This window comes from Vibrio sp. YIC-376 (assembly GCF_052353105.1).
Lineage (GTDB): Bacteria > Pseudomonadota > Gammaproteobacteria > Enterobacterales > Vibrionaceae > Vibrio.
Window position 1 is genome coordinate 1 of the sequence record NZ_JBBWFK010000003.1, and the last position, 57,671, is coordinate 57,671.

Genomic DNA, 57,671 nt, shown 5'->3' on the forward strand with positions numbered 1-57,671 from the left:
TCAGATTGATGACGAACCCCACTTTTAAGGTGGGGTTCTGTTTTTTTTGCGGCCGCAGGCCGCGATCGCGATATTTTTTGTTAGATAAACTCTAGAGCGTTAGTGTTCTTAAATTGGCGTATATAAGTGAGGATTTGCGCTATTTCACCTCGATTTAGGCCGAGTTTACGCAGAGTGCTCACCACCAACGCTATCTTCTTGATGTTTTGAGCAGCCGCCGCCAACCAGCACTGCATCTGCACCTTGGCTAACCCTCGAAAGCGAGCGTATCGATGACCGTGATGTTGTTTTGCATCGGCGAAGCTTCTTTCTACCGTTTCACTTCTCCGCCTGTAGGTTTTCTTTCCATAAGCAGAGAGCCGCATCTGGTTGGCTCTATCCATGGCCTCCGTATAGATATGCCTCGTGATGACCTTCTTCATGTTTTTACTTTGAGTACAGTCATCACGCATTGGGCAGAACGCACATTCTTTAGGGTCTGAGTGATACTCTCGGTAAGCGCCGCGTGACGTCGTCTTGTAGATAAGGTCCTGTCCGTTGGGGCAACGATAGCTGTCTTTTTCTTTGTTATAGATAAAGTGTTTCTTCTTGAAGGCATTCTTTGTGCGTGATGGTCGGCGATAGCCGAACACGCCAAGTATCCCTCGGCGCTCAAGGGATTCAGCAACAGGGGCCGTGAAGTAACCGGCATCAAGACCAACGGCGATAGGATTGAGGTTAAACTGTTCAAGCGTGTGGTCGAGACGGCAGATATAAGGCTGGGAGTCATTGACATTCCCCGCGGTCGCATGGGTATCAACGATGATGCCATGCTGACCATCAACCGTGCGATGGTCGAGATAGAAGAACCCTTGCGGCTTATTGTCTCGGGTCATGAAGCCACTTTCTGGGTCAGTCGTACTGCTCTTCGTGTTATTAGCTTTCTGCTCAGAAGTTCGTTCTTTAAGTGGCTTCTTTCCCTCTTTTGCTCGGTCTAGTGCAACGTCTTCATCCAGCATATCTAAATATGCACTCGCTCGGACTGCCGTTTGTTTATTGGTGTGCTTGTTTTTGTTCGCGTTCGCTTTGAGGTGAGTGCTGTCAGTAAAGAGCTCTTGTCCAGCGACTAAGCCTTTAGCCATCGCTTGTTGAACGATGTTAATAAAGATACGTTCGAAGACATCCGTACCATTGAAGCGACGGATACGGTTTTGACTGAGTGTCGAGGCATGGATGACCTTTTCAGTGAGGGACATGCGGAGGAACCAACGATATGCGACATTCACTTCGATTTCTTTGACAAGCTGACGCTCGCTTTTTACGCCGAAGATGTACCCCAGTAGGATAATTTTGAATAGGCGGACAGGGTCTACAGGTGGTCGGCCATTGTCTTTGCAATAGAGGTGGGCGACTTCATCACGAATGAATTCAAAATCGATAGCAGAGTCAATTTTACGCACAAGGTGGTCTTTGGGAACAAGTTGTTCCATCGTCACCATTTCAAGTTCGTATTGTTGTGGAGAAGGTTCTTGAAGCATGTCGAGGTATCCAGATTTCGATACTCCTATTAGATCAAAGGACTAGCCTGATGGCTAGTCCTTTGTCAGCAGTCTGAGCCCAACCGCAAGTTGGGCTTTCTGAACTGAAACCTTCTACTTAGACAGACCGTAAATATCAGCCATCTCACTGATCCCGTTTGATTGTGGCAGCGTCCTCGACTCACTCCATTCAGAAGTACAAAATTTCGATCGTGCTCTCGATTCTTTCACTTGACTAAGCCGCCGCAGTGTTAAGTAGCTAAGTATCTATATTTAAAAAGAATAGTTTGGAAATTACGTGCTAAGATGTAGTAAAGTTTTGTCATTCAGGGAATCATGCGATTACATGTGATGAACTTATACATTGATCTCCCTAATTGACCGTCAGCATACCCAGGTTTTCTGGCCAACCATCTTTCGAGGACGCACCGCATTATGAAGCGAATTATATTTGGCACGTTAATTATCGCCCTTCTGACGGCATGCTCAAAAGACAACACCCATCAAGCACTCGGCACCCTGGAGCGTGACCGCGTCACCTTCACTGCAACATCAAACGAGATTATTCGTGCCCTACCCGTCAAAGAAGGCAGCCAAGTCAGTGAAGGAGAAATTCTCGTTCAGCTCGACACCAAAAATCAACAAGCGATACTTGCTCATGCTGTCGCGGAACAAGCCAAAGCCGAAGCGTACTTATTAAAGTTGACTAACGGGGAAAGACCAGAAGACATCGCCGCAGCCTCAGCAGTCGTAGCAAGAGCCGAAGCTCAACTGACAGAAGCTCAGAAAAACTACCAGCGTAAAGCCGAGCTAGTCCGTAAGAAGCTTATTAGCCAATCGGAGAAAGACTCAGCGCTCGCATCGAGAGACTCCGCCAGAGCTGAGTTAGATTCCGCAAAAGAAGAGTTCAGCAAACTTACTGCGGGCTCTCGACCAGAAGATATCGAGCAAGCTAAAGCCGAACTGATGGCAGCAAAGGCAGATGTAGCACTGCAAGAGCAAAAGCTGGCCGAGCTAACCATTACGGCCACTCGTGAAGGCACCTTGGATAACTTGCCCTACAATCTGGGAGAGCGCGTACCTGTTAACGGCGTGGTTGCGGTGATACAGGCAAGCCGCGTCCCATATGCACGTGTTTACGTCCCGGCAGATTACCGTATCAATTTTGTGCCGGGAAAATCAGTCACCGTTAACGTCGATGGTTTAGATGCTCCTTTGCAGGGAACCATCCGTTGGGTAGCCAGCGAGCCATCTTTTACCCCTTATTTCGCACTTACGGAAGAAGAACGTTCTCGTCTGATGTATCTGGCCGAAGTTGATTTACCTGACTCAGCAAAATCACTGCCCTCTGGCGTCCCTGCCCAAGTAGATTTGGTGGAGTAACCCGATGACAGAGTACGCGATTCAGGCGCAGAATGTGGTCAAGAAATTTGGTGACTTTACCGCGATCAACAACATCACATTAAATGTCCCTAAAGGCTCAATTTATGGCTTTTTAGGACCCAACGGCTGCGGTAAATCCACTACGATCCGTGTGCTAACTGGCTTACTTAGCCCCACAGAAGGCAGTGTCGACGTACTTGGATTAGAAATTCCCAGACAATCAGAAATGCTTCGGCTTAAGATTGGCTACATGACACAAAAGTTTTCCTTGTATGACGATCTCTCGGTGCAAGAAAACCTCGAATTCATCGGGCAAATATTCGGCTTGGATAGCAAACGTCTCCATACGCGAATTGAAGAACAGTTAAAAACCTACGGTTTGGATCAACTGCGTAAGCAGCGTGTCAGCGGAATGAGCGGAGGTCAAAAACAACGCCTATCTCTCGCTGCCGCAACAATGCATGAGCCTGAACTTCTGTTTCTTGATGAGCCAACGTCTGCCGTCGATCCTGAAAACCGCCGTGAGTTTTGGGAGCAACTTTTCGATCTGTGCGATAAAGGTACAACTATCTTAGTCACCACGCATTACATGGATGAAGCAGAACGCTGTCATCGTCTCGCAATCATGGAATCAGGTGAAATCCGCGCCGATGGCGAGCCCGAACAGCTAATGGAAAACATGGGCGTGAACATTATCGAAGTCAAAGCAGACAAGCTGAGAGAGTTAAAAGAAAAACTCATTCAGCGAAAAGAAGTTCGCTCTGCCGCACAGTTAGGTATACGTTTAAGAATCCTCATCCACCAGCATATTGAGCACCCAATAGATTGGCTGAAGCAGACGTTTCCAGAGTTACAAAATGCCGAAATGAATCATGCTCGCCCAAGCCTGGAAGATGTGTTTGTCAGTGTGACAGGAAAAGGCCGCCAATGATCAAACCAATTGCCCGAATGAAAGCCGTGATGATTAAGGAAATTCGCCAGCTTTCCCGTGATCGAATTACATTTGGGATGGTGGTGATGATCCCGCTCATTCAGCTATTGCTGTTCGGGTTTGCGATCAATACTGACATTCGCAATATTCCTGTCGGTGTCGTTGATCAAAGTGGCAGTACCGCTGGACGTATCATTACGCAATCAGTCAAAGTTACTCAAGTCGTTGATATAAAAGAAACGTATGCAACCGCTCAGGAAGCAGAACAAGCGATTCAGGATGGACTTGTACGTGCTGTTCTGATTTTACCGAGTGATCTCACACAACGGATGATGCAAGGGCGTGAATTAGGCCAGTGGATTGTAGACGGCTCTGACACCATGATCAGCTCAGCCATATTATCTTTGCAAACCATGCCTTTGACCGATTTTGACTTCGAAATAAGACCAGAAGTGACCAAAACGTTCGAAGTCGCGCTTTACTACAACCCAAGTCGGCGCTCAGCGGTGAATATTGTTCCGGGACTATTGGGGGTCATTCTCACCATGACGATGATCTTATTTACCAGTGCAGCCATTGTTCGTGAGCGAGAGCGCGGCAATTTGGAGCTTCTTATTACAACGCCAATCCACTCCATTGAATTGATGATTGCGAAAATCGTCCCGTATATTTTCGTAGGATTGATCCAAGTGTTTATTATTTTGGGCTTAGGGCACTGGATTTTTGGCGTGCCGATTAACGGAGCCATTAGCCAAATGCTGTTTGGTACGTTGCTGTTTATTGCCGCCAGTTTAACTTTAGGATTAGTTATTTCTACCATCGCGACAACACAACTTCAGGCAATGCAGATGACCGTCTTTATTCTGCTACCATCGATTCTGTTATCTGGATTTATGTTTCCTTACGAGGGAATGCCTGTGGCTGCACAATGGATATCAGAAGCATTACCCGCAACCCACTTTATGCGAATGATTCGTGGCATTGTGCTGCGCGGCGCTGACTTAGTCGACTTGTGGCGAGATACGTTATGGCTAATCGGATTTACGATATTTGGGCTGCTGGTTGCTTCACTAAGATTTAAGAAATCTCTTGATTAGCAGGCTAGCTCTAGAGCTAACTAACCTCAAAGTGCTTGTTCCAGAACGAAAGGCATAACCTAATAATACTCACCCATAGAGCAGTCTCTTATGTCGGAAATAAGGTAGTTGTTTAATGAGTTAATTTTGAAACTAAAGACCACTTCTTTACACATCATCCCTTGTTTATCGCTGTAAGTGATAAAACCCTCACTGTAAGCTCTCTTACCGTCAGAAGATTTAATACGGGCAGCGAGTTCTAGGTAGCCATTGTGAGATTCAACTCTGTGCAGAACCTCGAAAGTGTCTATCCACTCTTCACGGTCCGCCATTTTCATCAACATTGACTCTGCTTGCGATTCCAATTTCCTCGGGTAAACATAATAGCGGTTGTATCCAAAATATGCGCACATCAATAAAAAAACGACGGCTAATGAGGTTGTTCTTGTCATGCAAGTGCCTCTTGTTGTTATAAAAACTCAGTGCTGTAACTTGAGTATAGGTACTCAGCAAAGTTTAGGTTAAAGAACTTACCTGAATAACAGAGTATCGTCAGAAACAGTCAAATCTCTGACAATCTCAGCGTGAATGAGTAAGAGAGCTATCACTGACGCAAGTTCGAGCAAAACTGCGCCTCGTGCGAGAAATCGGCGGGAGAATAACAAGAGGACGGGAATCTAAAAGAGATTCTCCGCCCTTTTTAATCAAGATTATCGAATACCAAAGCAGATCGACGGCTTTGGTTTAAACAGAATGAATACGCTCCGTTGATTTTTTTGTTTCACAAACAGTTTCAAGCACTTCAACTTTCACCGCTGCGACCTTGAACTCAGGAATTTTCGCATGAGGATCCGTTGCCGTCGTTGTCAACCGGTTCACTGGCGATTCAACAAAATGGAATGGGATAAACACCACCCCTTTTTGCATCCTTTTGGTAACAAAGGCATCGATCTCAATACAACCACGGCGCGTCGATATTTTCAGGCGTTGACCATTACTGATCCCTAATGCATCCGCATCTTCCACGCTGATCATCGCTCTTGGCCCCGCGAGATTATCCAGCCCTTTGGTTTTTCTTGTCATCGTGCCCGTGTGGAACTGCTCCAACACACGACCAGTCGTCAGTACCAAAGGGTATTCTTCATCTGGCAACTCAGCAGCGTAACGGAACGGGATGCCCACCATTTGCCCTTTACCGCGGGTAAATTGGGTCTGGTGCATAATACGCGTTCCGTTCGGGTTATTTTTATTGCTTGGCCACTGTACACCATCAGGCGTAATGATATCCCAGCGCAATCCGGCATACTGCGGGGTTACGCGAGCAATCTCATTAGTGATTTCTGATACACAGCGGTAGTTCCAGTCGCTACCCATCGCATTGGCGATTTCCTGAATGATCCACCAATCTTCTTTTGCCTCTCCTGGCGCAGAGACAACTGCATTCACACGTTGCACCCGACGTTCGGTGTTGGTGAAATGACCTGACTTCTCTGCAAACGAGCAAGAAGGAAGAACCACATCAGCGTACTGAGCCGTCTCTGTGAGGAAGATATCCTGCACCACCAAAAAGTCCAACGCTTCCAAGCCTTCAATCACATGAGCCTGATTCGGATCACTCAATACTGGGTTCTCACCCATGATATACATGCCACGAACTTCACGTTTGCACGCCGCGTCAATAATTTCAGTTAGGGTTAACCCCGGCTCGGCAGGTAAGTCTGGTGCATTCCACTCAATCGCAAATTTCTGACGAACCATCGGGTTATATACTTTTTGGTAGCCCGGATAACAGTTCGGCAACGCTCCCATGTCGCACGACCCTTGCACGTTTGATTGGCCCCGCAATGGGTTGATACCGCCCCCTTCAATGCCAATGTTACCGCACAGAAGCTGCAGGTTTGCAACCGAACGGACGTTGTCATGACCAGTCGTATGCTGCGTGATACCCATGGAGTAATACACGGCGGTACGATTCGCCGTCCCAATCATTCGAGCCATAGCGAAGATATCGTCTGCTTTTACGCCTGTTACCAGTTCTACTTTGTCCAAGTTGTACGCAGGCGACATCACCTCTTGCAGCAAGGTATCAAAGCCATCGACACGCTCTTCAATATATTCTTGATCATACCAGCCATTTTTGATGATCTGCTGCATCACGCCATTAAGAAGCATGACATCAGTGCCCGGACGGTGCGCTAAGTACAGCTCGGCATGTTCAACCATATCGACACGTTTCGGGTCAGCCACAATCAAACGCGCACCGTGATGACGAATAGCCTGTTTGATGTGAGAAGCGATAATCGGGTGTGCAGACGTGGTGTCAGAACCAATAATAAAAATCACATCTGAGTATTTAATACTCGGGATATCATTGGTCATCGCCCCGCTGCCTAATGACGCTTCTAAACCTGTGACACTGGATGCATGACACAATCGTGCGCAATGGTCGACATTATTGGTGCCTAGTTCGCGGCGAATGAATTTCTGAAACGCGTAATTGTCTTCATTAGTGGTTTTTGCCGAAGAAAAACCAGCCAGCGCATTACTACCAAAATCTTGTTTGATGGATGAAAGCTTCGCTGCCACCAGTTGAATGGCTTCATTCCAGCTTGATGGTTGTAGCCATCCATCCTTACGAATAAGCGGAGTGGTTAACCGCTCTTCACTGCTAATGAAGTCAAAACCAAAGCGTCCTTTTACACACAGCATGCCTTGGTTAACGGGAGAATCTGCCCCTTTGACATAACGAATTTTATTCTCTGCTTCATCAACAAACATGGTCAGCTTACAACCAACACCACAGTAGGTGCAGATTGTATCAACGGCTTTTAGATGTTCGGTCCGACCTTGAGAACGATCCCTACTATCCACCATCGCACCAGTTGGGCACGCTTGAACGCACGCGCCACATTGCACGCACTTCGAGTCTCCCATGAGCGTTAATCCACTCTGTTTGTCCCCTTTATCATCAGGACGAAAACGTGGACGGTCATCAGGTCTTAACGCTGGTCGGCCATTTTTATTCGATACAAAGCTCAACACGCCATGAACCGCTTGCTCACGACAAGCTTGAATACACTGACCACAGCTAATGCAGCGATTAGCATCGAATTCAATAAACTCCGAACTGCGATCGACTTGGTACTTATGACGAAGATCTTTTGCTCGTAAATCGAGCCAATCCTGATGGTCAACCACGTGTGTTGTGCGCACTTTTGAGGCGCTATCAAATTTCTGCTCGGCTTGATATTCCGTTGAGTAATCGCGCAAAGCACAATCAGTATTAGCCTGACAACCACATTCAAGGCAACGTGCGGCTTCTTTCATCGCTTCTTCATTGTTGAAGCCGAGTTCGACTTCATCAAAACTCTGCTCACGCTGTACCGGTGTCAATTCGGGCATGATCGTACGAGCGATTTTTTGAATATTTTCGAAATGGATAGGATCCACATACGCTAACTTCGGCTCTTTGCGCGAGTTAAAAGCAGGCTCCGGCATATCCACCATGTCGCCATTCAGGAATAGGTCGATCGCTTTTGCTGCCACGCGCCCGTCACCCACTGCCTCTACCGCTGTTGCAGGGCCACGACGGAAATCACCAATGCTGAAGATATTGCCCGTGCCAGTATGCATGGTTTTATCATCGGATTCTGAAGTGTCCCAACGAGTCAAAGGAATCGACAATTTATCGTTTTCTAAAAAGCTCAAATCGGGTTTCTGTGAGACCGCGGCAATCACGGTATCGAACGCTTCAGTGAAAAACTCACCCGTAGGTTTAGGACTACGACGACCTGAAGAATCAGGTGCACCGAGCGCCATTCGTTCTAAACGAATCGCACTAACACGCCCGTGTTCATCGGTAATATTTTCAGCAGGATTTGTCAGGAAGTGGAACTTAACACCTTCATGTTCAGCTTCAACGATTTCATAGTCTTCTGCTGGCATCTCGTCTCGGGTTCGACGATAAATTAACGTGGTGTCCGCACCCGCACGACGAGCAGTACGCGCGCAGTCAATCGCCGTGTTACCACCACCAATCACCGCGACTTTTTTGCCTGTTACGTAGTGCTGGTCGGTAACGTAATCCTTCAGGTAGTCAACGCCCAGATAGCAACCGTCTAAATCGCTTCCCGGATAGGCCATTTCAACCGCTTTAGACGCTCCTACTGCCAGACAAACGGCGTCATAATCTTCACTCAACTGAGAAAGGGTGAAATCATCGCCAAGCTTCTTATTGGTCTCCACTTGCATTCCGTTACGGCACATCAGTTCGATTTCTTTATCCAAAATATCCTTCGGCAAACGATATTCCGGGATCCCGTAACGAAGCCACCCACCAGCTTTAGGCATCGACTCAAAAACGGTAACATCATAACCTTCATTAGACAGGTAGTAACCCGCAGTTAAACCGCCCGGCCCGCTGCCTACTATAGCAATTTTCAGATTTTTGGAAGGTTTCTTATCTGGCACATAAGCTTCGTAAGAGGCCAAATCCGCATCAGCAGCATGGCGCTTCAATTGGCGAATGGCGATCGGCTCGTCCACTAAAGAACGACGACATTCAGTTTCACAGAAGGCCGGGCACACACGTCCAATAGATAAAGGCATTGGCAGCGTACGTTTGATCACCTCAATCGCTTTTTGATGATCATTTTGCGAAATATGATAAAGGTAAGATTGAATATCAACGCCGGCAGGACACGCCGTTTTGCAGGGGGCTTCACAGTCCGCGTAATGATCCGTCATAATTCGGTTCAACGCTTTTCTTCGGTGCTCAGTCAGTTGTTCTGATTGCGTGACCACATTTAAGCCATGGTACACTTCCAGTTCACAAGCGCGCTTTGTACCGCCGCTTTCTACCTCAACGACACACAAGTCACATGAAACTTTTTCATTACTTTTGTTCATTCCGCAAAGTGACGGGATTTCTACCCCACACACTTTTGCTGCTTCAAGAAGAGTAAGTCCTTTCTCTACGATTCGATACTTTCCATCGATGACAATTTCAATCATGAGCTCCCCGAAGTAAGCACAATAAACCATACATTTAACAAGGATAAATCTTAAGACAATATGTTCTTGTGACTGATTACTCACTAAATACATATTTATCATCAAATATTAACTATTGACTTTACCCTTAGGGTAACCTTTATTATTTAGAGGTTATTTGAATTCATACAATCATTTTTCTGGGAAGAGTATGCGTCTGAAACCATTGCATACATTGTGGCTAACATTATTTACAACGCTGATACTGCTGGTATCTAGCGTGGTAAACAGTGCACCACTAATGGACCTAAAAATGATGCAGATGCAGATGCAAAATAACAACATGTTATCTGCTGAGACAGTAGTAAACGCAAATGAACATTGTGGTACCCATAGTATGGACATGGATATGTCTGCAACTGAGCACACCACTTCTCTAGAGATGACAAATGGCTGCTCTGACGGCGAGGGCATGGTTCACAACTGCTGTACCAGCGCTTGTTCATTTGTTTTTGTTTCACTGCCCGTACCCGAAAACCAACCCTACCAACTGGCTTATCTTGCCACCATAAGTCTTGAGACTGTTGAGCCTATTTTACAAGGCAGTCACGATCTGTATCGCCCTCCCATCGTTTAATCCATTTAAAGCATTCGACCCTGCTTAACTCTAGCAGGTTGTTTAATTGCGCCTGACGGTTGGTCTACTCACCTACTCGACCCTTACGATCGTTGTTAGCTTCAATCGTAACGAACTGACGTTATAACGTTGTCCGAACCTCCGGCCACTACCACTCCCGTATCGACACGTACAGCTATATGCGTTGACGAGCGAGTTTGGTGACAATTTGGATGAAAACGATGGAACTCAACCCAAATAGCTTTGTGAAAGCAATGTGTTCAATAACACTGGTTGCCCTGCCGACTTTCAGTGTCATGGCACACATGCCCTCAAATTCAAAGACAAATGAGGCATCTTTAGCTCAGTCGACCCAAGAACTGACGACACTCATCAGTGTTGCATTAAACAACGATGGGAACCGGAAACAGTTCTTTGCTCAATCTGAAGCCATGCGCGAAAACGGCGTGGCAAGTGCAACGCTGATGGACCCGAAATTAAAAGTCGGATTTAGTGGTTTGCCTGTCGACAGTTTTAAGTTCGACGAAGACCCGATGACCAATATCTCCGTTGGTCTAGCGCAACAATTTGAACGAGGCTCCACCCTCGATCTTCAGCAAAAGAAAGCCAATCAACAAGCTGATGGTTTATCTCTGAAAGTACATGCGCGAGAGCTGGATGTAGCGAACAGCATAACGCAACTATGGCTTGAACTTGGTTACCAACAACAAGCTGAACAGATCATGTTGGAAAATCGCCGTTTGATGAAGGAGATGGAAAGCTTCATTCAAACCAATTACTCGATTGGCAAAAGCGAAGCTCAGGATCTGCTCAATGCACAGCTACAAGTCAGTAAGCTGGATGAGAAATTGCAGGCTAATGCGCAAATGCAGCGACGTTTAATCTCCCAGCTATCTGAATGGCTAGGTTCAGACTGGCTTATTAACTACTCGCAACAAGGCAACCCATCGCTGCAAGCCAGCAACCAATTGCAATGGGATTTATTGAATCAGAAGCTTCCTTCTGACTCAGATACAACTAAACACTACCAGCTACTGAGCCAGCATCCAGTGGTAAAAATGGCCGATGTCAGTATTTCAACCAATCAAACTCAAGTTGAAATTGCCGAACAAGCTTATACGCCACAGTTTGGGGTAGAAGTTGCTTATGCCTACCGTCAGTCAAACGACATGAGAGGTGATCCCGCCTCAGATTTGCTTAGCGCTTATTTAACAATGGATATTCCACTGTTCACTGGCAATCGCCAAGACAGAAACCTCGCTGCCGCTCAATATCAGGTTGGGGCAGCCCGTTCGCAAAAAGATACGTTATTGACTCAAATGAATGCCAAAGTGAACACACTTTTAGTCGACCGAGCCAATTTAACTCAGCGTTTAGAGCGTTATCAATCCACCCTACTTCCACAGGTAAAAGCCCGTATTCGCGCAGTAGAACGTGGCTATCAGAACAATACGGCACAGTTTAACGACGTGATCATAGCAAGTACTGACGAACTTGCGTTGCAGCTTGAACAGCAGCGCTTAATTACTGATTTAAATGTTGTAAACAGCAACTTAGCGGCATTGCTGGGTGGTTTTGAATATCAAGTATCAGCACCGGAATTAAGGAAGTAGAAATGAATTCGAATTCTATCAAAATCGCAACCATCGCTTTACTGGTAGGCAGTGTTTTAGGTTTTGGCATCAGCCATTTAAATTCTGGTGCCAATCATGTACTCATGGCGGCTGAGGATAACGCTTCAAATAGCTCAAACGAACCGCTTTACTGGGTCGCACCAATGGATCCGAACTACAAACGCGACAAACCGGGGAAATCGCCAATGGGGATGGATTTGATCCCTGTGTATGCTGAAGACCTCGCTGGCGAGCAAGACAAGCCCGGTACGGTCAAAATTGACCCTTCAGTAGAAAACAACCTCGGGGTTAAAACCGCCCAAGTGACGTTAGAAAAACTATCCCCGAGAATTGAAACCGTCGGTTACATTGCCTTCGATGAGAGTAAGTTATGGCAAACGAACGTTCGTGTTTCTGGTTGGGTAGAAAAACTCTACATCAACGCTGTAGGGGAAAAAGTCAATAAAGGCGACGTACTATTCACGCTCTACTCTCCTGAACTGGTTAAAGCTCAAGAAGAGCTGCTAAACGCCTACCGGACTGGTCGCAGCGGTTTAGTTAAAGGAGCGACAGAGCGTTTAGTAACGCTCGGCGTGGACCGCTCACAAATCAATGCGATAACTCAACGTGGTAAAGCCTCCCAAACTATCGCTATTAAAGCACCAGAAGACGGAATCATCGCGAGCTTAAATGTGCGAGAAGGCGGCTATTTATCGCCAGCCCAAGCAGTGATAAGTGCTGGTCCTCTGGAGAATGTGTGGGTAGATGCGGAAGTTTTTGAGCGTCAGGCTCATTGGATGAAAGCCGGCAGCAATGCAACCATGACATTAGACGCGATCCCGGGAAAAACGTGGCAAGGTAGCGTGGATTACGTGTATCCAATTCTTGATCCAAAAACCCGCACTCTGCGTGTACGTCTCAAGTTCCCAAACCCGAATGGCGAGCTTAAGCCAAACATGTTTGCCAACATCGCCTTGCAGCCTGTGAGTGACGATACAGTGCTGACCATCCCTAAATCATCCGTTATCCGTTCTGGCGGTATGACCCGCGTAGTGCTAGCAGAAGGCGACGGAAAATACCGCTCTACCCGAATCAAAGTCGGTCGTGAAGCCGACGACAGAACCGAGGTATTAGAAGGCCTGACTCAAGACGATCGTATAGTGACTTCTGCGCACTTCATGCTGGACTCAGAATCAAGTCAGACCGCCGATCTTTCTCGTATCTCCGCACCACAAGAATCAACCGCCGCAACGGCTTGGACCAAAGGCGAAATTACTGACGTGATGAAAGACCATCGCATGCTGACAATAAACCACCAGCCCGTACCAGAATGGGATTGGCCAGGAATGGTGATGAACTTCACCTTCGCGAACGGTGTTGAAATGGGTGATCTGCAAAAAGGCCAAATAATCGAATTCGAAATTCAAAAAGCGGATTCAGGCCAGTATGAAATTGTTGATTACAAAGCGGATGGCAGCGTTGTTGCAACTGACGTGTGGCTAACTGGTGACATCAGCATGCTCATGGCCGATTTTGGCATGATCACGTTAAATCACATGCCGGTTGCGGAGTGGAACTGGGATGCGGGTGAAATGAACTTCACCGTCGGTGATGAAGTTAACCTGTCTGGCTTCAAAGAGGGCCAAAAAGTCCGGTTTCTAATTGAAAAACAAGGCTCTGACTACGTGTTGAAAAAACTAGAAGCGGTTGAGGGTTAACTATGATTGGAGCAATTATACGCTGGTCAATCAATAACCGATTCATGGTATTGATCGCAACCTTAGTCATCGTCTTATCTGGGTTATATAGCGTAAAAAACACCCCTGTTGATGCGATTCCTGACCTTTCTGACGTGCAGGTCATCATTAAAACCAGCTATCCTGGTCAGGCACCACAAGTGGTTGAGGACCAAGTCACTTACCCCCTAACCACAGCGATGCTGGCTGTTCCGGGCGCAGAAACGGTACGTGGCTATTCATTCTTTGGTGACTCGTACGTTTACATCATTTTCAATGATGATACCGACATGTACTGGGCACGATCGCGAGTATTGGAATACTTAAGCCAAGTCGCGCCTAAGTTACCGCCAAATGCAAAACCGACATTGGGCCCAGATGCAACAGGTGTGGGCTGGGTATACAGCTACGTGTTGCAAGATAAAACCGGCCAACACGACCTTGCAGAACTTCGCAGTTATCAGGACTGGTTCTTAAAATATGAGCTTCAAACTGTCGATGGCGTTTCTGAGGTAGCTACGGTTGGCGGGATGGTCAAACAGTACCAGGTCCAAATCGACCCAGCGAAACTGCGCGCCTACAACCTCACGTTGCAACAAGTAAACATGGCGATCCAAAACGGCAACCAGGAAACGGGCGCGTCCGTTGTAGAAGTTGCCGAAGCGGAACACATGGTTCGAACTACTGGTTACTTAGCGAGTATCGAGGACATTGAGTCACTACCACTTAAAGTGACCGATAAAGGTACACCGTTGCTACTGGGAGACATCGCAGACATCAATATCGGCCCACAAATGCGTCGCGGCATATCTGAGCTTAACGGTGAAGGTGAAGCGGTCGGCGGTGTCATTGTGATGCGCTATGGTGAGAACGCGAGCAAGGTTATCAGCAAAGTCAAAGACAAGTTGAATGCCTTGCAACAAAGTTTGCCTGACGGCGTGGAAATTGTCCCAACCTATGACCGTTCAACTCTGATCGATGCGGCAGTAGATAACCTATGGAAGAAACTGGCAGAAGAGTTCATCGTGGTAGCGATTGTATGTGCCTTGTTTTTGTTCCACATTCGTTCGTCGTTGGTAATCGCACTGAGCTTACCGGTAGGCATTTTGGCGGCATTCATTGTTATGCACTCGCAAGGCATTAACGCCAACATCATGTCGCTTGGCGGCATAGCGATTGCAATCGGGGCTATGGTGGACGGGGCGATTGTGATGATCGAAAACGTTCATAAACACATAGAACGAACACCACTTACGGACAAAAACCGCTGGCAGGTGATTGGCAAAGCGGCAGAAGAAGTGGGCGCTCCCCTTTTCTTCTCATTGCTTATCATCACGCTAAGTTTTGTTCCGGTGTTCGCACTGGAGGGACAAGAAGGCAAAATGTTCTCACCGCTAGCCTTCACCAAAACTTACGCGATGGCATCTGCTGCGGCCTTGGCTATTACGCTTGTGCCTGTATTAATGGGTTACTTTATTCGCGGTAAGGTGCTTCCTGAACATAAAAACCCGGTTAACCGCAGCCTTGTGGCACTCTATCGTCCTCTGCTAAACCTGAGCTTAAAGTATCCGAAAGCAATGATCGTGCTAGCATTAGGTTTGTTGGCGTCAGCTTATTACCCGACCAGTAAGCTTGGTAGCGAATTTATTCCACCACTGGATGAAGGTGATTTAATGTACATGCCTACCACGTATCCAGGTATTTCTATCGGTAAAGCGCGTGAGCTGGTCCAGCAAACCAACAAGCTGATTAAAACCGTTCCGGAAGTCAAAACCGTGTGGGGCAAAATTGGTCGTGCGGATACCGCAACCGACCCTGCACCATTAACGATGATTGAAACGGTTATTCAATTCAAACCTCGTGATGAATGGCGTGAGGGCGTTACAACAGAATCTTTACGCAAAGAATTTGACGATCTGATTCAGTTCCCTGGATTGACGAACGCTTGGGTTATGCCAATTAAGACTCGTATCGACATGCTGGCAACCGGTATAAAAACCCCTATCGGGATAAAAATTGCTGGTCCTGATCTGAAGGAAATCGAAAAAATTGGCGCACAACTGGAGCCAATTCTGAACAACGTGTCTGGCACCGCTTCAGTGTATGCGGAACGTGTCGCCGGCGGACGCTACGTAACGATTGATATTAAACGCCGTGCGGCTGCGCGTTATGGACTTAATATCAAAGATGTTCAGCAGGTTATTTCCACTGCGGTAGGCGGAATGAATGTCGGAGAGACTATTGAAGGTCTGGAGCGTTACCCAATTAACGTCCGTTATCCACAAGACTACCGTGATTCGGTGGTGAAGCTACAGAACTTACCGCTAGTTACACCTAATGGCGCGCGTATTGCACTCGCTGACGTAGCAGATATCCGTTACGAAGATGGCCCACCGATGATCAAAACCGAAAATGCGCGTCCGAATGGCTGGGTATTTGTGGATATTGACGGTCGCGATCTCGGCTCATATGTTGCTGAAGCGAAACAAGAAGTGACAAATCAGCTTGTCTTGCCTCCGGGTTACTCACTGGCTTGGTCTGGTCAGTATGAGTACATGGAGCGAGCGAAAGACCGACTCAGTGTGGTGGTGCCGATTACTTTGGTGATCATAATGATGTTGCTCTACTTCAGCTTCCGTCGCGTCGGAGAGGTATTGATCATCATGCTGACTCTGCCATTAGCGATGGTGGGTGGATTGTGGTTGATGTACAGCCTCCATTACAATTTCTCCATCGCCGTGGGGGTTGGATTTATCGCTCTCGCGGGCGTAGCGGTGGAGATTGGGGTCATTATGCTGGTTTATCTCAACCAAGCCTGGCACCACAAAAAACTGGACGCCGAAGAAAAACGTCAACCACTGCAACTTAACGATCTGACAAATGCCATTCGCGAAGGGGCTGGGCTGCGCGTACGTCCGGTGATGATGACCGTACTCACTGTCATTATTGGTCTGATTCCAATTATGTACGGCGAAGGAACGGGTTCCCAAGTAATGCAACGCATTGCGGCACCAATGATTGGTGGTATGGCCTCAGCCCTATTACTGACTCTGCTGGTGCTACCAGCCATCTTCAAGCTGTGGAAGCAGCGTGAAATCAAACCAAACCAAGGCCTAGAGAAATAAACCGCAAGCGCTAATGTGGAAATAGCATTAGCGCACAACCTTATTGATAGTAAAGGAAATCAACATGAAAAAGACATTAATCACACTTGCTCTAACAATGGTCACGAGTAGCGTATTTGCGCAGATGGATAGCTCAACGATGAACCACGACACTATGGATCATAGCAATATGGATCATAGCAATATGGATCATAGCTCTATGCAGATGGACCAAACAAAAATGGATCACTCCAACATGGGCGGCATGACAGCAACATCAGCGGTAGGTATGCCAGCAAATGGCGCGAAACCAGACAAAGTCGTGCACGTTATTTTGAGTGATGACATGAAAATCACCTTCAAAAAAGAGGTAAAGATCGAGCCAAATGATGTCGTCCAGTTTGTGGTGATGAATACAGGGAAAATAAACCATGAGTTCACAATCGGCTCAGCCAAAGAACAGCTAGCACATCGTGAAATGATGAAGAATATGTCTGGTAATCATATGCATGACTCAGATAACGCCATTACAGTTGAACCAGGTAAAGCGAAGCAGATTCTGTGGCATTTCCACGGTGACAGTGACGTTGAGTTTGCTTGTAACATTCCAGGCCACGCCGAAGCAGGAATGGTGAAAAAAGTAAAGTTATTACCTTGATAACATGAAAAGGAGCGGATTTCCGCTCCTTTTACTCACAAGATTGGGATGATTACCTCATCACAAACAGCTCTTCATGATAATGATGCTCTGTATCGAATCGAAATTTATCTAACTGCCGTTTCAGTGTTTCAGAAAACGCTTCAGGCCCACAGAAATACAACTCATAGTCAGATAAATCACCACACTTGTTCGCTATGTGTTCTGCATTTAGCCTTGGGGAAACCTGAGTATCAATAACACTCAGTTCAACCTGTGCTTGATGAGCAGAACGCCAAAGTTCGTCGACTAAGTAGCTGTCTAATCCACGCGAGCAATAGAATAAATACACTGGCTGATGCGATTTTCGCTCTTTCAATGAAGCAAGTATTGCAAAGAAAACCGCAATGCCTACGCCACCGGCGATCCATATCTGAGGCTTATTGACATCAAATGCCATACGTCCATATGGACCTTCTAACGCCACTTCATCACCGACTTTTACTCTTTCACATAAACCAGTCGTAAAATCCCCCAGTTCTTTAATCAAAAAGCGTAACTCTGGCTCACCATTTGCCGACGCGATGGTAAACGGGTGCGGATCTTCATTGCCAAAACGAACATAAGCAAATTGCCCAGCAATGTGCCCTTTCCATGTGTCACTCGGTGTCAATACAAGCTCAGTAACTCGAGCTTGTGGGAAAAAACGAGTCGATTTAACTTTCATACTGTGTCGGTTCGCACTCCCGACCCGACCTAATAAACTGTAAATAGCCGCTGCAGAACCAATCAACGCAAACAGTATCGATGCATAGTAAACAGGGTCACCCCAGTATGATCGTTTTATGAGTAATATCGAGTGAACAGCAATCATCAGATAGATTGCCGACATTAATCGATGGGAAACTTTGAAAGGTTTATATTTCACAACCGACCAAAGCGAGATGACAAACAATATGAGCAATAGGTAGAAGCCCCATTCACCGATACTTAGACCAAAATCTCGTAAATCCGTTATCCAAACTTCCCACATAGATAAGTTGTGCCCAGCGGGTCCTGCCCCACTATGTTTTACTGGTTTCTCTAATACACCTGACTCTACGAGCCATTTTGGCACTTGAAACAGTAGCCAATGCACTATGCCTAAGCTAACGCCCGATATACCTAACCACTTATGTACTCGATAAGCTTTGTCCATCCCATTCACCCATTGCTCTATAACAGGTAAGCGCAGCGCTAAAACCATGGAGATAGACATTAAAGCAAGTGATATAACACCTGAATATTGAATCAGCGCTGAGCGCCAGTAAAAGAACTGGGTCGATGACAGCAATTCTGGCTCGCTCATGAACCACAAAACAGATAGAGCAGCAACAATACCCCAAATAGTATTCCGTACCGTTTTCATTTTTATTACTCCGCCACTGACAACCATTTTATTTTAGTGCGACATCCGTAAAGCAACGTCAACAACAGTAAAGTTGAGTAAACTCATTATTTGTAAGGAATCCTACAGAAAATAGACAGGGATTTAACAGTCTATCAAGCACTCCATCGTTATAGTTTCGGTTGATTTCGCCATAGTGCGATCCAGAATGAAAAAACAAAGATGATCACTCAATGAAAAAGTTATTTTTTTTGATGTCCCTAATGGTCTGCTCACCCTTAAGTCATGCATCCAAATTACATGAAGACATTTCTCTTCTGGAGCAGCAAATCGTCGGACGCATCGGAGTCTCCGTCTGGGATACTCAGACTGATAAACACTGGGCCTATCGTGGTGACGAGCGCTTTCCTCTGGTGGGTACTTTTAAGACTTTAACCTGCGCAACTATGCTAAGTGAAATGGATAACGGCGCGCTTAGTAAGAACGCCACAGTAGCTATCGAAAAAAGCAATATTGTGGTGTGGTCCCCAATCATGGACAAACTGGCTGGACAAAGTGTTCGAACAGAACATGCTTGTGAGGCTGCAATGTTGATGAATGATAATACCGCTGCGAATCTAGTATTGGAGCAAATAGGAGGACCGAGATCGGTAACTCTCTTTCTTCGCAGCATCGGGGATAAAGCGACGAGACTAGACAGAACTGATCCGAGATTTAAAGAAGCCACAACAAATGACAAGTTGGACACCACAACACCTAACGCCATGGTAAACACTCTAGAAACGTTGATAGACGGTGATGTGCTTTCCTACCAATCACGTGTTCAGTTAAAAATTTGGATGCAAGACAACAAAGTGTCGGATTCACTAATGCGCTCCGTTTTACCGTCAGGTTGGTCGATTGCGGATCGCTCTGGTCCGGGTGGTGATGGATCTCTTGGCTTAAACGCCGTGATTTGGAAAGAGAGTCATAAACCGGTTTACATCAGTATTTACATCACCGAAACCGAATTGTCTCTGCAAGCAAGAGAGCAACTCATCGCACAAATTAGCCAATTGATCCTATACGACTACAGAAATAGCTAATGATGAAACCTCATAGCCCTTCCAGTATTGCCTCTTTCTAGTTAAAGAAGGGCTTTTTATTGCGTCAGACTATCCCACATTACTTATCTTCTATCCCCATCCCACTATTTACAGAAAACCAGCACCTCTAATGAGTTCCTCTAACTTTTGAATTTCTACCGCTAGGTGAAGTGATCCAGTGCTCAGTTTTAAACCATAAAGACGCAAAACTGGCAATAATTTAATCACACTTTATTCAACTGACGTATTTTCTCTTGAAAATCTCTTTGCGTTACTTATTGTTTAAATGAAGTAAATGCCTGAGGAGATGGCTATTGATATTTGAACGAACTTTTTCCCCAAGTGACCTATCTACACAGAGCATGGATAGTCCAATCTGTTTGCCCGTAGGCTTTGTTCACTTTTTGGCTCAGTCAGAGACGTTACAACAAGTGCTCGATACTGTAGCCGAATGGATTAGTCGCATCTTCGAATCAGACCGGGCCAGTATCACTTTGTATGAAAATATCGACTATCTAAAGGTCTACTCTTTTTCTGGAAACAAAGCGATTCCTACTGATTTTCTTGTGCCAATTAATCAGTCAGTTGTTGGGCGCGTATTCAGAAATAAGCAGTTAATCATATGTGACGACGTTAGCCAATCTGACGATGTAGATTGTGTCATGCTGTCTTCGAATGGCATGGGTACTTGTATGGACGCGCCTTTGATGCATGGCAAGTCTTGTTTAGGAACATTGAATGTTGCCCATCAAAAGACTCACTTTTACACCAAAGAACAAGCGTCTCAATTGCAATGTATTGCAAACTGGATTGCACTAAACATCGCTTTGCATGTTCAGATCATGCAGATGGAGCATCTCGCGAAAACCGATGACTTAACTGGTATACCAAACCGAAGAGAGTTCATTCGTGAAATTGAGTGTCGTCTTTCTGAATATCGCACCCAAGGGATAAAGTTCCACGTTGCGATTTTAGATTTAGACCACTTTAAGCAATTAAATGACAAGTTCGGTCATGATGCGGGAGATAAGTCTCTGATTCATGCAGCAAACACCATAAAAGAGCACATACGCGATTACGACTTGCTCGCCCGAGTTGGGGGAGAAGAGTTTGCTATCGTACTCAGAAGGCATTCATCCGAAGAAGCGCTAGAGACATTAGAGACGATTCGCAATGCCTTAGAAAGCACCGTCATTAACCACTCAGGTCTTGATATAACTATTACCGCTAGTATTGACGTGACCCAAGTATGCGGAATGGATAACGCACTCGAGCCCCTAATTAAACGAGCAGACTTAGCGCTATATAAAGCAAAAGAAACGGGAAGAAATAGAGTTGAGGTAAATCAAAGCGAACATCAAAGCATATCTGAGAATAGCCGATACGCCTCAACGAATAAAAAAAGGTAGCGACCTAAAACGCTACCTTTACCCCTACATTTACTAGCACCTTAGTGTCTAGAAAAGTAAGCAGATTCATTTATGCTTTCTTAAGATCTTTAGAAGGGTATGTCAGCGTTTTTTCGCCAGCTTTTACGTGAGTGTAAAAACCGCCACCGCTCAGACCTGTTACAACCATTTTGCCCAGGTCGATACCCTTACTCGCTACTACTACATCACCGATTGAAAACATATTAAATACCTTTTTATATGCATTAGACGCTATGTCGTACAGAGTATTTAAGATGAAATTTGTGTACTTTCCTAATCGACTTTTTTATCGTTAGGATTACGTTTTACATTAAGGTTTACAATACGTTAAAGCGTATTCTTCATATTTTGACAGATTGATACCGGTAACCAATATTTAAAAAAATAAGCGTGTAATTTCCCCGAGATAAGTTAAGATTTTCTAACTTAAGTAGCGTTATAGTCGTTACTGTCAATGGAGACATATCATGAAGAAAGGCCTTAAAATGCGCGCGTTGGAACGCTCCGATTTGCGTTTTATCCACGAGCTGAACAACAACCGTAATATCATGGCCTACTGGTTTGAAGAGCCTTACGAGTCTTATGATGAACTCGAGGAGCTTTACCGCAAGCACATTCACGATGATGCGGAACGACGCTTTGTAGTCGAAGATGAAGATGGGATTGTAATAGGGTTAGTCGAACTCATCGAAATCAACTACATTCACCGTAGTGCAGAATTTCAGATCATTATTGCTCCAGAGCACCAAGGTCTCGGTTACGCGACAGATATGATTCACCGAGCGTTAGACTATTCATTCTCTATTCTAAATCTGCGTAAAATTTACTTGTTGGTGGCAGTAGAAAACCAGGTGGCAATTCACTTATACAAAAAAAGTGGATTTATCGAAGAAGGCCATTTAGTAGAAGAGTACTTTATTAACGGTGGTTATCGAGACGTTAAACGCATGTATATCTTGAAACACGAATACCAAAAGTCTATGGAAGATAAGAGCGCAATCCATTAATTTCTATGCCTTCTAACAACCATAAAAAACGCAGCTTTATTGCTGCGTTTTTTATCACTCAAATTGGTATTACTAGGATAGAAATACACGTTTGTCTGCAGCATCCAAACATGTATTGTTATTCATAATAAATGTCATTGCATTAAACCCGTGGCACTTGTTATCCAAGAAACTCAAACCAAGCCAGTTTGATATATTTACGTCATCATGTAGTGACTTACGTAATATGGAACCTGATACCGCAACGCACTAATTGCAAACATAATTGAGAGAGAAACAGGAGATGAGCCCTCACCAGTCTGTTTTGACGGTTAGCAAAATAGGAACATGGTTAGAGCATAATTTTCCTCGCCGTTCGACAAAATTTACGATGACCTTGTTCTTAGTCTTTAGCTAGTTTTAACCAGCGTGAAAGTCCTTCCAAATATCCAACGGCTAAAGAAGCGAAACTTGCAATTAATCTACTAAACACTCAATAAGATTATAAATGCAGCAACTTGTTACTTTTATTGATGTTTATTTAATCCTTTGAACGATTTCGAGATCTTATCGACACAAATTTTTCACAACCCATACTATGCTTAGTGTGAATATAATCCACTTAAGGGCGTGGTTATGAAATACAAACATATCCTTGTCGCACTAGAACTTTCTGATGAGAGCACTGTGCTGATCGACAGAGCTGTAGAAATGGCAAACTACCTCGACTCCGACATTTCATTCATTCATGTAGATGGTACACATGGTGAGATCTATCGTGAGCTCGTTGATATAAAAGAAAACCCAGATCAAAGACCACTGAATGAGCACTCTATGGAGTGTTTAAAAACATTCAGTGACTACATGGATTACCCACTAAAACATTTCTTTGTAGGCACTGGTGACTTGGCTGACAAGTTAGAAAAAACCATAAAAGAGCAAGAGGTCGATCTGCTGATCTGTGGTCACCATCAGGACTTGTGGAGTAAACTTATCTCCTACTCAAGACACTTGATCAATAAGTCCCCGGTGGACATTCTGGTTGTACCAATTCACGACTAGATTAAAAATAATCAAGCACTGATATGCTCCAGTCATAAACGAAAGCCAGTAGGTAGTCACTACTGGCTTTTTTAGTTTGGCGTCAACAATCCTATTGAGATAAACCTTAATACGACTTTCAGTTTCTGTTCAGGCTTTAACCTCACTTGGCTAAGCTCCTAAACTAGCTAGGTTTCACTTTATGAGTTAAATTTTGTACCTGTAATCAAGGTTCCTGTTTCCTATACTAAACAGGTTCTTATCCCTGTTACGGATAAGCAGCTAGCAAGGACTCCCATGATAAATAAAAAAGTATTGATTCTCTTTGCTCATCCTTCTCAACATAGGTCAGAAGTGAATGTGCCGTTATTCAAAGAAGCTCAAAAAATAAAAGGCGTGACCTGCGTTGATCTTTACGGCGAATACCCTCGCTTCGATATCAATATCGATCGAGAACAACAGCGCTTGCGTGACCACGATGTGGTGATATTTCAATTTCCACTCTACTGGTACTCAACACCCTCCATTCTGAAAGAGTGGCAAGATCTGGTTCTGGAATATGGATTTGCTTACGGCACTGATGGCACTGAATTACAAGGTAAAACCATGCTTTGCGTACTTTCGGCTGGCGGTAAAGAAGAAGCCTATAAAGCAGAAGGTTATAACCACTTTACTATTCGTGAACTTCTCGCACCCATTGAGCAAATGTCCGCTCTGACAGGCATGAACTACATTGCCCCGCTTGCAATGTTCGGAGCACGTACCGCTGAAGAACAAGGGCGCATACCTCGACATGTTGAGCGTTATAGAAAGCTGTTAACCGCACTGGTGGAGGATAGATTAGACATCGATGCTGCCGCTTCACTGATTAAATTAAACAGCTCTCTGCCAGACATCATTAAGGAAGCGTCATGACAGGAATATTTTTGCAGGCCTTTGTATATCTTTTTGCGGCAGTGATTGCCGTGCCTTTAGCCAAGCGGTTTGGCCTTGGCTCAGTACTGGGATATCTCATTGCCGGCGTAGTCATCGGTCCAATTATCGGTTTGGTTGGAGAGGAAACAACGACCATCCAGCACTTTGCTGAATTTGGCGTAGTCATGATGCTATTTCTGGTCGGCTTGGAGCTGGAGCCTAAAATGCTTTGGGCAATGCGTAACCGGTTAATGGGGTTAGGTGGTCTTCAGGTCGTCGGTACCGCTACTGCGATAATGGGCATTGCATTGTACTTCGCTCAGCCATGGACAATAGCACTGGCGATAGGTTTGATTTTTGCCCTGTCATCAACAGCAATCGTACTCCAAACCTTTAGCGAGAAAGGACTAACACGAAGTGAGGGCGGTAAAAACGCCTTTTCTGTGCTTCTTTTTCAAGATATCGCCGTTATACCAATGTTGGCTTTCATTCCGCTTCTCGCATTGCCAGAATTAGTGGAACAAGCGCAACAAGCCGCGCAAACTGCCGCGCAGCATCACGAAGATCTGAGTCTTGTTGCCAATTTACCAGGATGGGCCTACGGGCTGGTGATCACTGCTTCCATCGCTCTTGTTGTTGTGGGCGGACATTATCTGAGTCATCCTCTGTTGAGCTATGTTGCCAGCTCAGGTCTGCGCGAAATTTTTACCGCTACCGCCCTGATGTTAGTGATCGGTATCGCTGCATTGATGAGCTTAGTGGGACTTTCTCCTGCCCTTGGGACCTTTCTGGCCGGGGTTGTATTAGCCAACAGTGAATTCCGCCACGAGTTAGAATCTAACATTGAACCATTTAAAGGATTGTTATTGGGCTTATTCTTTATCACTGTTGGTGCAGGAATAAACTTTTCTGTTTTATTTGATGAGTTCTGGCTGATTCTGATTCTTACCCTTGGTGTGATGGCGTTAAAAGCACTTGTGCTATTTATCCTCGCTCTGGTCTTTCGCGTTCAAGGCAGTAACCGCTGGTTGTTCACGCTAAGCCTGGCTCAAGCAGGTGAGTTCGGTTTTGTATTACTCAGTTTCTCAGTACAAAACCACGTCATTCCGTATGAGCTATCCCAAACACTTTCTCTGGTTGTCGCTATCTCCATGTTCCTCACCCCGGGGCTATTTATAATGTTCGACAAGGTCATTTTGCCGCGTTTTGAGAACCAATCAAATATACGTGAAAGTGACACTATTGAAGAAAAAGGCACCGTAATCATCGCGGGTATCGGGCGTTTTGGACAGATCGTTAATCGTCTTTTAGTCTCCAACGGCGTAAGCACCGTTGTTTTGGACTACCAGGCTGACCAAGTCGATAACTTACGCCAGATTGGCACTCGGGCATACTTTGGTGACGCAACGCGACCAGACATGCTGCATACCGCTGGCATTGAAGAGGCTACCGCATTTGTTGTCGCTATCGACAACCGAGAGGCGAGCGTGGAGTTAGTCAAATACGTCAAACATACTTATCCCAAAGTCAAAGTTCTCGCCCGTGCCTTCGACCGAGGTCATGGTTACCTGTTACGACAAGCCGGCGCGGACGTCATCGAGTCTGAAACCTACCACTCTGCACTTGAGATGGGCGGACACACAATGAAAGTGCTTGGCATTCATCCATTCTTTGTTGAACAGCAAAAAGCGACTTACAAACGAGTTGAGGAACGTAAATCAGAAATACTTTACAAAGCATGGGAAGACGACTCAGAAGGCAAGCGTTTTGATAACAACTACCGTCTTCTTTTTATTCAGTTAGAAGAAAAAATGGCGGAAGAGATGCGTAAAGATCGCCACGATAAACTGTCCCGTTCAGAGCGAGGGTGGACCCCTCCGCCTAAAGATTATGCTGAAACCTTCGAAGGTGAAAACGTCCATGAACTCCATTTACCAAAAGAAGAAACTCATTAAGCATTAATGATTATCATAAAAAAACCTCCCCGATGCAGGGAGGTTTTAAATATTAGCATACACCACTAAACGCTTAATCGGTAAAGCAAAGTCACATAAGATCATTCATCAAAATCTCATACTCTTCACTCGCTTCCTCAACTAAATGCGAAAGCTCAATCGCATCTGACGCCGCAAGTTTGAGTTGCCAATTATCTGCACTATCTTTGCCGCAAATACTAGTCTCTCTCCCACGACATTCAAAGGACAAATCGTCAAACGCTGTCGAGTGACACTCATGAAGCTCGACGATCTCGACATTTAATTTACCGACAGGGTTTACTTCGATATGAGCGTGTAAATCCGGGTGTCTGGATAAACAATAGTCTCGATGAACTGCAATCATAGCCGCCTCCTCCTTGGTCTGCCGATTCAATAATAATTGTAGATGCTCAGGTTCGGTTGTGGGATAAATAATGGTTAAGATTGATCTGCCTCATCGTATTCTTTGAATTTTATTGTAAACACAAAAATAGGCACAAAACTCGCCAGAGTTAACCTACAAAGAACCTGAAACGTTGGCATTCCTGCATCAACACTGTCCCATTACATATCCAGTTTAGCGTCAGCAAGCTTTATCAGACAGGGCCGAGAAAGCAGAGTGATTTACTGTGTCGCGGAATATGAGTGTCTGGATTCCGTCATAGACTTTTACGTGCAGAGTGTTGTGTCAATGAGTGCCAATAGCCTTCAGGCATTTACACACTTTCCCATCCCTTCTCCTTACACTTAACTACCAATTAAAGATAACGAGTAACGCATAATAATGGGTGCTCTCATCTAACAATTACATTGATTGATGAATAGATATCACATTTATCAATACTTCTCCAAAATGCAAAATATTTCCCCGAAATGCAAAGTGTCCTGCCGCTTAAATCTTTAAAGTCGTTTATCAGAACAATCGTACATCCGAGTTCTCACTAGGTTCATTAGGTAAGAAACCTCGAATAACAACAAGGAAACCCTATGTCTGACTTTAAAACTCTACCAAAACTCGTCACCGTTGCTGTTGCTATGGCTTTAGCTGGCACCGCGACTGCAGCCAATGACAATCTACAAATCCAGGACAGTGGCGTTAAGTACGTCAAGAAAGCAGAATCGATGCTTAAAAAACTGAGCCTCAGTGAAAAACTGGATATCTTATCTGGTCCGGGTATGGACTTAACCACATATGAAGGCCAAGACGCTATCAACCTTGACCCTGAGAAAGATGTCAGTGGTGTTGCTGGCTATATTAACGGCGTAAAAAACGATAAGTTGGATATTCCAGCAGTGAAACTGGCCGATGGCCCTGCAGGTCTAAGGATCCAACCGGAACGTGATGGCGACAGCAACACCTATTACGCAACTGCGTGGCCAATCGGCTCTCTATTGGCATCAACGTGGGATACCGATCTAGTTCAAGAAGTGGGTAAAGCGGAAGGTAATGAAGTAAAAGAGTACGGCGTCGACTTCCTTTTGGCACCAGGTATGAACATTCAGCGTAACCCGCTTCTTGGTCGTAACTTCGAATATTACTCAGAAGACCCGGTTTTATCAGGTAAAATCGCAGCGGCAATGGTAAATGGTCTTCAATCCAATCAAGTTGGTGCCACAATCAAACACTTTGTGGCTAACAATGCGGAGACGAACCGCTTCTTCAATAACACTGTTGCCGATCCTAGAACATTACGTGAAATCTATCTGAGAGGTTTCCAGATTGCCGTGGAAGATGCGCAGCCATGGGCAATCATGAGCTCGTATAACCTGGTCAATGGTACGTACGCGAACCAACGTAAAGATCTGATGACTGATATCCTTCGAGGAGAATGGGGCTTTAAAGGATTGGCAATGTCAGACTGGTTTGCAGGTAACGTGTCAGGACTGAGAAGTGATTTCACTGGTCAAGTTGAGGGCGGAAGAGATGTAGAATCAGCCGCGAAGCAAGTTAAAGCCGGCAACAATCTGATTGAACCAGGCGGCGTAAAAGCGGATCTTCTAGATTCGTACAACAACGGAACACTTACACTAGAAGAGATTGATAATAGTGTCGTGGCAATTCTTGCTCAAATGCAGAAAACCCCTTCGTACAATAACTATAACTACTCTGATGCTCCGGATCTTGACGCACATGCAGCTTTGGCAAGACAAGCCGCTGCAGACGGTATGATTTTGCTTAAAAACAAAAATGGCGCACTTCCTCTGGCATCAGGAAGTAAAGTGGCATCATTTGGTACCACTCAAGTAAACACCCTTAAAGGGGGAACAGGTAGTGGTGATGTTAATGCCGCCTATATTGTCGATATTGCATCAGCACTGGCAGAAAAATTTGAGCTGAACCAAGATCTAACAAACTATTACAGCGAATACTTTGAAGCCAACAAGCAAACAACAGGATCACTACTAGGTGGTTATGAATTCTGTTTAGAGCCGACAGTCGATACGAGTCTACAAGCACGTGTTGATGCCGCTGCAGCAAGTGACGATGCCGCTGTCATCACTATTGGCCGTCAGGCTGGTGAAGGCGGTGACCGAACTGCAACTCAAGGTGATTACCTGCTAACAGATGAAGAAGTGGCAATTATTGATGCTGTTTCCGAGGCATTCCACAACGCTGGCAAAACGGTAACGGTTGTTCTCAATGTGAACGGCGTTGTTGATACCTCAGCATGGGCAGAACAAGTGGACTCTATCGTTCTTGCCTACATGGGTGGACAGGAAACCGGTAATGCAGTCGCTGATATACTGGCAGGTGACGTTAACCCTAGTGGTAAACTTGCGCAAACTATGCCTAAAGCATATGAAGACGTTCCATCAGCAGAAACGTTCCCAGGAAAGGATACCGATGAGGACGGTTTAGAAGATACATCGCTATATAACGAAGGTATCTACGTCGGCTACCGCTATTACTCTTCCTTCGACAAGGCTCCGGCATATCCATTTGGTTACGGCCTGTCATACACAAACTTCGAGTACAGCAAACCAACTATTGTCGCCAATACGTTGACGAAAGGTGGATCTGCAGGCTCTATTACCATCAGCGCCACAATTACCAATACCGGTAGTGTGGCTGGTAAAGAAGCCGCTCAGGTCTACGTGAACGCTCCTGAAGTGAAACTGGAAAAACCAACCATCGAACTTAAGGCATTTGATAAAACCGATCTGTTGAACGCAGGTCAGTCTGAGACACTGACTTTCAATATCCCAGCTCAGACCCTCGCCAGTTTTGATGCGGAAAACAATCAGTGGATCGTTGAACCGGGCGCTTACACCGTATATGTCGCACCGTCTTCAGATGTACTTGGTGAAATCACTGGTACCGAAGCACCATCAGTACAATTTACTGTGAGCAGCGAGATTGTTGTTAGTCAAACAACGCCGGATGCGCTTGCATTACAGGAAGGCGTCACAAAAGAAAGCCTTCTAACCATTAAATAGTAATTCACGCCTACCGAACAAAGCCCGAATTTATTTCGGGCTTTTGTTTTTTAATAACACACCGCTCCGTATGTCATTTGTTCCGCTCAATCACGATAGTCGGGAGTAAGAATATGATCTCTATTCCTATTTTTTCACGTAGTAAAATATATTTTTAGCAGTAGATCACTAATTCATTTCATCGTTGAGGTAAAAAATAAAAAAAGAGAGATACTATGCTAGTGATTGAATTTTGTTCATTTATAAAACAAATAAAAGGACGAATAATGAATGGCAGTGTCTCTAATCTATTAACATCTGCAATGTTACAGCAACTTTCAGCATTAGGTCGTAATAAAGATGAAATCATACAGAAATGTGGTATTAACAAATATGAGCTGAATAAAAAACATGGAAGGATTTCTTCCAGTTCACATTACGCTTTGCTAGAAGAATTCATGCCTTACCAGAAGCAGCTTTTTAACGACTCTGGCTTAGAGGGTATGTATTCTTTATTCCCAGACTTTTTTGGTTTATGCATCAATGAATTATCAGCAAAGTCCGCCATAAGTAGCTTTGTCCAGTATCGAGCTTTAATTGGAAGCTGTGACCAATGTGAAGTACAGATAGATAAAGATTCAATGAAGATAAAGTACACTGATACCGGACCCAATAAAATGGTTTCCAGTGCGTTGGCAAACTTCGTATTTCTTAAAGAAATTATCAGTCAGTACATTCCAAATGGAGAATATTCGGTTTCATTAACGCACTCCAATTTAGTGCCACATCATTTAGCTAATGAAAAACTCAATACGAAGTGTTTATTTGGGCAGAATGAAAATCACTTAATCGTAAAATCACCACATATTCATAAGGAAAATTCATTTTTTAACGAAAATTTATATAAACTTCAAAAAAGCAATTTAGTTAAAATTAGCAATGAATTCAATGATAATAAATTCTCATATATTGTTGAGGATATTGTGAGTGTTTTTGTCGTTGAAGAAGAGTATTGTTGCGACCAAAAAGCTCTAGATAAAGTATGTGAGAAGTTAAAAATGAGCCGTTGGACACTAAATAAAAAATTAGGCGCTGAAAACAAGTGCTTTACTAATATATTTAATAAAGTTCGGCTAGATAAAGCGATAAAACTTCTTACGGAAACCAACAAAAGCATGAATGAAATCAGTGAATTAACTAGATTTTCGTCACAATCTGTATTTTCAAGATTTTTCCGAACGCATACCAATATGTCTCCCAATCAATACCGGAAACAAGCACGACAGGTTTAGATAAAAATGCCTGCAGCCATACCCCGTATTAAGTAATCACGGTTACAGATAGGTGATATGAACCAAAAACTGGTATAGGTTACGGGAGCTTGTTTAACGCCGAATGAAAACATTAAACAAGCTCAGACAACATTATTGACCCCAATCGCTGTATTCAGATTCGGTATCAAACCACCTCTGTCAGTTTTGTTATTCTACCCGCAGAAGGTCTTCACTGTTCGGGTACAAGTAACATGGATGATTTTGCCGGCACTTTGAGTTCCACATTAGATGGAATTTTGGTGCCCGACACCATATCGATCCAGTCAATATCTGTAGCGAGGGACAAAGACTGCGGACGAGTCGATTTGTTGAGTATCACAATACCCTTATCACCACGCTGCAGAACCAACATGTCATCATTTCCTTCGATAATGCTCATCGGTTGTCCGTGCACGGCATTGTGAAACTTAATCATCGTAGCCATACGTGGGTCACTCCACGCGCCTTTCCACCTAGGCTTGCCGTCTCTTCCCTTAATACCGCTCGTATCGAGGTCGGTATATATCAAAGGAACGCCTCCATCACGACCCAATATATACGCGTAAGCCAGCCATTCGTCTTCTTCATCCATCACCAAATCGAGGAAAACGTCATTATTCGGAATGTCGTGAGTTATCACAAAGGTAATCGCCCGTCCCGGCGACAGTGCCTGACCGAAACAGTATGGATCGATTAGCGACTTGAAACTGCCGGTTTTCGAAAACGCTCTGAAGATGGTCGTAAACAGAGGGAAGTCATAGGCACATAAGAGAGTTTCCTGTAAATACGGCTCTAGGAACAGCTGATACTCTTCTTCTGTTGCACCGCCATCTGTAATAATCTCGCCGAAGATATGAACATCCCGGGTAATATCATCTGACCAAACGCGTTTAAGATGTTCAAGCGTCATATGCTTGGCCGCATCAATGCGGAATCCCTTAACACCGATAGCTTTCAATGCTTTCAGATACGCACGTTGCTGCTCCACAACATGATCACAGACTCTAAGCGTTGGCAAACCCGGATCGGTTGGTCCACCGTTAATACGGCCATTTTGAACCTGCCATTTATCTTTCCAGTTTTTTATTCCAAACGCCTCAGCAAAATGCTCTTCGGTGAAGAGTGGTTCAGTCAAATCACCAAATAACTTAATAGACTGATATTTAGCAGATTTTTGTTGGTATTCTTCTAACACTTCTTGTCTTGGATATTGAAGATCTTGACGAAGATGAGCTTCGTTCGCCATATGATTAAATACAACGTCTGCGTATACCAATACGCCAAAACGATCCAGTTCCTTAACCATATGGATAAAATCTTGAGTGTCACCGAGGGCATTGTCGATAACACGATAATCTTGAGGTTGATAACGCTGCCACCAGCGTTCATCGTCAGCACTTTTCATTGGTGGAGAGACCAGTACAGAACCATAACCTATCTCATGGATCTCTTTTGCACGTCGGGCAACGTCAGCATACTTCCAATCAAAAGCATGCAGAATTACATTCGCACCTGCTGATTGCATTTCATGTAAGCCACTCATGTTTATCTCCTACTCGTTTCCACTCACATGTTGCTGCGTGTTTTCTAATATCGATTCGTTGTGAGCGGATTCAATAGTAAAAATTATAAGCGCAATTGCTTAGACCCCCTCACCCTTTGTAGCTTTACTCAAGGATGAAGATCAAGGCGTACTTCCTCCTCCTTCACCATAAAAAAAGGATTACTGCTCAGTTTTTCTGGCACTCACTCATAGTAAAATTACTCTAAAAATACGTTAATAAACTGATATACATAAAAATATTCCGTTTACATATAAAAAATTCACGTACGCCCTTCTTAAGTGAATTTGTGCGAACAAGGCATTTTTCACGATTTAAATGACAAACATTTAACAAAAGAAAACTGGATGATGGATCACATTCGGGGAGAAAGAAAATTATTCTCAAACACGCTAAAACCAGAATAAGTCACGGATATGGTATAAAAATCAAATGCATTTGTTATATAAACGCTAACAAATACACCTTATATAGCCATGTATACTACTTGATTAATTTGAATGGTCTGAGAGCTTTTCTACTGAAGGGCAAAGGAAGGTCGCGCGTAAGCTATTGTGTTGCAGTCACAGACACATTAAGAGTTTCGCGATTTAACCTTTGCCGAAGTGAGCTTTCGTTTGATTGAAATAAGTAAAGTTGTCCATTTTGTTTACTGGAAATTTCTTAGTGCAGATTATTCGTTAACGATACTGGTATAAGAAGTCGAGTTCTATCACCATTGACATCAATGTTAATACCGTCTTTTCAACAAATTAAAATATGATACAGTCTCATCACAAATACAGAACGTTATCGGAGTATTAATGCAGTACGATGTGATTGTTGTCGGTGCAGGCTCGATGGGCATGTCCACTGGCTATTTCTTAGCTAAACAAGGGAAAAAGGTACTACTTCTTGATGCTTTTGACCCACCACACTCACACGCTAGTCATCATGGCGAAACTCGTATTATTCGACATGCCTACGGAGAAGGCGAAGAGTACGTACCGCTGGCATTAAGAGCGCAGGAATTATGGGGCGAGTTAGAACAACTATCCGGAAAATCGTTATTCCTGAAAACTGGCGTTCTGAATATTGGTGAAGAAAGTTCACCGTTTATCTCTATGCTCATCGCCAGCGCAAAAAAACACCAACTTCCACTTGAAATTTTGAGTGCAGATGAAGCTAACCAACGCTTTGAAGGGCTTGAACTACCACCTGAGTATATTGGTTGCTTCGAGTCAACGTCCGGCGTCTTAAGAGTTGAAGATTGTATTCAGGCATATCGTGATCTCGCCTTAGCGGAAGGTGCGACACTCTTAACCCACCACAAGGTTTCAGGCATAAGTCTCCTTGATGAAGGGGTTAGCGTGTCGGCCAACGGCAACACATTCCAAGCCAAAAAATTGGTAGTCTCCGTCGGCGCTTGGTCAAACGACCTGCTGGATATGCTAAAGCTAAAGCTCCCTATTAACCCTATCCGCAAAACGTTTGCATGGTATAACGCGCCAGAATCACTTTATGGCGAAGGTACGTTCCCTGCGTTTTCATTTGTGACCCCAGATGGCATCTACTACGGATTCCCGAGCATCGACGGCGCCGGATTAAAAATCGGTCGCCACGACTTAGGTGAAGATCAAGACCCAAATGCAGATATCAGCCCATTTGAAGCGTCTGCTGATGCAGCGGATCTTCAGCAAATACTTGATAAGCACATGCCTAAAGTCGAATCGCTGAAATTCGGTAAAACCTGTATGTACACCCGAACACCAGATGAAAACTTTATTATCGATAAGCATCCTCGTAATAACAATGTCGTGCTAGTTTCTGGATTTTCGGGACACGGTTTTAAATTTGCCAGCGTGATAGGCGAAGTCGTTGCCGATATGGCCCTGGATCAGCAAGCCAAGTTCAATCTATCTTTGTTCTCAGTTAACCGTTTTAACTAACCTTACCGAAACAGAAGTGGTATATGGTTGTCTATGGCAACCATATACCACTATCAATCTGTCCGCGCAGAAAGCAAAAATTAGCAAGTTTCAACAGGATACCGTCTCATCCCTTCTCAACCTCACACCGCCACAACTTGAAATAATTTCATATACAACATGATCAAACTGAGATTGAGCTAAGGTGCTGATAACGCGACTATGCAGACATCTAGACATGTTCATGTCTTGTTCGAATGTTGAGGTAATCAGATGTCAGTTCAAAACCATATCAACCCTATCGCTACACCGTTCTATGCCGATCAGGTCGGTAGCTTATTGCGCAGTGAAGCATTAAAAGCAGCTCGTTTACAAAAACAAAACAATGAAATCACTGCAGAACAGCTTATTGAAGTTCAAAGACAAGAGACTCGTAAACATGTCGATAAACAGAAACAAGCGGGCCTTAAAGCCATTACCGATGGTGAATATTCTCGCGCTTGGTGGCACTTTGACTTTTTAGAAGGATTGAATGGAATTGAGGGTTATACGCCAGAAACACCGCTTAACTTTAAAGGTACTAAACCGAAAACTCACAGCATCAGAGTTATCGATAAGATTAGCTTTTCTGATAATCACCCATTCCTTGCAGACTTTGAATTCCTGAATTCGTTACTGGATCCAAAAGAGCACATTGCCAAGCAAACGATCCCTAGTCCAAACATGCTGTTCCTACGCGCCAAAAACGCTGCGAGCTACTACAACGAGACGAATAACGAGCTCTTTATCAACGACTTAATTAACGCGTATCAAGACGCCATTCAGGCTTTTTACGATAAAGGATGCCGCTACCTTCAACTCGATGATACCGCATGGGCATCTTTCTTTTCCGAGGAAGGCGTTGCTGGTATTAAAGCGCTTGGATTTGAAACTGAAGAGTTGCTCGAGATTTTTGCAAAGCTGCTTAATGAATCCATCAAGCACAAGCCTGAAGATATGCTGATCACCATGCACATTTGTCGTGGCAACTTTCAGTCAACCTACTTTGGTTCTGGTGGCTATGACGCTGCAGCGGAAACCATTTTTGGCAAGCTAAATGTTGATGGTCTGTTCCTTGAGTTTGACGATGAACGCTCCGGTGGATTTGAACCGCTTAAGCATGTCACAAGAAAAGATTTGTTTATCGTACTGGGTCTGATTACATCAAAGTCTCCAGAACTTGAGCCTAGTGATTACATAAAATCACGCGTCGAGGAGGCGACTCAATTTATCCCTCTAGAACAACTACGCTTAAGCCCACAATGCGGCTTCGCTTCTACAGAGGAAGGCAATATCCTTTCAGAAGAAGACCAATGGAACAAACTAAAACACGTTGTAGAGATCGCTGAACAAGTGTGGAGCTAACTATCGTCAGTCTGGCTAGGTCTGTATCGATAAACTCAAAGTGCCGATGGAAACATCGGCACTTTTTTAACTACGAATATGTCTGACAACCGAATTAAACACCGACGTTACGGGCTCTGTCTTCTTACGCCGTTTCACCAATCAGCTTGGCATCACCAATGAAGTAGCCATCTTCACCAAATCGCTTTATGGCATCGCCATCTAAAATAACCGTTATCCTACGTACATCAGCAAATTGCCAGTTACGCCATTGGTACATAAGGTGATTGTTTTCAATCCACCAGTAACCTTCATCCGCATCATTAGGTCTGTCGGATACACCTGTCATCTTGCCGTCAACCTGAAAGGTTATTCTATAAGGGATATTGAAACAGTCTCTTGTCAGTACAACTCGGTCTGAAAGTAGCTCTCTGATACGTTGGCCGTTTAAGCGAACACCCTCCGCATCTTCAACTCTTGGAGTAGGCAGTATTTTCTTGGCCAATTGGGCAAGTTTCTCGATACCATTACGAATATCTGAGTTTTTTATCGACTGAAAACTCAGGCGGAAACTATTGTTACGTTTCTCACAGGTGTAATACTTGGCACCGTTATTGATTAATATGCCATGAGCTTTCGCCAATTCCTCCAGAGAACCGGCATCAAACCCTTCTCGGTAGTCTATCCAGAATGCCGTTCCCGCGAAGGAAGGTATCACACCCGACTGCGGAAAATACGTGTTGAGTGCTTTTTCCATGGTTAACCATTTTTCGCGGTATTTCTTTAGCATTTTCTGAATCAAAGCATCGTAATAACCAAGGCTGATGAAGAGTGCTAATGTCTGACAATTGTTCTTCGGTGGCAGGCTGTGCATACGAAGCTGAACCTGTCGTATCTGTTTGATAAGTGGCGGAGATGCCACAATAAAACCAAGCCTTAAACCCGGAGCAATAACCGAAGAGAAGCTCGAGATATAGATTATCCTCTCACTCTGATATTCACCGCGAAGAGCGGGACATTTGTCGTTGATAAAATTGATGTCATGCTCAAAGTCATCTTCAATGATCAACAAATCTTCCTGCTCTGCCTTGTCCATCAACTGCTTTCTTCGTTGTGACGACATCCGAACCGTCGTCGGGAACTGGTTACTCGGTGTCGTATACACAAGCTGGCATGAGTTAAGTCTGTCGTCGACCACCATCCCTTCCCTATCCACTTCCATCGGTTGTACGTTGGCCCTTCTTGCTCTGAATTGTTGCAGAGCTTCCGGGTAACCCGGATTTTCAAAACCGACTTTGGTATAACGTGATACCAGCAATTTGGAAATTAAATACAAACTGTTCTGACAACCATGCGTCAGCGCTATCTGATCCGCATCGACAAAAATGCCACGATTCGGCAAGACTCGGGTACGTATCTGCTCAATGAGGTCGTGATAGTCGTTGTCGTCTGAAGTCCAGCTTTTATGATTAATCTTATTGAGGGATTGAATACTGCATTTTCGCCATTCTGATACAGGAAAAAGATCTTCGTCGACCTGACCATGAACGAAAAGGTAGGGATAATTTTTGAGATTATTAGAAGCAGAACCAGATGCTTCATCACCGTCTATCAGGTACTTTTCCCAGTCCAGGCGTTGTTCTGAATCAGGGACACGTTCAGGTGCTTTTTTGGTGCTGACTTCTAGCTCAGGATTGACAAAGTAGCCCTTTCTTTCTACGGAGACTAGCAATCCTTCATCGGTGAGTTGGTCATATACTCTGAGTACTGTATTTCGGGAAACAGAGAGGGCTTGGGCGAGCTTTCGAGAAGATTCCAAACTACGGTCTTTCGAAACAAAACCATCGAAAATCGCTTGAGAAATACTGCTTTTGATTTGCTCTTGTAGTGTGCGGGAATCCTGAGGATCGATGTGAATATAGCCCTGAAGCATAAATGACCTAGCCTTTACTGCGCCGGTCATTTACACATGCCCGGCTTTAACTACTTAACCTGAATTCAGGTTTAAACCGTACCGCTTAAAAGCAGCACATTAAGCACTGCTTTTAAAAGTTTAATCAGCTATCGAGTTAAAGCCAGCAACTCTGCTTTGATGATCTCTAATCCTTTACAGATCAGTTCATCTTCAATAGTCAAAGGTGGTAGGAAACGGATTACGTTGCCTTTAACGCCACACGAAAGTAGCACTACCCCTGCTTTATTCGCACTTGCAACAAGCTTTTTAGTCAGTTCAGACAATGGTTCTTTGGTATCAGGATCGTTAAATTCGATTGCGATCATTGCACCAACTTGGCGAATATCACCAATTTGGTGCACTTCTTTTTGCATCTCACTTAACAGCTCAACAAATGTTTGACCAATATGTTCAGCTCTCTGACACAACGATTCTGACTCAATAATGTTCAGAACTTCAATACCTGCGACACAAGCTAACGGAGAGCCAGCATAAGTACCACCTAAACCACCTGGGTTTGCTGAATCCATGATCTCAGCCTTACCAACTATACCCGATAGCGGGAATCCACCAGCGATACCTTTTGCCATTGTAGTGATATCAGGCACGATTCCAAGGTATTCTGAAGCAAACATCTTGCCAGTTCGGGCAAAACCAGTCTGAATCTCATCACAGATCAGTACGATACCGTGCTTGTCACAAACTTCTCTCAGTTTTTGTGCCCAAGAAGCAGGTGCTTGGTAGAAACCACCTTCTCCTTGAATCGGTTCAAAGATAATCGCCGCTACTCGGCTCGGTTCGATATCACATGCGAACAAGTCATTTAACGCATCAAGGCTTTGCTGCTCAGTAATTCCATGGTAGGCATTTGGGAATGGCAAGTGATAGATTTCATTAGGAAAAGGACCAAAACCCGCTTTATACGGCGCAACTTTACCAGTTAAACCCATACACATATTGGTTCGGCCATGGAAACCGCCTTTAAATGCAATAACGCCGCTACGACCTGTATGAGCACGCGCCACTTTCACTGCGTTTTCTACCGCTTCAGCACCAGTAGTTAGAAAAGCGACTTTTTTGTCCCCTTCACCCGGAGCGATTTCGACGATTTTTTCTGCCAGCTCAATAAAGCTGCTGTATGGCGTTACCATAGAGCAGGTATGACTGAACTTTTCTAGCTGCTCTTTCACTGCAGCGATGATTTGAGGGTGTGAGTGGCCCGTATTGGTTACTGCAATACCAGCGGCAAAATCGATGTATTCGTTACCTTCGATATCCGTCAGAAGAGCATTTTTAGCACTTTCGATGTATACCGCACTAAGGTTTGCCATTCCTTTAGCCACTACTTTTTCTTTACGTTCTTGCCATTGTGCATTTGTCATAGCCTTGTTCCTTTAAAACTATCGTTTGTCTGTTGTCTGTTACATGCCGCCAAGGCAGATGTATTTAACGTTCAAGTATTCATCGATACCCTGTTTTGCACCTTCGCGGCCAAAACCGGATTGCTTCACGCCACCAAACGGTGCCACTTCGTTCGAGATGATGCCTTCGTTCACCCCAACCATGCCGTACTCCAGTTTTTCAGCGATAGAGAAAGCACGAGTCAGTGTTTTGGTGTAGAAGTAACTGGCTAAACCATAAATGGTATCGTTGGCATGAGTAACCAGTTCTTCGTCACTGCTAAAGCGAATAATTGGAGCAACCGGGCCAAATAATTCGGTCTGGACTATCTCCATATCCTGCGTTACGTCGGTCAAAATGGTTGGCTGAACAAAAAGACCACCTAAGTCATCGCCACCAAAGGCTACTTGTGCACCCTGCTCAACGGCTTTTTCTATATAGCCCATGACTTGTGCTTTAGCTTTGCTGTCGATAAGCGGGCCAATCACCACACCCGGTTCAATACCGTTACCAACGGTTAGTTCTGCCACTGCAACTTTAAATTTCTCGACAAATTGCTCGTAAACCGCATCTTGAACATAAAAGCGGTTAGCACAGACACAAGTTTGTCCGGCGTTACGGAATTTGGACGCAATGGCCCCTTTAACCGCTTCATCAATATCAGCATCATCAAACACAATAAAAGGTGCGTTCCCGCCGAGTTCCATCGACGTTCGTTTAATGGTGTCGGCACACTGTTTAATCAGTTGGCGGCCAACGCCCGTAGAACCAGTAAACGACAATTTTTGAATATCTGGGTGTTGGCAGAAAAGATCGCCAATCGCGACAGAAGAATGATTATTTACAACAACTAACAGGTCTTTAGGCAACCCTGCCTGATACGCTAATTCAGCGATTGCATAGGCAGACAGCGGGGTTTGGTTCGCCGGTTTCACGATAAAACTACAGCCAGCAGCCAAAGCTGGAGCTGCTTTACGTGTGATCATTGCCGTAGGGAAGTTCCATGGTGTAATCGCTGCAGCAATACCAACTGGCTGCTTAATTGTCATGATTCTTTTGTTGCCGGCAGGCGTTGGAATTGTATCACCGTAAGTACGCTTTGCTTCTTCCGCAAACCACTGAATAAATGAAGCACCGTAGACGATCTCACCTTTCGCTTCAGCTAACGGTTTACCCTGTTCCAAGGTCATGATACGAGCAAGATCATCGCTATTCTCGATAACCAGATCATACCAACGTTTTAAAATAACTGAACGCTCTGAAGCAGTTCGCTCCTGCCACAATTTCTGAGCTTGCTTAGATTTTTCAATTAGCTCTTCAATTTGTGTTGGCTGCAGTGATGGTACATAGCCAATCACTTCATTGGTCGCTGGATTCACCACCGCGATAGCATCATCACTTGCATCACATGTTCCCTTTAACAGGGATTTGTTCGAAACCTTGTCCATAACTCACTCTCTCACTTTCGTTTACGTGAAGATGCTATCGACAAAAAAAACGACACCTAAGTACCAGTTTTAAATTATTCGTGGTACCAGCATAAAAATTCAAACTGGTACCATCGTATGTCCGTGACTGGTTCTATTCCTTTAGCAATCGACTCTTAATATGGAACTCGAAAACGGATTCGAAAAACATTTAGAAGAGGACTTTCTATGCTAAAGGGAAAAGGAAAAAAACTACTGAGTGGCATGCTTGCGGCAACGCTAGGACTTGGCGCTATGGCTACTTCAGCAGCGAGTTTTGCTGCAGAGCAGAACTGGCGCTTTGCCAACCTTTATGGCCGCGGTACAGCTTACGGGCAAGTTTACGAGGATCTAGCCAAGAATATTGAGACAATGTCTAACGGTCGAATTGCCGTTCAGGTTTTATATTCAGGTGAAGGTGTCGGAACGAAAGGTATCCTGGGTGCAGTTAAGTCTGGCCTTATCCAAATGGGTGCGCCATTTCAATCTATGCATGCAGGTGAACTTCCAGCTGGCGTTGTAGAGATTGGTCTACCGGGTGGTACTGACGATGTTGGTGAACTTTCAACTCTATTCCACGAGAAGGGTTGGTCTGATGTTCTGACAGAAGCTTATGGTTCACAAAATATGGTTTGGTTAGACCCGTACATCCAGCCTCCTGTGTACATCATCACCAAAGAAGAAATTAAATCTGTAGAAGATTTCAAAGGCATGAAAATCCGTGCACCAGGCGCTTACGGTAAGTTCCTGAGAAACCTTGGTGCCTCTCCTGTTTCACTGGCATGGAGCGAAATTTATACTTCTCTGGCAACAGGCGTTATCGATGGCTCGATTGGTTCAAACATGATTGACCACCGCGACGGTAACCACGTTGAAGTGGCGAAATACATGTACCCACTGCCTTTAGCTGGCGCACAGGTACTTCCGATTGTTGTAAACAAAAAAGCTTGGGCAAAGTTATCTCCGGATTTACAAGCCATCGTAAAAGCCGCAACTACGGTTCACGCTCAAGAGCAAATGACCAAATCTATCCTTTGGGAATCTCAAGCGATTGCTGACATGGAAGCGAAAGGTCTGAAATGGAGCCCAGAACCATCTGAAGCAGATAAAAACGCATGGAAAGAAGCTGGTAAGTCACTTGCTGCAGAATACGCAAGTGAGGACAAGTACTCTAAACAGCTTATCGACATACTGGAAAAGCAGTAATGAAGAATGTTGAGGTGGGCTTGGTTCCACCTCATCTTTCTGTTTGCAAGGAGGCCACATGATTGAAAAAATTCTCATAGGATACTGCCGAATCGTTCAGAGTTTAATTAGAGGTATCGGACGTTCAGTCGCCTACCTTCTGCCAATACTCGCTTCGGTTGTCGCATATGAAGTATTCGCGCGATACGTTCTGGACCGACCAACAATATGGGGGTATGACACATCTCTGTTTCTGTTCGGTTATATCTCAGCGCTGGGCGGCGCTTATGCACAACAAAAAGGTGCTCATATCAACGTCGATATTATTCACGCTAAGGTTTCCGAAAGAGTTCGACGCAGTTTCGACTTGTTAACCGCCGTCCTAGCCATTGGTTTCTTAGTCGTGATGGCAAAGGTGTGCAGTGGGATGTTTTTCGAAAGCCTGGAGCTGAACTACCGCACTCAAAGTGAATGGGCTCCACCTTTACATCATTTCTGGCTGATGATTACCGTATCTGCTGTCATTTTTATTGCTCAGTACTCTGTACAAATCATCTGCGACCTTTTCTACCTGCTGACTGGCAGAAAACTCCTTCAGCCGGCAACTGGCGACTCATCCAATAGTCTGGAAGAACAGCCATTTAAAATAGATTCAACAAAAGTTAAGAAAGAGCAAATCACAGAGGAAGTGGCATATGGAGATTGAAGTACTAACAGGCGTATTATTGGCCTGTATCCTTACCGCTTTTGCTTTGGGAGCACAAGTCGGGCTCGCACTAGCAGCAATCGCCATGGGCGTTGGCTACATAACCTGGGGCGAAGGTTTATTTAATATTATCCCGACCACCGTCGAGAGCACCTTTTTCAACTTTATTCTTCTGGCAATCCCTCTATATATCTACATGGGTCAGATTCTTACACGATCAGGGATCGGGGATGCCATGTTTAACGCAAGTCAGTTAGTGATCGGGCGTATTCGCGGTTCACTTGCTATCAGCGTAATTGGTGTCTGCTCAATGATTGGCGCTATGGTGGGCATCATCGGTGCGGGTATCATGACATCGAGCAGTATCGCACTTAAACCGATGCTTGAGCGTGGCTATGACAAACGTCTGGCACTGGGTGTCATCATGGCGGGCGGTTCTTTAGGCATTCTGATTCCACCAAGTATCCCGATGATCATGTTTGCCTCTGCGACACAAAACTCGGTGGGTAAAATGTTTTTGGGCGCAATGGTGCCAGCACTTATCACTATTGTGCTTCTGATAAGCTATGTGGTTATTTCATGTAAATTGAACCCTGACCGCGCACCACTGGATGAGGACAATGATGACATTGAAATCCCGAAAGGCTACGAGCTGTTCAAAACCATCCGAGACGGTGCATCTTCTCTCCTTCTGATTGTTGCCGTGTTGGGCAGTATTATCGCTGGTATCGCAACGCCAACGGAATCTGGTGCTATTGGTGTGGTAGGCGCAATTATCCTGTCTATCCTGTTTAAGCGTTTTAAACCAGCAATGGTTCAGAAAGCTGGCCTCCAGACCGCAACCTTGGTCAGCGTAGCGATGTGGATTATTCTTGGTGCATCAGTATTCAGTAACTTCCATCTTCTGATGGGCGTACAAGGCATGGTTTCGGATATCACGACTAACCTCGACCTACCGCCAATCATGATCATCATTATGTTCCAGATCATCATGCTGCTGCTTGGCTTCATCATTGATGAGTTCATCATTGTTCTGATGTGTGCGCCAATCTTTACGCCAGTGGCCGTTGCTCTGGGTTACGACCCTATCTGGTTTGGTGTACTGATGATCCTGAACATCGTTATCGCAGTTCAAACACCGCCGTATGGTTTTGCACTTTTCTACCTGAAAGGCATCGCGCCAAAAGGCATTACCATGTTGGACATTTATAAGTCAGTAACACCATTTATCATGGTTCAGCTACTCGTTCTGTGTATCGTAATGATGTTCCCTGATCTGGTAACCTGGCTACCGAATACCGTGATGGGTTAATAAAATGAGATAAAGTCCAAAGGCTTTGATGTTACAGCCTTTGGACTCATTATCAGGAAGTTATCCAGGATTGAATTTTTTCAGCTTGAGGGACACCGCCAGCATGTACCACCTCTTCATCCATTACCACTGCAGGTGTGGACATTACGCCATAACTCATGATGGCTTCCATATCCGTTACTTTTTCAACTTCAACTTCAACCCCTTGCTCTGCAGCGACTTTCTCGATGAGCTTCGCCGTATTAACGCAGTTTGCACAGCCAGAACCCAGCACTTTAAATATTTTCATATTCGTCTCCTAAAATTGCCATAGTGGTAAATTAAATATCCATCCCATTAACGTAAATGCGAGCAACAGCAACCCGAAAAGTATGCCAAGCAGTCGCCACTGCATGACTTGTTTTAGCATGACAAATTCAGGAATACTTGCCGCTACCGTACTCATACAAAACGCCAGTGTTGTCCCAATTGGTAACCCATTTCTAAGCAGACTTTCCATCACGGGTATCACACCGGTGGCATTTGAATAAAGTGGAATACCTATGAGTACCGACGCAGGAACCGACCACCACTGGCCAGCGCCTAAATATGTTTCAATCCAACCATCAGGCACAAAGCCATGTAGTCCTGCTCCGACACCGACGCCAATAAACACCCACTTCCACACGCGACCGACAATCTCAGCCATTTCTTGTTTCGCAAACACATGACGTTCAGACAGCGTCAACCCCGAACTCTCATTCAAGCCTTGAGAAATGTGGCTTTGTTGAAGATTTTTAGCATTGTTCATTGCCTTTGCGGCCAGAGGCTGTAGCCAGCGCTGAGCACCAATAGCGTCTAGCAACCAGCCACTTAATATACCTATTAGCATCCCGATCACTACGTACATGACAGTGAACTTCCATCCAAGCAGACTAAATAGCAACAAGACGGCGATTTCATTTATTAATGGTGAGGTAATTAAAAATGCCATCGTAATGCCTATCGGTATACCAGCAGAGGTGAACCCCAAAAATATCGGAATACTCGAGCAGGAACAAAACGGGGTGATGGCCCCAAAAAAACTGCCTGCAAGATAACCGAATAAACGCCGTTTACCCGCGAGATAATGCCGTACTTTTTCAACATTTAACGATGCTCTAAACAGGGCTATCACGTAAATCATTACAACCAACAGCACCATGATTTTACTGACATCTTCAATAAAGAAGTGGGTAGCATCTGCAAATTTGGTGTTTGGTTGTAAAGCAAATAGTTGGTACGTCATCCAGTCGGCAAGATGCGTAAAAACCTCAAACATGTCGGCTCCTTACACTTAAATCGATGACCTATCTGATCACCTCTTTATTATTAAGACGAAGTAGCAGCACAAAAGATGCAGATTATTCTTTGTAGAAACAACATACTCGTTGTTGATCGTCGAAACGTATATGGCACTGGTGTTGTAAAATCGTTTTCAGTTTTTTTCGAGCTCGTTGGATTCGGGCTTTCGTCGCAACTAAGGTCAGTTCATGTTGCGTGGCATAGTCTTGTTGACTCACCCCCTGTAAGTCACACTGCTTAATAATTTCCCTGTCCGAGTGGCTCAATTTATCCAGTGCTTTTGGCAAACACTGTGCAAGGCTATCTACTTGAGCCTCCTCTTCTTGCTCCCATGTAGGTTCATAATCAAACAAATCCATCCTAAACAATTTGGCTGACTGCCTTTGTCTATCGATAAGAAGGTTATGTGCTACCCGAAATAGCCAGGCTTTTTGATTATGAATATCGCAAAAACCTTGCTTCTTCTGCATCGCTCTTAAAAAGGTATCTTGAAGTAAATCCACACTTAACTCTTCATCAGCAGTTTGTTTTAGTAACCAGTGATAAATTGCAGATTCAGAAAGGTGCCAGGTATCCATCAAACAAGGGACTACCGGAGATTTTAAATGGCTACTCATCGCGCTCACACCTCATTGATTGAGAGGTTAACCAAACATATAAAACAGCAATACAAGCCACTATCACGCCTATTAAACTTAATTTCAGTTACACCAAGTTTAGTGCATATAGCGGCTTATCTTTTATCTGAAATTCAGTATTTATTTGCTTACTCACCTTTTTAACTTTTTGTTAGTGATAAATGTTTTGTTTGCATCTAGTTATTACCCGATCCTTAACTATAGTTAGTCACAGAAACTCGATTAAGGAGTGACATGATGGTTAATGAGACAAACACCAACGATAAAAGTAACTGGGCTATCGGTGGTGGAACATTACTTGGGTTAGGCGTGGGTATGATCTTTCTCCAACACTCGGTACTCGCCTTTGTCGGCTCACTGATTTCCGGCATTGGTATTGGACTCATTATCGCTGCCGTGCTGAGCAATAGAAAGTGAGTATCTTTGCTCAAACACAAAATTAGTTAAGGAACATTGGGTACTTTTCCGATTTATCAGGAAGATTAGTAAAATATGAACCATGCTTAATCATAGGTTTAGCGCAGCGAATAAGACGTAAAGTAAGTATGAATGTTCCTGACATTTTCATATCGTCCATCCTGGGTATCATACTGTTAATCACGATATCCGTTACTTCGTCACTTATCGCAAAAGCCTTACGAATACCTTTCCCAATTGTTCTGGTGATTTCTGGGGTTTGCCTGACTCTGTTGCCAGAATTGCCAACCGGAATTAGCATCTTCTACGAGCCAGACATAGCAGAGAAGACCATGTTATATGTCTTCTTACCCTTGTTGGTGTTTGAGGCAGCGTATAAATTTGATGTTGCTAAGTTCACGGCCAACTGGGGCGCGATTATGATCATGGCCATTCCCGGTGTCATGTTCTCAACTCTGGTCATCACGGCTACGTTAGTTTTCGTTGGTATTTTAACGCCCCAGACTGCGCTGTTGCTCGGAATAATATTGAGCGCCACCGATCCCAGTGCCACTATCGCTATTTTTAAAGAATCGGGAGCGCCCAAAGATCTCATCACGATTGTCGAAGGCGAAAGTTTATTTAATGATGCGACGGTCATTGCGGCATACAAAATCGCAGTGCTCGTTTTCGCCATGAGCCTAACTCCAGCAGAAATGGTACTTACCGGAATATGGCAATTCATCTGGGTCTTTTTGGTCGGCGCACTTTGCGGTTACTTAACGGGACAGTTACTTCTCTGGCTAATGAAAGCACTACCCGACGACCCATACATAGAAATCAGCATCAGCCTTGTCACCGCGATTGGATGTTTTATTGGTGTTGAACGATTTATTCATGCCAGCAGTATTGTGGCTTTGACCATTTGTGGTTTAGTTCTGGCTAAAAATACCCCACTGCCGATCAGTAATGAGTCGAACCAGTATCTGAATAGCTTCTGGACCTACCTTTCTGATCTCGCTAAAGCCATGATTTTTATACTGGTTGGATTGTGGTTAAACTTAGAACTTATCGCATCCCACTGGGCCATCACTTTGCTGGTGATCATCAGTATGCTGCTTGCGAGAGCTGGTTTTGTTTACTGGATACTACCATTTTTCGGTCGGCTACGGCGCCTGTCCTACTCTTTGCCCAGATCCTACCAACACATCTGTCTTTGGGGAGGGCTCCGAGGGGCTGTCACTCTGGCTCTTTCCATACTTGTCATCACTGATGCCTCTATGTTCGCTCTCGAAGAACGCGAAACCCTGCTGGCGGTCGCGATGGGCGCAGTATTTTTTACTATCTTAGCTCAGGGACTGACCTTGTCTCCGCTGGCCAGTCGGTTGAGACTGGATGAATCCAGCATTGAAGAAAAGATCACTAAGAAAGAGCTCATGCTATCCGCTATGAAAGCTAGCGAGAAAGTCCTTGTTCATCTTGCAAAAACGCCATTAGCAGATAGCGGGGCACCAGATGAAATAATGCAGTCGATTAAATCTCATGTAGAAGAAGAAAAGCACGAGCTACGCCACCTCTATGCTACAGAGGTGGATACGGAAAGTCTGTATAAGAAACTCATTATGGAAGGTCTGAGTATTGAGAGTGAATACCTCTACCTACTCTATGATCAGGGACTGATATCCATGGGAAGTTATCAAAAGCAAAGAGAGTTTTTTGATCAACAAATGGATGCCGCACGCCATAAATACCAGCAACCCCAAACTCAAGCCTCGAACAAAAGGTGGTTTACCCGTATGTTCGATAAATGGGAAAAGAAACATACATCCGATGTGTCCATTCAGTATGAACTTGCTTGGTCTCGATTGCTGACATCTGATTTAACACTTATCGAGCTAAAAACACTCTTAAACGACTACCCGGTTGATCAAGCATTGAAAAAACAAGTCCTGAACGTCTGGGAATCGTGGCGTAAGCAAAGCTCAGATGCGGTCAGGCAACTGGACAAAACCTATCCCGTTATTACCGCAACAGCGCATAGAAAATGGCTTAATCACATGTTGAATACGGTACATAAAGCGCACCTGGAGAAGTTTGTCAGGCAACGCCTGATCAGTGAATCAGATAAAGAGCAGATCGTGAAACAGCTAATGAATATTACTTCATCATTTTACAAAGATTCAGTAGACAATATTCATGCTGGTCATAAATCAATCCACTCTGCCGATGACTCCAAATAACGCTCCGGTAGTATTCCTCACTAAACCTTTAACTTAACTTGTATAAGCTAAAAGCGTGTTGCTCTTAAGCTTCGACGTAAGTTTTACGGACACGCTTGGTCAGTTTGATAACAAGCTCATAGGGGATGGTACCTATATGTTTAGCAACGTTCTCAATAGGTAAATTTTCACCCCAGAACTCAACAATGTCCCCTACTTTATCACGTGCATCAGGCCCTAAATCAACAGTGATCATATCCATCGACACGCGGCCTGCAATAGACACCATGCGTCCATTAATGTAGACAGGAGTACCTTCCGGTGCACTTCTAGGATAGCCATCCCCGTACCCCATCGCGACAACACCGATATAAGTGTCACGGCCTGATGTCCAGCTTTCTCCATAACCAACAGGTTGGTTCGCCTTATGTTCGCGAATGGCAATCAGTTTGGAATTCAGCGCCATCACGCAGCGTAAACCGTGCTGCTTACCCGTTTCATTTTCATTAGGGCTGATACCGTAAAGTGCAATACCTGCTCGCATGTAGTCTAAATGGGAGTCAGTCCAATATAAAATACCTGCCGAATTCGCCAATGTTTTCGGCCCAGGGAACCCAGCGGTTTGCGAAAGAAACAGGTCTATCTGTTTTTGTGTTACAGAAGAAGATAAATCGTCGGCACAGCTAAAGTGGCTCATGAACCCTACTGGCCCTGCTAGCTTATTCGTTGCTTCAATTTGTCGCACATAATCATTAAGTTCGTAAGGATGAACTCCTAATCGATGCATACCTGTATCGAGCTTAAGCCAGACAGTGACAGGTTGAGTAATCTCCGCCTGCTTAAGATCTTCCAATTGCTCTTTACAGTGAATCGCAGTGTGGAAACCTTCGCGAGCTGCCGTTTCGAGGTCAGTTTTACAGAAACAGCCTTCAAGAAGTAATATTGGCTGCTTAATTCCTTCGCTTCTTAGTTCTAGCGCTTCTTCGATGCGCGACACCGCAAACATGTCGGCTTGTGTCAGAGTTTGAGCCGTTTTTACCGCATTGTGCCCGTATGCGTCACCTTTTATTACAGCGACAACCGATTTGTTGGCACATTTCTTCTTAAGTAAGTTGTAGTTGTCACTAAGTGCTTTTAGATTGATAACAGCTTCAGCAGTAATCATTAACTCTTTCCTGTATTACTTTTCGTCCTTGGCAGCTCAGCCAACACCATTTGTAATGGGGAATATGTTGCGCTGAGCTACTTCTTTTGCGGTTATAGATCTTCTTCCGCGATGCGTTGAGAGGTTTCTTCTACGAAGAATTCCTTCGTCAACTTGTACACAACTGGGCTTAAAGCCAGCAACGCAATCAAGTTAGGGATTGCCATCATTGCGTTTAACGTATCACTAAGCAGCCAAATAAAATCCAGTTCCATAGTTGCACCGATAGGTAATACCAATACAAAAATGATTCTGAAAGGAATGACCGCTTTCGATCCGAATAAATAGGATGCGCAACGTTCACCATAAACAGACCAGCCCACTATCGTAGTAAAGGCGAATATTGCCAGGCTAATTGCCACTAGATAGCTACCAAAACCAGGGAGAACTTGGTTGAAGGCCGCTGAAGTCAAAGCTGCACCTGATTCACTGCCAGTCCATTGCCCGGAAATGATGATGACCAAACCGGTGATGCTACAAATTAAGATGGTGTCAATGAAAGTACCTAACATAGCGATAAAGCCTTGGCGGACAGGATCATTTGTCTGCGCGGTAGCATGAGCAATAGGAGCCGAACCCAGACCAGCCTCGTTTGAGAAAATACCACGAGCCACACCGAATCGAATTGCCATCCATACCGTTGCACCAGCAAAGCCACCCTGAGCCGACGTTGGTGTAAACGCATGCTGAACAACGAGCGCTAAAGCATCACCAACCTGATCAACATTCATGATGAGAATAACCACGCCACAGCCAACATAAGCAATACCCATGATCGGCACCAGCGAACCTGCAAATGCACCAATACGCTTAACACCACCAAGTAGCACAGCGCCAGATAAAATCATTACGACAATGCCGACAAGTAATGGTGAGAAGCTGAACGTGCTTTCCATCACTTGAGCGATCGAGTTGATTTGTACGCCATTACCGATCCCAAAGCAGGCAAATGTGCCAAACACTGCAAACGCTGTACCCAACCAAGCCCACTTCTTACCCATACCATTTTTTATGTAGTACATAGGGCCACCCACGAAACTGCCTTTTGCGTCAGTTTCGCGATACTTTACAGCTAATACTGCTTCTGCATATTTTGTTGCCATCCCCAGCAATGCAGTTACCCACATCCAGAATAAGGCTCCTGGCCCACCAACAAACACGGCCGTTGCAACTCCGGCAATATTACCTGTACCGACTGTTGCAGACAGGGCGGTCATCAAAGCTTGAAAAGGAGGGATTTCTCCATCGCTACTTTCACTGGATTGGCGACCATTCCACATTAATTTGAATGCTCGGCCGATGTTGAATAGAGGCATAAACTTAAGGCCAATATTCAAGTAAATACCGATACCCAGGATCATAACGAGCATGGGAACACCCCACACAACCCCATTAACTTGCCCGACAAATTGCTGTATTAATTCCATTTAACTCACTCCGATTAACTTCAAGACAAATATGCTTGAAGCAATCTAAGCAATATGCAGACCATATTAAAACCATCTTAACAACTGGCATATGTGAACGGCAGTCAGGATTTTTATAGATAAATATTCTATCGAAAAATTCATCCTATATGTTCGGCCAAGCCACACTAAAATCTATACAAAATTCCAGTTACAAGAGATTATTTAGTTAATCATACAAACCCAACCCAAATTAAATCTCAACCCACAAGTAAGATTCAGCACGTCATCTATTTAACAAATAATACACATTTAAGCCATTTATGCACCAAAATCAATATTTTTGCGCATTTTTAGTGCATAAATGTTGATAAACATCTCGAACGTTGTTGGATTTTCATTAAAACTACTCATTAAATTTGAACAAGATCACATAATAGAATTATCTATTTATCAATTTAAAAACGGTATAAATGACCACAGAAACCTTGAGAGTTTATTTTATAGATAAGACGTGGAATTCCTTTAGTAATAAAAGAATCTATTGCTGTTGGAGTCGTAAACTTCAGATAAAGACTGATATTTGATAACAACACAGAACATTATGAAATTACAATTTCATGCATATTTATTCACCAATAAAAATATTTATGAATAATAAATGCATGCAATCACGTTATTTTGCTTATAATTTAAATATTCTCGCGCTTTCTTAGATATTGCTGTCACGGATTTTGCACTGTAGTTTGTATTCAGAAGCAATATTAATGGCTGGCACCAAACCAGTTTAACGAAATGGAGTAAACGTAAGATGGAACTTAAACAACCTTATCTATTATTTTTGGGTGATGCTGCAGATTCTCTCGCTGCGAAAGTGGCTCAAGGAATTAAAACATGGCGTCCAGAATATTGTGTTGGTCAGTTACGCTTAGAGGGCTGTAATGCTGATGTGGGTCTTGACGATTTAAGTGTTGCACAGGCCGTTGAAGCAGGTGCAAAAACCTTAGTCATTGGTGTAGCCAACCGCGGTGGCATCATTTCAAAAGAGTGGATTTCAGTACTGGTCGAAGCGTTAGAATCCGGTATGGATATAGCCGCAGGCCTGCACAACAAGCTAAGTGACATCCCTGAACTGGTTGAATGTGCGAAGAAAAATGGTTGTAGCCTGTTTGACGTTCGTTACCCGACACAAGTTTACCCAGTTGCTAATGGCAAAAAGCGTTCCGGTAAACGCTTACTTACTGTCGGTACAGATTGTTCTGTAGGTAAAATGTACACCTCTCTGGCAATTGAAAAAGAGATGAAAGCCCGAGGCATTGATGCCGATTTCCGTGCTACTGGCCAAACAGGCATACTAATTACCGGTGACGGTGTGAGTGCAGACTGCGTAGTTGCAGATTTCATTGCAGGTGCCATTGAAACGATCACTCCGGATAATGATCCGCAACATTGGGACGTCATTGAAGGTCAAGGCTCACTATTCCACGCTTCTTTTGCCGGTGTGACTACGGGTCTTATCCATGGTTCACAAGCAGACGCTTTAGTTTTGTGTCACGAACCAACCAGAACCCATATGCGTGGTCTGCCTGATTATCAATTGCCGGACATTAAAACATGCATGGAAGCGAACATCGCAACGGCCAAGCTAACAAACCCAAATGTTCAATTTGTTGGTGTTTCGATCAACACCTCAGGACTGACTGAGAGCGAAGCGTTAGAGTATATGGACAAAGTTGAGTCTGAAGTAGGCTTGCCAGTTGTCGACCCATTCCGTCAAGGTGTTGCTCGTATTGTAGATAAATTAGCGGAGCTGTAATGAAGGTTAGTCTTTATACAAAAAGTTGGCCTATTCTTGGTAGTTTTACTATCTCTCGTGGTAGTAAAACCCATGCTGAGACCGTTATTGTTGAAATCGAGCATCAAGGTGTAATGGGGCGCGGAGAATGCGTCCCTTACGGACGATACGGTGAATCCATCCAAAACGTATTGGCTCAGATTGAAGGCATTATTCCAAAAATTGAAACGGGAATTAGCCGCGAAGATTTGCAACCACTGCTACCGTCGGGCGCAGCTCGTAACGCGGTAGACTGCGCAATGTGGGATTTGGAATGTAAACAGGCCAAGCAATCTATCTGGAATAAAGTTGATGTGGTCGCAAAAAGCTTAACTACCGCATATACACTTTCACTAGATACGCCCGAAAACATGGAAAAAAAGGCGATAGAACATTCACATCGACCACTGCTCAAATTGAAGTTAGGCGGTCCGGATGATCTCGCGCGTGTTCAAGCCGTTCGTCGTGGCGCACCAAATTCTGCGATCATTCTGGATGCAAATGAAGCGTGGACGGTAGAGACATATCAGCAGCTCATTCCTGAGCTTATAAAACTTGATGTTTCAATGATTGAGCAGCCATTTCATGCTGATGAAGATCATGTGCTTGATGAACTTGAGCGCCCGATTGCTATTTGTGCCGACGAGTCTTGTCATGATCGAATGAGCCTTAAAAAAGTGATTGGTCGTTATGACATGATCAATATAAAGCTTGATAAAACAGGCGGTTTGACCGAAGCACTGGCCCTTAAAGAGCAAGCTGAAGAGGCTGGTTTACGTATTATGGTCGGTTGTATGGTGGCTTCATCATTAAGTATGGCACCCGCATTTGTCGTCGCCCAAGGTGCAGAAGTTGTCGATTTAGATGGTCCACTACTGCTAAGTGAAGATATCGAAAACGGCTTTGAATTTGAAAATAATTCGATGCTGCCTTTCCACAGCGAATTGTGGGGATAAGGGGAAAAAAATGGAACGTATTGTATATCTCAATGGAGAGTATCTTGCTGAAAGCGAAGCAAAAATTTCAGTATTTGATAGAGGATTTCTTTTTGCTGACGCTGTCTATGAAGTAACAGCAGTATTGGATGGAAAATTGATTGACCATCAAGGTCACCTCGCCCGCTTAGAACGTTCATCTAAAGAACTTGGAATTAAAATGCCAGTAACTGGCGAGCAGTTGATGGATATTCAACGACAGCTGATTGAAAAAAATGGCTTAGTCGAAGGCGGTATCTACCTCCAGTTAACTCGCGGCGACGAAGGCGATCGCGATTTTTCATATAGCAAAGATATAGAACCAACACTGGTGTTGTTTACTCAATCGCGCGGTTTAATTGATAGCCCGAAAGCTCAGACCGGGATCAAAGTGATTTCGTTTGATGATATTCGCTGGCGTCGTCGTGATATCAAAACAACCAGTTTGCTACCTGCGTGTTTGGCGAAACAGGCAGCATATGCTGCTGGTGCAGAAGACGTATGGCTGATTGAAGATGGTTTTGTCACTGAAGGTGGCTCAAGTAACGCTTACATTGTGACTAAAGACAATGTATTGGTTACTCGCCCTCTCAGTAATGATATTTTACACGGCATTACTCGCGCATCATTGATGACACTCGCTGACGAACTGGATTTAACCATTGAAGAACGCTTCTTCACAATTGAAGAAGCTTATCAAGCAAAAGAAGCGTTTATTAGCTCTGCAACTACCTTTGTATGGCCTGTTGTTGCTATCGATGATAAGCCAATTGGCAATGGAAAACCTGGTGAGATCGCTTTAAAACTGCGCGATATCTATATCAAGACTTCCAGAGAATTAGCGGTTTAATCTATAACCAAAAGACTTAACCATTGTGGCCAAGTAACATTGGCCACGGTTTTTTGGCGATCATGTTCTTACTGACTAAGTGTCAGAATGCAGACTCAACGCGCTACGGCCGGATAAGTAAAGAAAAGAAGATGAACAAAGTTGAAAAGGAAGTGCACTAAGACCGCACACCAAAGACGCCCGGTAAAATGGAAAACTAAGCCATAACCTAATCCAGCCAGCGTTGCGAATAAGACCAGTAATCCTCCACCAGCAATATGCGCTACGCCAAATAATACACTTGCAATGGCTAACCCTATCATCCAGTTGAAACGCCGACTTAATGATTGTTGGATAAATCCCCGAAACAAAGCTTCTTCCGCACCACAGGTAATCATTAAGTTATTGATTGCAAATAACCACCACCAGTTTGGCAGACTTAGCTCAACTTTTAATGCTCCCAACAAACACGCAATCGGAAATAAAGCGAACAAGAGAATGAGAATGACGGAAAGCCGATGAAGCTCAACTCGCTTTTCACTACCCAATAGTGCCGGATAAGCGAAAAGAAGCGCAAAAAGAGCAAGCGGCTTATCCAAATTCAAATACATCGAAAAAGGAATACTTTGTGGACCAGCTAAAACCTTATCGAGCACTTGCAGGTTATTGAATCCCGGCATGAGATGGGTAAATAACATCGCACACCAAATCAGTACTGCAATCCAACCAAGTAAATAAAGTGGCTTCCCTCTCTGCCTGTCAGCAAATTCTGGCAGCTTATAAGCGATACCAAGCGTGACCAGAGAGGTAATAAAAGCAATAGGCTCGATACGTTTAACAATTAACGCGCTCACTAACGTCACCGCCAACAATAGCAACATTGCTGACATGTGCCGTGTAAATGCGGCTCCTATCGCGAGAAAAAGTGGCAGCCATATCCATATTGTAGCTTCAAGAAGCATGAAAATATCCCTATACAAATGACGATTCGTTAGTTGTTATTGAATTGTATAGGAAAGATGATTAGCAAAACCAATAGATCACGAATCTTGACTGGTTCGTAGATATTAAATGGGATTGAGAAAAACTGAGTAGATCAAATATCGAGCGGTGGAAGACCGAATAGATAAAATGCATGGCACGAGGAAAAACTGCGCATTTATTACTCAGTATATTAACAAGAACCGTATGAGGAACTCCTCTTATGCCGCCTTCTCACCGAAGGCGGTATAACGTCATCTTGTAGAAGTAACGAGTTCATTCAGGGCTCGATATAGCTAACTACCTCTAAACCAAAACCAGATAATGAGTGGTACTTTTTACCTGATGATGATAGAAGATTCATTTTTCGGACACCAAGATCGGATAGGATTTGCGACCCTACTCCAATCCGCCTTGAAGTCTTTATTTTATCATTAGTAGAAACTGCTTCCCCAAGGTCAATAGCCTGATAACGCTCTACCTTTTCAATAATTGATTCTGCATTTTCTGACTGCCCCAAAATTACAAGTACACCATTGTCATTAGAAATTTTTTCCATCGCCTTATTCAAAGTCCAACTTTGAGCACTTTCTCGGACCGAGTGGAGAACGTCTTTAAAAGTATCTTGAAGGTGTACTCGAACGTTAGTCGGCTCATCGTTGATCTCTCCTCTTAACAAGGCAAAGTGGGTTTGACCGTCGACAGTATCACGGTATGTAACCATAGAAAATTGACCAAATTCCGTTGGTAACTGACATTGAGAAACTCTTTCTATTGTTGTTTCTGTCTTATTACGATACTCAATCAAATCCGCGATTGTACCGAGCTTAAGATTATGCTTTTCAGCAAACAGCTCTAATTGCGGTCTTCTTGCCATCGTGCCGTCTTCGTTGAGAATTTCAACGATGACCGAAGCTGGTTCAAAACCAGCTAATTTTGCTAAGTCACAACCCGCTTCTGTATGACCCGCTCGAACTAGTACACCACCATCTCTGGCAGCAAGAGGGAAGATATGTCCCGGTTGAACCAAATCAGTTGATTTCGCATTAGGTGCAACAGCTGCTTGAACAGTTACAGCCCGATCCTCAGCTGAGATCCCTGTGGTAACTCCTTGAGCAGCTTCGATAGATACTGTAAAAGCGGTCGCCCACGGTTCAGTATGATTGGTGACCATAGGGAATAAGTTAAGATCATCACATCTCTGTTTTGCTAAAGTTAAACAGATCAAACCACGCCCATGGGTAGCCATAAAATTGATATCTTGGGCTGTCACATGCTGTGCTGCCATCATGATATCACCTTCATTTTCGCGGTCTTCGTCATCCATAAGGATAACCATTTTACCTTTACGATAATCTTCAATTATCTCTTCAATAGTACTAATTGGCATAATGCTTATTACCTTTTCTAATCAATACTTTATAAAAGCTTTTTAACACCATTCTCTAGCCTCTCGATCATAAGTAACTTATTGAGTATCCATCTTCCAGAGACTTCGACTAACATTTTTTAGTATTCATTTTCTGCTAAATCGATCAACCTACAGAAATCCTCCGCGCACCATGCTGAGCGACCCACAAAGATTCCATCAATATTGGTTTGTTTAAGTAACCCAGATGCATTCGAATGATTGACACTACCACCGTAAAGGAGATACATGGAATTCGAGATTTCTTGGCCATATTGCTCAAACAGAGCTGTACGAATCGCCTGATGAATTTGCTCCGCTTCCTGCGCTGAGGCTGGTATACCACTTTCACCAATAGCCCAAACGGGTTCGTATGCGATTACTACTTGAGATAGCTGCTCGTATGG

44 protein-coding genes and 1 pseudogene (1 of these 45 running past the window's edge) are annotated in these 57,671 nt (G+C 44.3%); 27 read left to right on the plus strand and 18 right to left on the minus strand.

Going from position 1 to position 57,671, the window contains the following annotated elements:
• Positions 1-80: 80 nt before the first annotated feature.
• Positions 81-1,517: an IS1182 family transposase gene (locus tag WJM94_RS07025; RefSeq protein ID WP_444493534.1), complete on the minus strand. Its 1,437-nt coding sequence runs from the start codon at positions 1,515-1,517 to the stop codon at positions 81-83.
• Positions 1,518-1,952: 435 nt separating this feature from the next.
• On the opposite strand from WJM94_RS07025, the gene WJM94_RS07030 reads away from it, so the two are divergent.
• The 3 genes from WJM94_RS07030 to WJM94_RS07040 are packed head-to-tail and all read left to right on the plus strand — an operon-like array spanning position 1,953 to position 4,928.
• Positions 1,953-2,900 (plus strand): HlyD family secretion protein, encoded by a 948-nt coding sequence (locus WJM94_RS07030; RefSeq protein WP_444493535.1) that lies wholly within the window; start codon positions 1,953-1,955, stop codon positions 2,898-2,900.
• Positions 2,901-2,904: 4 nt separating this feature from the next.
• Entirely contained in the window at positions 2,905-3,831 is a 927-nt protein-coding gene (locus WJM94_RS07035) for an ABC transporter ATP-binding protein (protein ID WP_444493536.1), read from the plus strand.
• Entirely contained in the window at positions 3,828-4,928 is a 1,101-nt protein-coding gene (locus WJM94_RS07040) for an ABC transporter permease (protein ID WP_444493537.1), read from the plus strand. Before WJM94_RS07035 ends, WJM94_RS07040 begins: the two co-directional genes overlap by 4 nt.
• 59 nt (positions 4,929-4,987) lie before the next feature.
• On the opposite strand, the gene WJM94_RS07045 is transcribed toward WJM94_RS07040, so the two are convergent.
• Positions 4,988-5,359 carry a hypothetical protein gene (locus WJM94_RS07045; RefSeq protein ID WP_444493538.1) on the minus strand — a complete coding sequence of 124 codons (372 nt, stop codon included), beginning with the start codon at positions 5,357-5,359 and terminating at the stop codon, positions 4,988-4,990.
• Positions 5,360-5,651: 292 nt separating this feature from the next.
• Positions 5,652-9,920: a formate dehydrogenase subunit alpha gene (gene fdhF, locus WJM94_RS07050; RefSeq protein WP_444493539.1), complete on the minus strand. Its 4,269-nt coding sequence runs from the start codon at positions 9,918-9,920 to the stop codon at positions 5,652-5,654.
• Positions 9,921-10,110: 190 nt separating this feature from the next.
• Here fdhF and WJM94_RS07055 point away from each other — a divergent pair, with 190 nt between their 5' ends.
• The 5 genes from WJM94_RS07055 to copI all read left to right on the plus strand — a co-directional run bounded on the left by WJM94_RS07055 (position 10,111) and on the right by copI (position 17,647).
• Positions 10,111-10,536, plus strand: coding sequence for a hypothetical protein (locus tag WJM94_RS07055; protein WP_444493540.1), 426 nt, complete (start codon positions 10,111-10,113; stop codon positions 10,534-10,536).
• A 305-nt stretch (positions 10,537-10,841) separates the two neighbouring features.
• On the plus strand, positions 10,842-12,149 hold the full coding sequence (locus WJM94_RS07060) for a TolC family protein (RefSeq protein WP_444493907.1): 1,308 nt from the start codon (positions 10,842-10,844) through the stop codon (positions 12,147-12,149).
• 2 nt (positions 12,150-12,151) lie between these two features.
• Positions 12,152-13,867 carry an efflux RND transporter periplasmic adaptor subunit gene (locus tag WJM94_RS07065; protein WP_444493541.1) on the plus strand — a complete coding sequence of 572 codons (1,716 nt, stop codon included), beginning with the start codon at positions 12,152-12,154 and terminating at the stop codon, positions 13,865-13,867.
• Between the two features lie 2 nt (positions 13,868-13,869).
• Positions 13,870-17,010 (plus strand): efflux RND transporter permease subunit, encoded by a 3,141-nt coding sequence (locus WJM94_RS07070; protein ID WP_444493542.1) that lies wholly within the window; start codon positions 13,870-13,872, stop codon positions 17,008-17,010.
• Between the two features lie 64 nt (positions 17,011-17,074).
• A complete protein-coding gene (copI, locus tag WJM94_RS07075) occupies positions 17,075-17,647 on the plus strand; it encodes a copper-resistant cuproprotein CopI (RefSeq protein WP_444493543.1) in 573 nt (190 codons plus the stop codon).
• 52 nt (positions 17,648-17,699) lie between these two features.
• Here copI and WJM94_RS07080 read toward each other — a convergent pair whose 3' ends face one another.
• Positions 17,700-19,034: a ferredoxin reductase family protein gene (locus WJM94_RS07080; RefSeq protein WP_444493544.1), complete on the minus strand. Its 1,335-nt coding sequence runs from the start codon at positions 19,032-19,034 to the stop codon at positions 17,700-17,702.
• A 212-nt stretch (positions 19,035-19,246) separates the two neighbouring features.
• Between WJM94_RS07080 and blaCARB the strand changes: the two genes are divergently transcribed.
• On the plus strand, positions 19,247-20,098 hold the full coding sequence (blaCARB, locus tag WJM94_RS07085) for a CARB/PSE/RTG family carbenicillin-hydrolyzing class A beta-lactamase (protein WP_444493545.1): 852 nt from the start codon (positions 19,247-19,249) through the stop codon (positions 20,096-20,098).
• A gap of 314 nt (positions 20,099-20,412) precedes the next feature.
• Positions 20,413-21,507, plus strand: coding sequence for a sensor domain-containing diguanylate cyclase (locus tag WJM94_RS07090; RefSeq protein ID WP_444493546.1), 1,095 nt, complete (start codon positions 20,413-20,415; stop codon positions 21,505-21,507).
• A gap of 70 nt (positions 21,508-21,577) precedes the next feature.
• On the opposite strand, the gene WJM94_RS07095 is transcribed toward WJM94_RS07090, so the two are convergent.
• Positions 21,578-21,730, minus strand: coding sequence for a hypothetical protein (locus WJM94_RS07095; RefSeq protein WP_444493547.1), 153 nt, complete (start codon positions 21,728-21,730; stop codon positions 21,578-21,580).
• A gap of 265 nt (positions 21,731-21,995) precedes the next feature.
• Here WJM94_RS07095 and speG point away from each other — a divergent pair, with 265 nt between their 5' ends.
• From speG to WJM94_RS07115, 4 genes are all read left to right on the plus strand, one after another.
• Positions 21,996-22,535 carry a spermidine N1-acetyltransferase gene (speG, locus tag WJM94_RS07100; RefSeq protein ID WP_444493548.1) on the plus strand — a complete coding sequence of 180 codons (540 nt, stop codon included), beginning with the start codon at positions 21,996-21,998 and terminating at the stop codon, positions 22,533-22,535.
• Between the two features lie 615 nt (positions 22,536-23,150).
• Positions 23,151-23,576 carry a universal stress protein gene (locus WJM94_RS07105; RefSeq protein WP_444493549.1) on the plus strand — a complete coding sequence of 142 codons (426 nt, stop codon included), beginning with the start codon at positions 23,151-23,153 and terminating at the stop codon, positions 23,574-23,576.
• Between the two features lie 276 nt (positions 23,577-23,852).
• Positions 23,853-24,470, plus strand: a complete 618-nt coding sequence (locus tag WJM94_RS07110; RefSeq protein WP_444493550.1) for an NAD(P)H-dependent oxidoreductase — start codon at positions 23,853-23,855, stop codon at positions 24,468-24,470.
• Positions 24,467-26,425, plus strand: a complete 1,959-nt coding sequence (locus WJM94_RS07115) for a monovalent cation:proton antiporter-2 (CPA2) family protein (RefSeq protein WP_444493551.1) — start codon at positions 24,467-24,469, stop codon at positions 26,423-26,425. Before WJM94_RS07110 ends, WJM94_RS07115 begins: the two co-directional genes overlap by 4 nt.
• A 91-nt stretch (positions 26,426-26,516) precedes the next feature.
• Here WJM94_RS07115 and WJM94_RS07120 read toward each other — a convergent pair whose 3' ends face one another.
• The gene (locus WJM94_RS07120) at positions 26,517-26,810 is read right to left on the minus strand and encodes a hypothetical protein (RefSeq protein ID WP_444493552.1); all 294 of its coding nucleotides are present in this window, start codon (positions 26,808-26,810) and stop codon (positions 26,517-26,519) included.
• 171 nt (positions 26,811-26,981) lie between these two features.
• Here WJM94_RS07120 and WJM94_RS07125 point away from each other — a divergent pair.
• From WJM94_RS07125 to WJM94_RS07135, 3 genes and pseudogenes are all read left to right on the plus strand, one after another.
• Positions 26,982-27,151 (plus strand): annotated as a pseudogene (locus WJM94_RS07125) (transcriptional regulator); the annotation flags it as partial.
• Positions 27,152-27,433: 282 nt separating this feature from the next.
• Positions 27,434-29,884, plus strand: coding sequence for a glycoside hydrolase family 3 C-terminal domain-containing protein (locus WJM94_RS07130; RefSeq protein ID WP_444493553.1), 2,451 nt, complete (start codon positions 27,434-27,436; stop codon positions 29,882-29,884).
• A gap of 215 nt (positions 29,885-30,099) precedes the next feature.
• Entirely contained in the window at positions 30,100-31,155 is a 1,056-nt protein-coding gene (locus WJM94_RS07135) for a helix-turn-helix domain-containing protein (RefSeq protein WP_444493554.1), read from the plus strand.
• 211 nt (positions 31,156-31,366) lie between these two features.
• On the opposite strand, the gene WJM94_RS07140 is transcribed toward WJM94_RS07135, so the two are convergent.
• Positions 31,367-32,719 (minus strand): alpha-amylase family protein, encoded by a 1,353-nt coding sequence (locus WJM94_RS07140; RefSeq protein WP_444493555.1) that lies wholly within the window; start codon positions 32,717-32,719, stop codon positions 31,367-31,369.
• Positions 32,720-33,541: 822 nt separating this feature from the next.
• On the opposite strand from WJM94_RS07140, the gene solA reads away from it, so the two are divergent.
• Together solA and WJM94_RS07150 are read left to right on the plus strand one after the other, a co-directional pair.
• Positions 33,542-34,666 (plus strand): N-methyl-L-tryptophan oxidase, encoded by a 1,125-nt coding sequence (solA, locus tag WJM94_RS07145; RefSeq protein ID WP_444493556.1) that lies wholly within the window; start codon positions 33,542-33,544, stop codon positions 34,664-34,666.
• Positions 34,667-34,918: 252 nt separating this feature from the next.
• Positions 34,919-36,049 carry a 5-methyltetrahydropteroyltriglutamate--homocysteine S-methyltransferase gene (locus WJM94_RS07150; RefSeq protein WP_444493557.1) on the plus strand — a complete coding sequence of 377 codons (1,131 nt, stop codon included), beginning with the start codon at positions 34,919-34,921 and terminating at the stop codon, positions 36,047-36,049.
• A 124-nt stretch (positions 36,050-36,173) separates the two neighbouring features.
• Here the strand turns inward: WJM94_RS07150 and pdxR are convergent, their stop codons facing one another.
• From pdxR to WJM94_RS07165, 3 genes are all read right to left on the minus strand, one after another.
• Entirely contained in the window at positions 36,174-37,961 is a 1,788-nt protein-coding gene (gene pdxR, locus WJM94_RS07155) for a MocR-like pyridoxine biosynthesis transcription factor PdxR (RefSeq protein ID WP_444493558.1), read from the minus strand.
• 128 nt (positions 37,962-38,089) lie between these two features.
• On the minus strand, positions 38,090-39,364 hold the full coding sequence (gabT, locus tag WJM94_RS07160; RefSeq protein WP_444493559.1) for a 4-aminobutyrate--2-oxoglutarate transaminase: 1,275 nt from the start codon (positions 39,362-39,364) through the stop codon (positions 38,090-38,092).
• A gap of 39 nt (positions 39,365-39,403) precedes the next feature.
• Positions 39,404-40,831, minus strand: coding sequence for an NAD-dependent succinate-semialdehyde dehydrogenase (locus WJM94_RS07165; RefSeq protein WP_444493560.1), 1,428 nt, complete (start codon positions 40,829-40,831; stop codon positions 39,404-39,406).
• A gap of 207 nt (positions 40,832-41,038) precedes the next feature.
• On the opposite strand from WJM94_RS07165, the gene WJM94_RS07170 reads away from it, so the two are divergent.
• Genes WJM94_RS07170 through WJM94_RS07180 form a run of 3 tightly spaced genes read left to right on the plus strand, consistent with a single transcriptional unit; the run spans position 41,039 to position 44,052 of the window.
• The gene (locus WJM94_RS07170; RefSeq protein ID WP_444493561.1) at positions 41,039-42,055 is read left to right on the plus strand and encodes a TRAP transporter substrate-binding protein; all 1,017 of its coding nucleotides are present in this window, start codon (positions 41,039-41,041) and stop codon (positions 42,053-42,055) included.
• A 58-nt stretch (positions 42,056-42,113) separates the two neighbouring features.
• The gene (locus tag WJM94_RS07175; protein ID WP_444493562.1) at positions 42,114-42,740 is read left to right on the plus strand and encodes a TRAP transporter small permease subunit; all 627 of its coding nucleotides are present in this window, start codon (positions 42,114-42,116) and stop codon (positions 42,738-42,740) included.
• Positions 42,730-44,052 (plus strand): TRAP transporter large permease, encoded by a 1,323-nt coding sequence (locus WJM94_RS07180; RefSeq protein WP_444493563.1) that lies wholly within the window; start codon positions 42,730-42,732, stop codon positions 44,050-44,052. Before WJM94_RS07175 ends, WJM94_RS07180 begins: the two co-directional genes overlap by 11 nt.
• Positions 44,053-44,104: 52 nt before the next feature.
• Here WJM94_RS07180 and WJM94_RS07185 read toward each other — a convergent pair whose 3' ends face one another.
• The 3 genes from WJM94_RS07185 to WJM94_RS07195 all read right to left on the minus strand — a co-directional run bounded on the left by WJM94_RS07185 (position 44,105) and on the right by WJM94_RS07195 (position 45,992).
• Positions 44,105-44,341: a thioredoxin family protein gene (locus WJM94_RS07185; RefSeq protein WP_444493564.1), complete on the minus strand. Its 237-nt coding sequence runs from the start codon at positions 44,339-44,341 to the stop codon at positions 44,105-44,107.
• A gap of 9 nt (positions 44,342-44,350) precedes the next feature.
• Entirely contained in the window at positions 44,351-45,352 is a 1,002-nt protein-coding gene (locus WJM94_RS07190) for a permease (RefSeq protein ID WP_444493565.1), read from the minus strand.
• 82 nt (positions 45,353-45,434) lie between these two features.
• Positions 45,435-45,992: a sigma-70 family RNA polymerase sigma factor gene (locus tag WJM94_RS07195; RefSeq protein WP_444493566.1), complete on the minus strand. Its 558-nt coding sequence runs from the start codon at positions 45,990-45,992 to the stop codon at positions 45,435-45,437.
• A 255-nt stretch (positions 45,993-46,247) separates the two neighbouring features.
• Between WJM94_RS07195 and WJM94_RS07200 the strand changes: the two genes are divergently transcribed.
• Both WJM94_RS07200 and WJM94_RS07205 read left to right on the plus strand, forming a co-directional pair.
• Positions 46,248-46,430 (plus strand): hypothetical protein, encoded by a 183-nt coding sequence (locus WJM94_RS07200; protein ID WP_444493567.1) that lies wholly within the window; start codon positions 46,248-46,250, stop codon positions 46,428-46,430.
• Between the two features lie 128 nt (positions 46,431-46,558).
• On the plus strand, positions 46,559-48,649 hold the full coding sequence (locus WJM94_RS07205) for a cation:proton antiporter (protein ID WP_444493568.1): 2,091 nt from the start codon (positions 46,559-46,561) through the stop codon (positions 48,647-48,649).
• A 64-nt stretch (positions 48,650-48,713) separates the two neighbouring features.
• On the opposite strand, the gene alr is transcribed toward WJM94_RS07205, so the two are convergent.
• Positions 48,714-49,793: an alanine racemase gene (alr, locus tag WJM94_RS07210; protein WP_444493569.1), complete on the minus strand. Its 1,080-nt coding sequence runs from the start codon at positions 49,791-49,793 to the stop codon at positions 48,714-48,716.
• Positions 49,794-49,885: 92 nt separating this feature from the next.
• On the minus strand, positions 49,886-51,259 hold the full coding sequence (locus WJM94_RS07215; protein ID WP_444493570.1) for an alanine/glycine:cation symporter family protein: 1,374 nt from the start codon (positions 51,257-51,259) through the stop codon (positions 49,886-49,888).
• A 790-nt stretch (positions 51,260-52,049) separates the two neighbouring features.
• Between WJM94_RS07215 and dgcN the strand changes: the two genes are divergently transcribed.
• The 3 genes from dgcN to WJM94_RS07230 are packed head-to-tail and all read left to right on the plus strand — an operon-like array spanning position 52,050 to position 54,896.
• Positions 52,050-53,054: an N-acetyltransferase DgcN gene (gene dgcN / locus WJM94_RS07220; protein WP_444493571.1), complete on the plus strand. Its 1,005-nt coding sequence runs from the start codon at positions 52,050-52,052 to the stop codon at positions 53,052-53,054.
• Positions 53,054-54,028 (plus strand): N-acetyl-D-Glu racemase DgcA, encoded by a 975-nt coding sequence (dgcA, locus tag WJM94_RS07225; RefSeq protein ID WP_444493572.1) that lies wholly within the window; start codon positions 53,054-53,056, stop codon positions 54,026-54,028. Before dgcN ends, dgcA begins: the two co-directional genes overlap by 1 nt.
• 10 nt (positions 54,029-54,038) lie before the next feature.
• Positions 54,039-54,896 (plus strand): D-amino-acid transaminase, encoded by an 858-nt coding sequence (locus tag WJM94_RS07230; RefSeq protein ID WP_444493573.1) that lies wholly within the window; start codon positions 54,039-54,041, stop codon positions 54,894-54,896.
• Positions 54,897-54,991: 95 nt separating this feature from the next.
• Here the strand turns inward: WJM94_RS07230 and WJM94_RS07235 are convergent, their stop codons facing one another.
• From WJM94_RS07235 to WJM94_RS07245, 3 genes are all read right to left on the minus strand, one after another.
• On the minus strand, positions 54,992-55,837 hold the full coding sequence (locus tag WJM94_RS07235; protein ID WP_444493574.1) for a lysostaphin resistance A-like protein: 846 nt from the start codon (positions 55,835-55,837) through the stop codon (positions 54,992-54,994).
• Positions 55,838-56,136: 299 nt separating this feature from the next.
• The gene (ribBA, locus tag WJM94_RS07240; protein ID WP_444493575.1) at positions 56,137-57,246 is read right to left on the minus strand and encodes a bifunctional 3,4-dihydroxy-2-butanone-4-phosphate synthase/GTP cyclohydrolase II; all 1,110 of its coding nucleotides are present in this window, start codon (positions 57,244-57,246) and stop codon (positions 56,137-56,139) included.
• 119 nt (positions 57,247-57,365) lie between these two features.
• A protein-coding gene (locus tag WJM94_RS07245) for a triose-phosphate isomerase (RefSeq protein ID WP_444493576.1) crosses the window boundary here: on the minus strand, positions 57,366-57,671 show its final stretch. It continues 465 nt past the right edge of the window; 306 of the gene's 771 nt are visible here — the last part of the coding sequence; its start codon lies beyond the right edge, outside the window; the stop codon is at positions 57,366-57,368.

Bases quoted from the DNA above. Each gene is read 5' to 3' on its own strand.
- WJM94_RS07135 (WP_444493554.1), top strand. From the start codon at position 30,100: ATGCTAGTGATTGAATTTTGTTCATTTATAAAACAAATAAAAGGACGA.
- WJM94_RS07095 (WP_444493547.1), bottom strand. From the start codon at position 21,730: ATGTTTTCAATCGGTGATGTAGTAGTAGCGAGTAAGGGTATCGACCTG.
- WJM94_RS07025 (WP_444493534.1), bottom strand. From the start codon at position 1,517: ATGCTTCAAGAACCTTCTCCACAACAATACGAACTTGAAATGGTGACG.
- WJM94_RS07030 (WP_444493535.1), top strand. From the start codon at position 1,953: ATGAAGCGAATTATATTTGGCACGTTAATTATCGCCCTTCTGACGGCA.
- solA (WP_444493556.1), top strand. From the start codon at position 33,542: ATGCAGTACGATGTGATTGTTGTCGGTGCAGGCTCGATGGGCATGTCC.
- WJM94_RS07055 (WP_444493540.1), top strand. From the start codon at position 10,111: ATGCGTCTGAAACCATTGCATACATTGTGGCTAACATTATTTACAACG.
- dgcN (WP_444493571.1), top strand. From the start codon at position 52,050: ATGGAACTTAAACAACCTTATCTATTATTTTTGGGTGATGCTGCAGAT.
- gabT (WP_444493559.1), bottom strand. From the start codon at position 39,364: ATGACAAATGCACAATGGCAAGAACGTAAAGAAAAAGTAGTGGCTAAA.
- WJM94_RS07120 (WP_444493552.1), bottom strand. From the start codon at position 26,810: ATGATTGCAGTTCATCGAGACTATTGTTTATCCAGACACCCGGATTTA.
- speG (WP_444493548.1), top strand. From the start codon at position 21,996: ATGAAGAAAGGCCTTAAAATGCGCGCGTTGGAACGCTCCGATTTGCGT.
- WJM94_RS07065 (WP_444493541.1), top strand. From the start codon at position 12,152: ATGAATTCGAATTCTATCAAAATCGCAACCATCGCTTTACTGGTAGGC.
- blaCARB (WP_444493545.1), top strand. From the start codon at position 19,247: ATGAAAAAGTTATTTTTTTTGATGTCCCTAATGGTCTGCTCACCCTTA.
- pdxR (WP_444493558.1), bottom strand. From the start codon at position 37,961: ATGCTTCAGGGCTATATTCACATCGATCCTCAGGATTCCCGCACACTA.
- WJM94_RS07110 (WP_444493550.1), top strand. From the start codon at position 23,853: ATGATAAATAAAAAAGTATTGATTCTCTTTGCTCATCCTTCTCAACAT.
- WJM94_RS07165 (WP_444493560.1), bottom strand. From the start codon at position 40,831: ATGGACAAGGTTTCGAACAAATCCCTGTTAAAGGGAACATGTGATGCA.
- alr (WP_444493569.1), bottom strand. From the start codon at position 49,793: ATGATTACTGCTGAAGCTGTTATCAATCTAAAAGCACTTAGTGACAAC.
- WJM94_RS07115 (WP_444493551.1), top strand. From the start codon at position 24,467: ATGACAGGAATATTTTTGCAGGCCTTTGTATATCTTTTTGCGGCAGTG.
- WJM94_RS07035 (WP_444493536.1), top strand. From the start codon at position 2,905: ATGACAGAGTACGCGATTCAGGCGCAGAATGTGGTCAAGAAATTTGGT.
- WJM94_RS07185 (WP_444493564.1), bottom strand. From the start codon at position 44,341: ATGAAAATATTTAAAGTGCTGGGTTCTGGCTGTGCAAACTGCGTTAAT.
- WJM94_RS07140 (WP_444493555.1), bottom strand. From the start codon at position 32,719: ATGAGTGGCTTACATGAAATGCAATCAGCAGGTGCGAATGTAATTCTG.
- WJM94_RS07195 (WP_444493566.1), bottom strand. From the start codon at position 45,992: ATGAGTAGCCATTTAAAATCTCCGGTAGTCCCTTGTTTGATGGATACC.
- WJM94_RS07040 (WP_444493537.1), top strand. From the start codon at position 3,828: ATGATCAAACCAATTGCCCGAATGAAAGCCGTGATGATTAAGGAAATT.
- ribBA (WP_444493575.1), bottom strand. From the start codon at position 57,246: ATGCCAATTAGTACTATTGAAGAGATAATTGAAGATTATCGTAAAGGT.
- WJM94_RS07200 (WP_444493567.1), top strand. From the start codon at position 46,248: ATGATGGTTAATGAGACAAACACCAACGATAAAAGTAACTGGGCTATC.
- WJM94_RS07205 (WP_444493568.1), top strand. From the start codon at position 46,559: ATGAATGTTCCTGACATTTTCATATCGTCCATCCTGGGTATCATACTG.
- fdhF (WP_444493539.1), bottom strand. From the start codon at position 9,920: ATGATTGAAATTGTCATCGATGGAAAGTATCGAATCGTAGAGAAAGGA.
- WJM94_RS07070 (WP_444493542.1), top strand. From the start codon at position 13,870: ATGATTGGAGCAATTATACGCTGGTCAATCAATAACCGATTCATGGTA.
- dgcA (WP_444493572.1), top strand. From the start codon at position 53,054: ATGAAGGTTAGTCTTTATACAAAAAGTTGGCCTATTCTTGGTAGTTTT.
- WJM94_RS07150 (WP_444493557.1), top strand. From the start codon at position 34,919: ATGTCAGTTCAAAACCATATCAACCCTATCGCTACACCGTTCTATGCC.
- WJM94_RS07130 (WP_444493553.1), top strand. From the start codon at position 27,434: ATGTCTGACTTTAAAACTCTACCAAAACTCGTCACCGTTGCTGTTGCT.
- WJM94_RS07080 (WP_444493544.1), bottom strand. From the start codon at position 19,034: ATGAAAACGGTACGGAATACTATTTGGGGTATTGTTGCTGCTCTATCT.
- WJM94_RS07175 (WP_444493562.1), top strand. From the start codon at position 42,114: ATGATTGAAAAAATTCTCATAGGATACTGCCGAATCGTTCAGAGTTTA.
- WJM94_RS07105 (WP_444493549.1), top strand. From the start codon at position 23,151: ATGAAATACAAACATATCCTTGTCGCACTAGAACTTTCTGATGAGAGC.
- WJM94_RS07045 (WP_444493538.1), bottom strand. From the start codon at position 5,359: ATGACAAGAACAACCTCATTAGCCGTCGTTTTTTTATTGATGTGCGCA.
- WJM94_RS07180 (WP_444493563.1), top strand. From the start codon at position 42,730: ATGGAGATTGAAGTACTAACAGGCGTATTATTGGCCTGTATCCTTACC.
- WJM94_RS07215 (WP_444493570.1), bottom strand. From the start codon at position 51,259: ATGGAATTAATACAGCAATTTGTCGGGCAAGTTAATGGGGTTGTGTGG.
- WJM94_RS07230 (WP_444493573.1), top strand. From the start codon at position 54,039: ATGGAACGTATTGTATATCTCAATGGAGAGTATCTTGCTGAAAGCGAA.
- WJM94_RS07060 (WP_444493907.1), top strand. From the start codon at position 10,842: ATGCCCTCAAATTCAAAGACAAATGAGGCATCTTTAGCTCAGTCGACC.
- WJM94_RS07170 (WP_444493561.1), top strand. From the start codon at position 41,039: ATGCTAAAGGGAAAAGGAAAAAAACTACTGAGTGGCATGCTTGCGGCA.
- copI (WP_444493543.1), top strand. From the start codon at position 17,075: ATGAAAAAGACATTAATCACACTTGCTCTAACAATGGTCACGAGTAGC.
- WJM94_RS07235 (WP_444493574.1), bottom strand. From the start codon at position 55,837: ATGCTTCTTGAAGCTACAATATGGATATGGCTGCCACTTTTTCTCGCG.
- WJM94_RS07190 (WP_444493565.1), bottom strand. From the start codon at position 45,352: ATGTTTGAGGTTTTTACGCATCTTGCCGACTGGATGACGTACCAACTA.